Source organism: Pseudoalteromonas sp. 0802 (genome assembly GCF_013350085.1).
In the GTDB taxonomy this organism is placed as follows: Bacteria; Pseudomonadota; Gammaproteobacteria; order Enterobacterales; family Alteromonadaceae; genus Pseudoalteromonas.
The window spans coordinates 1-57671 of record NZ_JABVXE010000014.1; the positions used below are offsets into that span (position 1 = coordinate 1).

Consider the following 57671-nt stretch of genomic DNA (forward strand, 5'->3'; position numbering starts at 1 on the left):
CCCATCGTCTAGAGGCCTAGGACACCGCCCTTTCACGGCGGTAACAGGGGTTCGAATCCCCTTGGGGACGCCACTTACTTTAAGTGTTGTGTTGTTAAGAGCTCGTCTGAATCGAGTTTAACTATTCAGTTGTCCTAGTGACACAGAAACTTTCTGTTTAAGCTAAGGCCATTCGCCTCGCAGGCTCGGTCTCATCTTACGCAGAAATAGCAAATCAGTGATTTGCAAACCAATTTCTGCGTCCCCATCGTCTAGAGGCCTAGGACACCGCCCTTTCACGGCGGTAACAGGGGTTCGAATCCCCTTGGGGACGCCACTTATTCAAGTTGGTTATGTGTAGTGGGGGCGATGAACACCGCGCAATCTATGCACGACGTTATCAAGAGTACAAATCTCTTGGGGACGCCACTTACTTTAAGTAAGTTGATGTGTTGGAAAGACTATCTATATATCATTTCAAATAGAACTAAGATTTTTCAACTTAATATTTCTTATTCTCCATATATCTTTACGATATAGACCCCATAAATTTCTAAAACTTTAATTCCTATTGAACACTTTTACTGATCATTTTATTACTTTATAGTATTTAGCAACTCATCAGCTAACCATAAGGAAATTAAAATGTTAGCTAAACGTGTTGTATTCATTCTAATTTCTTTAGTCATTACTGCTTGCTCAGACTCAAATGAGGGAGTAGCGCTAGGAACGCTTGAGCGTGAGCGTGTGATCCATCCTGCAACGACTAACGAAATACTGATCGATTTACCCGTCTCAGCAGGCCAGTTGGTCGAAAAAGGGCAGGTGATTGCAAAGTTCGATGCTGAACTACAACAAGCGATTGTTGCTAAAGCACAAGCTCAATTAGCTCAAGCCACTGCATTTCTTGAAAAAACCTTGAATGGTGCTCGCCCCGAAGAAGTTGCTGCCGCATCAGCCAAAGTAGCAGCAGCTAATGCTGCATATACGCAAAGCGAAGCTAATTTTCGCCGTGCAAAAACCTTAGTTAAGGATAAACTCGCAAGCCAAGAAACCTTAGATAGTGCTACCGCTGCACGAGATGAGACTTTTGCTAATTTAGAATCAGCAAAGCAGAACTTAAATGAGTTAACAAATGGTTCTCGCGTTGAAGATATTAATAGTGCGAAAGCGCAAGTTCAGGCGGCAGAAGCAGAACTAAAAGTACAGCAAAAATACCTCTCAGATCTGACAATTAAAGCGATGCGTGCTGGCAGGGTCGATAATTTACCTTGGCACGTAGGTGAGCGAGTTACTAAAGGCAGCCCTGTCGTTATTATTCAAGCAAACAGCGCACCTTACGCTCGCGTATATATCCCTGAACCATATCGTGCCAAGCTCAATCAGGGCATGACACTTACGGTTCGTGTCGATGGCATAGATAAAGATATACAGGGTGAACTGACCTGGATTGCCTCAGAGCCTGCGTTCACGCCTTTTTATGCCCTTAATCAGGAAGAGCGTGCGAGATTAATGTATCTTGCTGAGGTAACACTACCGGTAAGTGAAAATAATTTACCGACAGGCGTACCTGCTCAAGTGATTATGCCATGACTGAATCGGTGATCCATGCCAAAGGTTTGGTAAAACAATTTGGCGATTTAAAAGCGATTGATAACCTTGATCTAGACGTGGAGCAAGGGCAAATTTATGGCTTTTTGGGCCCTAATGGCTGTGGTAAAACGACAGCAATCCGTATGCTTACGGGGTTATTGAAGCCAACCTCAGGTGATATCAACGTGCTTGGCTTAAGTCTGCCAAAAGATGCTGAAAAGCTCAGAACGCAACTTGGTTATATGACGCAAAAGTTTTCACTTTATAGTGACTTGACTGTACTTGAAAACCTAAAGTTCATGGCGGCGCTTTACCCTTTTAAAAAGCAGCAAAAACAACAAAGAATTGACGAATTGCTCCATACCTATGGTCTTGATCAAAGAGTTGATCAAATGGCCGGAAGTATGAGTGGGGGCCAACGGCAGCGCTTAGCATTGGCTGCTGCAGTGATTAATAAACCGAAAATTTTATTTCTTGATGAACCAACATCGGCTGTAGATCCACAAAATCGCCGTGACTTTTGGGAAACACTGTTTGATTTAAGTAATGCCGGTACCACGATATTAGTCACTACTCATTATATGGATGAAGCCGAGCGTTGTCATCGTTTAGCCATTTTAGAATCTGGTATTAAACGCGCGGATGGCTCTCCAAAGCAATTAATGACAGACATGCACGCTCATGTTGTTGAAATCGCAGGGGCGCAAACCAGAGAATTAAAAAAACAGCTCGCAACAATCGACCATGTTATCTCAGCCACTCAATTAGGTGCACAGCTGCGAGTATTAGTAAAAAAAGATGTTCAAGACCCCGTTGAGTTCATAAAACAGCAATCATTCTGCCAGGATACATGGCAAGTAAATAGTGTGCGTCCAAGCCTTGAGGACGTGTTTGTCACCTGTACAGGGCTGGGCAGACAATGAGTATTGTTACTTCATTAAGCCGCATAAAAGCAATTGTAAGCAAAGAATTATTACAATTACGCCGCGATAGAATGACCTTTGCGATGGTGGTGATGATCCCCCTTATCCAACTGATTCTATTTGGTTACGCTATTAACACCAACGTTAAAGATATTCCTGTTGCAGTGGTCGATCATAGTCAAACTGCGCTCAGTCGCATTTTAGTACAAACAGTATCGGCGACAAATGTGGTTAAAGTGACGGATTATTACGACAGTATTGAACAGGCAAAAACAGCAATCGCCAGTGCGAAAGTGCGTGCTGTGCTGTTTATACCCCACGATGTGGCAAACCGACTTGCTCAGCACCCAACAGTTGGTTTTGGTTTGCCTGATGGCAGTAATGAGTCGTTAGTTAGGCCAATTGCGCATTGGTTAGTTGACGGCTCAGATACAATGGTAGCGTCGAGCATAAAATCGCTGCGCAATATGCCGCTTGCAGAGCTTCTCGATAAGCCTGCGAATAGAACTTACCCAACCTTTGAGACGACCTTATTTTATAACCCAGAGCAACGCTCTGCAGTGAATATTGTGCCAGGTTTAGCTGCTGTTATTTTAACCATGACGATGATTATGTTTACCTCTGCTGCCATTGTTAAAGAGCAAGAGCGAGGTAATATGGAGCTCTTAATCACCTTACCGTTAAGCTCGCTTGAATTAATGATCGGTAAAGTGGTGCCTTATATCTTCATTGGTTTTATTCAGTTATTTATTATATTAGGTATGGGTAAGCTCTTGTTTCACATTCCTTTTGGTGGCGGTTTAGTCGCATTAGTTATCGCAACTTTTGCTTTTATATGTGCCAGTTTAGTGCTTGGCTTAGTACTTTCGACCATCGCTAAAAACCAGCTTCAAGCAATGCAAATGACAATCTTTATTCTGTTACCCTCTATTTTATTGTCAGGTTTTGTATTTCCCTATGAAGGTATGCCAAAGGCAGCGCAATGGCTTGCTGAGTGCCTGCCCGCAACGCATTACCTAAGGTTAATACGCGCAGTAGTGCTAAAAGATGTCAATTTAATAAGTATGAGCAGTGACTTACTTTGGCTTTTAGCTTTTACTATTTTGGGCTTGGCTGTGGCTGCATTTAGATTTAAGAAAACCCTTGATTAGGCTGGGCAATTTAAGGCATATGTGCTTAACTAAAAAGTAATTTTAATTCATTTTGAGTAGACATTAGCGTGTGGCGAGTATTTTGGCTGGCGGTGATACTAGCGACGTTTGATTGCTATTCAGCAACTATAAACCTAGCCCATACCATGAAGCATGAACATTTTAACCAATTGCTTAGTGAGTTTGCAGAGCAAAGCGGTTTAACTGTTAACTCTGTATTGGTTGACCAAAAGGCGCTAAAGGTAAGGTTGGTACAAAATACTAGTACCAGCACCTCAACAGACGTTGTTATTGTACCCGCTGATCACTTAGGCCTTGATAAATATGCCAACTACAGCACCATTCCAGACTCACTCATAGCTGATACCACAGACAAGCGAACCTTAGAAACTGCAAAGCTCAACAATAAGCTCTTAGGTATACCTATCATTCAAGGGAATCACTTGTTACTTTTTTATAATAAGCAGTTTGTTAAACAACCAATAGAAAATTGGCAGGATATATACCAAATTCAACCAACATTACCTGAAAAAGTGAAACTCGTTACGTGGAGTTTTATGGAAATGTATTGGTTTATCCCGTTCTTATCGGCTTTTAATGGCGACCTAATTGTAGATAATCATGTTCAGCTAAATACACCAGCAATGCAATCGGCTCTCAAATTTGTTTGGGGTTTAAATAAACAAAATCTGGTTGATAGGCAGTGCGATTACACTTGCTCAAATAATGCATTTAAAGCACAGCAAGCCGCTTTCACCATTGATGGTGCATGGGCATTAAAAACGTATGAAGAGGCATTAGGTAATAATTTAGGAATACAACAATTGCCGAAACTTAATGGTGAGTATATGCAGCCTTATTACTCAACCTTTGTGCTGGCGTTTCCAAATGATGGCTTAAATGGTGTTAATAAAGACAATTTGATCAAATTTGCTAAATTGGTTCAAGCAGAAAAATTCCAAACACTGGTTTGGCAAAAACTTCAAGATATCCCAGTTAACACTGAGGTTTTAAATAACCTAAAATCACAACAAGGCACTGAGTTATCAACCTTAATTGATGCTATACAATTCACAAAACCTATGCCTTCTACCGCATCTATGATCATCGTATGGGAAGTATTAAATAAAGGCTTTACTCGCTATGGCAGTGGTGCCTTAACTGCTGAGCAAGCGGGGCTTTTTATGCAAGGGTTGGCAGAGCGTTCGATTGCCAATGAAGGGGATGAATGAGTAGTCCACGCTTTAGTCGCGCCTTATTTATCAGTGTATTACTACTGGTCATTATTCCCCTGCTGATCCTTGCAGGTTTGATGATAGGGCGATTATATTTAAGCTCAATTGACCAAGCAAATACGAGTTTACAATGGCAAGCTAGAAATAATGCAGCCAGTCTTGAACAACTCTTATTTAAGCTTGAGAAAAATAGCCAATTACTAAGTAGCACTAAGGCGATAACTGAGCTGCCCAATAAAGTGGTGTACTCACAGTTCGCGCTTGCGCAGCTACAAGAGTTTGTTGCCCAAAATCCACAGATAAAAGCCTCGATAGTAATTGATAATCAAGGGTTTATAGTTGAAGGTTATCCTATTACCTCTTTAAATTTGAATTATAAACTTACTAAAAGCATTCTCGAAAGTGCTCAAACATCAATAGAGCAAAACACAATTCAAATTATCGATAACCCTCAAGTCACTGAGTTACTTGCACCTCTACAGGCAAAACAAAATGCCTTACTGGCAATTACATCTACATTGCTACATGAGCAAGACTCTCTTAGTGAGCCAATAATTAAAACGGGCGTTTTAGTGTCTTTTGTGCCTTTATCAGAGGCGTTAAAGTGGCTTGCAATACACAATGAGCAACCGGTTTATCAAGCGGGTAAGCAGGTACAAATTACTGCACAAGGTAACATTCTATATAGCGTGGGTGATGCTGGCGATAGCGGCAAATTAATGGGGCAGGCCTCAATCAGTAATGTTTTTTTTGCAGGTAAACCAACCAGTTTACAGTTCCAAATTAATGAAGCAAAAACCACCTACACCAGCGCTGTAAAGCAAACGGCTATATTGGCAGGGTTGTTAATTGTAGGACTCTCTATTATTTCATTTATTTCAGTGCGTTGGTTGACGGCACGTCTCCATAACCCACTAAATCGTATTACTGCTCTTAGCCGAGAATATGCATTAGGTAATTACAAACAAGATACCGACGATTTTCATTATCAAGAGTTTAAAGATATTGCAGATTCCCTCAGCAGCATGGCTGATACCATTGATATACAAATTACTTCATTGCAATTAGAAAAACTTCGCGCTGAGCGCTCTGAGCAAGTTAAAAGCCAATTCTTAGCCAATATGAGCCATGAAATACGTACTCCGATGAATGGTATTGTGGGCTTTTTGCAGCTACTCAATAAAAGCACGCTAACACAAGAGCAAGCAGAGTTTGTAAGGCAAATTAATAACTGTAGTGATGTGTTATTAACCGTGATTAACGATATTCTCGACTTTTCAAAAATAGAGGCCAATAAAATAGAGCTCGAGTCGCGACAATGTGATTTAGTCGCGCTTTGCCATGACCTAATCTTACTATTTAAACCGAGTTGTGATGCCAAAGGGGTTGGCTGCCGACTTGAGGTCTCCTCATTACATTCGCTGAATGTAGAATGTGATGAAATACGTGTTAAACAAGTGCTGATAAACTTGCTCTCTAACGCCGTTAAGTTTACCAATCAAGGAGAGATAATTCTTTCGCTTACTCTGCAAAGCCGAGATGAACACCAGACAGCCGTCGTGATATCGGTAAAAGATACAGGCATTGGTATCGCTGAAGATAAAATAACGGCCCTGTTTAATCCCTTTGTTCAAGCGCAAAGTAGTACCACTCGTGAATATGGAGGGACCGGTCTTGGGCTTGCCATCAGTAAGGGGATGATTGATTTGATGGGAGGTACTATTGGTATCGACAGTGAGCTTGGCAAAGGTACCGAGTTTACCATTAATGTTAATTTTAAATCACTAAACCCACAGGACGCTAGTGCAAAAGAACACCAATCAGATGAAGATACTCAGTTCGATTTTAAAGCCGTCGACAAGCCAATATTAATTGCTGAAGATAACCCGATTAACCAAATTGTAATCACTAAGTATTTAACTCAATTAGGTCTAAATTATGAATTGGCAGAAAACGGACAAATTGCCTGTGAGAAAACCCTAACACAAGATTACGCACTGATTTTAATGGATATCCAAATGCCGGTGATGGATGGATTAACTGCCAGCGAAAACTTACTTGCAAGGCCAGATTTTGATACGCCGATTATTGCGGTTAGTGCTAATGCTATGAAAGACGACATCGAAAATAGCGCAAAAATTGGTATCAGTGACCATATCGCAAAGCCAATTAATTTTGCTGAACTTGAAAAAGCACTCGCAAACTGGCTATCTCAGCAACCGCTGAAATAGCCAGTATGAATCAAAAAGTGTTGTTATCTTTTTTCTGGATTAACTCAATTGCATAACCATCAGGGTCTTTAACAAATGCGATCTCAGTTGTGCCACCTTTTACAGGACCCGGCTCACGACTCACATTACCGCCAGCAGCTTTAATGTCTTCGCAGGCTTTATAAATATCATCAAACTCGATAGCAATATGACCGTATGCATTACCTAAATCATAGCTGTCTGTATCCCAGTTATAAGTAAGCTCAAGCACGGTCGAATCTTTTTCGTCACCATAACCGACAAAAGCAAGGGTGTAGCGGTACTCTTCGTTGTCTGCACGGCGCAGCTCTTTCATACCTAATACCTGCGTATAAAATTCAATTGATTTATCTAAATCAGCAACGCGAAGCATTGTGTGTAATAAGCGCATTATAAGCATCCTCTTTTTTGTCTTTAAATTCGCACAATTTCGATAACGCAGCATGGTACAACGCTGCGCATTAAAATTATTAAAAATGGATTATAAATTATTTCGATTGCATGCACAGTAGCATTGAGACAAAGCGTTTGATATGAAAAGGGTGATGTTATGCAGCAATAAATAGGGATTGCTGCATAACAATGAGGTTTTTGCGGTATAAGTGAAACCTTAGCTTTTCACTTTACCTTTAAGTACATAAATTTCGCCATCAAAGCTCCCTTGAATTGTCAGGCCCTGACCCGCCAACTCTTTAAGATATTCGATATGCTCATTAGTGATATGTTGCCCCGGCACTAAAAGCGGGATTCCAGGAGGATAAGGCGTCACTAACCCGGCACAAATTCGGTTGTTACTTTTGCTAATTGGCACAGATTCACGTTCGCCATAAAATGCATCACTAGGAATACAGGCTAAGTCAATAGCGGGTAGATTCTCTGGTAGGCGTGTGCGTCTCATTGAAGTGGCAAGTTTTACTTTACCGCTATCGAGTTTCTTCAATGCATTGTAAAGACGTATGATTTTTGAGCGTGTGCCACCAAGAGTCAATAAAACTAAAATGGTGCTGTGTGTATATTTTTCTATTTCAAGGCCAATTTCATCTAATAGGAATTTATGAATATCCTTTAATGAATACGGTAACTCACTAATATCGATAAGGATCTTCAGCGGATCGTGACCCATGTTATCGCCACTAAAATGTGGGAATATGTCCATGAAATCTTGCTTATCGAGCACTTTAATATGTTTCAGTGAAGCCATTTGCTGCTTAAACTCTGCAACATGATTCAGCAGGGCATTCAGTAATTTATAACCTTCCATTTCTAATTGCTTCTGGCATACATCCAGCGAAGCAATGAGCTGATATTTTGGCGAGGTACTGGCGTAAATACTGTAGATCTCACGGAAGAAATCGGCATCGAAATCAGGGTCGTTAACATGAATGTAAGACGCCTGAGAGAACGCTGAAACCACTTTATGTGCCGAATGGGTAACATAGTCTGCGCCAGCATTAATAGCGGAGTAGTGGCGTAAACTCGGGTGGAAAAGCGAGTAAGCAAACCACGCTTCGTCGATAAACACTTTAATACCGTGCTGATGTGCAAATTCAACCACTTGTTTTAAATCGCTAAGCAGGCCATCGTAGGTACAGCCAGTTAAAACCAGTAATTTAGCATCGCTATTTTGTTCAATCGCTTGCTTAATGTCAGCCAGTGAAGGGGGCGCGAAGATACCATATTTAGGATTTAAAATACTCGATAAGTAAATAGGTAAACTAGCCGATTGCAAAATGCCGTAATGTACTGATTTATGGCAGTTTCGATCAATGATCACCTTATCGCCTTTCCGCAGCAAAGTTTGCAAAATAATCTTATTTGAAGTGGATGACCCATTGGTAACAAAGTAGGTATGTTTTACTTCAAATGTCGCCGCAGCTGATTCTTGAGAGCGGCCTATGGTGTTGGTGCTGTCAGACAGTGAGCCAAGCGAGTCGACAGAAACCGACAGGTCGCCAACAAATACGTTACGGCCATAAAACTGATAAAAGTCTTTAATATACGGAGAATTTCTAAAGCTAGCACCGCCACTGTGACCAGGTGTGTGCCATGAATCGTTCGATTCACCCACATAACGACGGTAGGCGGTCCAAAATGGTGTTTCTGAACGATCATCAAAGTCATTGATCATATAGCCCAAGATTGCTTCAGGGTCTGAAATGACCTCATCTTTGAAAAAGAAAGATTCAATTTCTTCTGACTCGTTAACTATCTCCAAGCCTTTCGTATCGTCACCAATAACATAAACAGGCAGCTCAAGGCGTATGCCTTTTAATTGCTCGATAAAACGGCTATAGGTGCGCTCGCCATTATTCAGTACATCCCAACTAAGTACCACAGCTTGAATATCGCCATCTTCCTCTACATATTTCAACGCCTGCTTGAGCTCAATGCACTCAATAATGTCGATATCAACATCACTGCGCTCAAAATTGGGGATTGTTTTTGCTAGGTTCGTTGAAAGCTCTTTTAAGGTGGCAGGATCTTGCTCAATTAATAAGATACGAAATAAAGGCAACATAGCAACTCATATAAAAAAATTTCACATTACTCAACAGCATAACGAAAGGACGGAAGCTTGTGAAATTAATACTTTGATATTTTTGTACCGAGACAGGATAAGTTTTTCACATGTTAATCGCAGATAGTTGAAATTACATGTGCTTGCTGTAAAAGTAATCGTTTAAGTACACGGTTAATTGGGCAATAAGTGATAAAGCCACTCAAGCCAGATACAGATAAAAATAAAGATAAACATGCGAGGGAGAATAAAACATGGCGTATGTTGCCAATTTCAAAACTGTAGTCATCTCTACATTGTTTGCGTTTTGTACAAGCGCGGTTAATGCAGATGAAGTCTCAAATTCAAACAACAGTAAGAAGCCGATACCAGAAGCCACTAAATTTGTGACCCAGCATAAAGGTACTTTTAATGACAAAAGGCTGAAATACAAAGCTGTAGCCGGTGAAACCTATTTATTAAACAAAAACGAAGAGCCAACTGCTGCTATCTTTTCGTTTGATTATATAGCTGCAAGCGATAACAAAAACAGACCAGTCACATTTATCTGGAATGGTGGCCCAGGCTCATCGTCTAATTGGTTACATATGGGTGCCTATGGTCCTAAACGAGTTGTTGTACCAAGCGATGCTTCACATCCAGGAATGGCTCCTTACGAATTAAAAGATGCGCCTGAGACGATACTTGATGTGACTGATATGGTGTTCGTGGACCCTGTTGGCACAGGTTACTCGCGTGCCTTAGGTGACACTGACGGCAAAGCTTTTTGGGGCTTAAATCAAGATGCATCTTCTATCGCTGATTTTATTGCCCAGTGGCTAACAAAAGAAAATCGCTGGAATGCACCCGTATTTTTATTGGGAGAGAGCTATGGGACAACACGAGCTGCTGCGGTTTCTAAAGTGCTTATGGATAAACACCTGATTAATGTAAATGGCATTATTTTTGTGTCACAAGCTTTAGACTATCAAGGTTCAAGCCCTTATGTTGATGACAACATTATTTCTTATATCACTTACATACCCACACTTGCTGCAACCGCTTGGTATCATAAAAAAGTAGACACATCTGGAGATTTTGGAGCGTTTATTGATGCGAGCCGACAATTTGCAGTTGATGAATTACTACCAGCCTTATTTAAGGGGAATGCCCTTAGTGAAGCTGACCGAAAGCAAATTGTTGACGGCCTGCACCGTTATACAGGGCTAAGCAAACAATATATTGAGCAGGTTGATTTACGCATTAATGCCTTTAGATTCGCTAAAGAGTTATTGCGTGATGAGGGCGTCGCAGTAGGCTTTCTTGATGGACGTTATAAGCTTGATGAACGAGACGATTTAACAGCAGCTCCTAAGCAAGATGCGTCAAAAGTGATAGGGCCAGCATATAAAGCGGCACTGATGAAATACATGCGCACAGATTTAAACGTACAGTGGAAAAGAAAATATCTAAACCCAGGCGATCCTGAGTTATCAGATAACTGGCGCTGGCGCACAGCGCCTGATGGACAAGGCTGGGAGCCAAGATACGTCAATACAGCGCCAGATTTATCTTATGTGCTTCGCAGCAATCCACAAATGAAAGTGATGGTCGCCTCTGGTTATTACGATATTGTCACGCCATTTTTTGATGCTGAATACACCTTAAATAGACACGGTATATACGCTGATAAAATTGACTATCACTATTATCACGGCGGTCACATGATGTATGTTCACGAACCAGCAAGAGTGGCGCTGTTAAGAGATACGCGAGAATTTATTAAAAAGCAGGTGAGCCAAAACCAGCGATAATGGCTAGACTATATGTGCCAAACTCTGTGTTTGGCACATTTAGAAAATGAGATTATGGTGTGATAGAAAAGGTGAGCAACATCACCTTAAAATTGTTTGTCTTAGAGTAGACTTTAACTATTCCGTTTTTTCTTTAAACTCACATAAGTCTTCGATAATACAACTGCCGCATTTAGGTTTGCGAGCCGTACACACATAGCGGCCATGCAGGATTAACCAGTGGTGTACATCGACCTTAAACTCTTTAGGTACCACTTTTTCTAATTTTTGTTCTACAGCAACTACATCTTTACCCATAGCAAACTTAGTGCGGTTAGATACGCGGAAAATATGCGTATCAACAGCAATAGTCGGCCAGCCAAAGGCACAGTTTAAAACAACATTTGCAGTCTTTCTGCCAACCCCCGGTAATGCTTCGAGCGCTTCACGATTCTCTGGTACTTCTGAGTTATGTTTATTGACCAGAATCTCACACATTTTATAGACATTATTGGCTTTAGAATTAAACAAACCAATGGTCTTGATGTAATCGCGAAGGCCTTCAAGGCCTAAATCAAGAATCGCTTGAGGCGTGTTAGCAACAGGGAATAGCTTACGGGTTGCTTTATTAACACCCACATCTGTAGCTTGTGCTGATAAGGTAACCGCAACTAATAATTCAAACGGGCTTGAGTATTCAAGCTCTGTTTCTGGGTGCGGGTTTTGCTCACGTAAACGAGATAAGATCTCATAGCGCTTTTCTTTATTCATGGTGGCGTAAAGCACGCAGTGACGGTGCGTGCTCTCCTTTAAGTTAAACTTGTCACTCGGGCTCTAGGGCCTTTTTCTGCTTCTGGAGTAACAACTTGCTTAGATTTTATTTGTGTATCAATGACATTTTTTGCAGCAATCAATAAACCAAGCCCTAAAAAGGCACCCGGTGGTAAAATTGCCAATAAAAATTGGTTATCAAAACTAAATACTTCAATTCGAAGTGCAGCAGCCCATGGCCCTAATAATAAATCGGCGCCATCAAATAGCGTACCTTGACCAATAAGCTCTCGCATTGCCCCTAGCACCACTAAAACTAACATAAAGCCAAGTCCCATCATCAGTCCGTCAAAGGCTGAAAGTGGCACGGTATTTTTAGAAGCGAATGCTTCTGCGCGACCGATAATGGCACAGTTGGTAACAATCAGTGGAATAAAAATCCCCAGTGATTGATAAAGGCCAAATGTATAGGCATTCATCATTAGCTGCACGATGGTTACAAAGCCTGCGATGATCATCACAAAAACAGGAATACGAATATCTTTAGGTACCCAGTTACGCACAATCGATACGGTGACGTTAGAACCAACCAGAACCAATAAAGTTGCTAAACCTAGGCCTAATGCATTGGTAATCGTAGAGGTAACGGCAAGTAGCGGGCACAAGCCTAATAACTGCACAAGGGCAGGGTTATTGGCCCACATGCCATCTTTAAATAAAGTTTTAACTTGGCTCATTACTTGGCTCCTTGACAGATGTTTGGCGCAGCAAACAAGTTATCAAATTCAGCTTGGGCAAACAGCACAGCTTGTTTTACTGAGCCGACAACGGCACGCGGTGTAATGGTTGCGCCAGTAAACTGATCAAATTGGCCACCATCTTTTTTAACAGCCCAGCGGCTATCATCTTCACCCAGTACATTTTGGCCTTTGAAAAGGGTGATCCAGTCTGATTTTTTGACCTCAACTTTATCGCCAAGGCCCGGTGTTTCTTCGTGTTTTGTGACACGAACACCCGCTATTTCACCATTGGCAAAAACCGCAGTTAATAAGTTGATATCGCCACTATAACCACTTGGTGTTACATGGCGCATCACTAGAGCATACGGCTTATTATCTTTGTAAGCGCGATAAATAACTTGCTCTGGGCGTGGGCCAAGGCGCTCATCGGTGATAACAACACAATCTTTGTATAGTTGATTGTCATAATGATGGGCATCAAGTACTTGTTGAAGTTGCTCTGCAAGTTGTTGCTTTTCTTGCTCTTCAATACGCTCAGCAGTTAGGCTATGAGTCAGGGCCACAGTGCCTGTGGTAATGAGCGCAAATGCTGTAAGAATAGCGCCGTTTTTAGTCATTGAGGAAAGGATCATTATTTCACCCCATGGCCGTAAGTACGTGGTTTCGTGTAGTAATCAATTAAAGGTACCGCCATATTTAACAGCAATACACTAAATGCCACAGCATCAGGATAACCACCGAAAGTACGAATTAAGTAAACAAGTAGGCCAATTAACGCACCGTAAATTAAACGGCCTCTATTCGTTGTTGATGCAGAAACTGGATCGGTAGCAATAAAGAATGCCCCTAACATGGTTGCACCACTGAATAAATGAAATACCACGCCTGGCTCTGTGCCAGGAGCTGCAATATAACCAATACCACTGCACACGGCCAATGAGGCTAAAAAGCTAACAGGGATATGCCAATTAATGATTTTAGCTTTTAATAAATAAAGCCCCCCGATTAAAAAACCGAGGTTAACCCAGCCCCAACCAAGACCAAACCAGTCATTAAAAAGAGGCTTACTCATGCTCTCAGCCACCGTTAGGTGATGGGCGACATCTGTTTTAACGGTATCAAGCGGCGTTGCCATGGTTGTGCCATCAATCGCTACACGTAATTGATCAACACTAAAACCAGCGCTGGTAAAGCCATTGAAAATAACAGACAGCTGCTGTGAGAAGCTTATCGGAGATGCAAGTAAATCACTAACAGGTAACCAGCTTGTCATTTGCACCGGAAACGATACAAGTAGTAATACATAAGCTGCCATAGCAGGGTTAAATAAATTAAAGCCAAGGCCGCCATAAAGCTGCTTTACAATAACAATTGCAAACAAACAGCCAATTACGATAATCCACCAAGGCGCTAAAGGCGGAATACTCAACGCCAGTAATACGCCTGTTAACCACGCACTACCATCACTGAGTGTTGGCCAAACTTTGCGTTTACGAAGCATCAATACAGCGGCTTCACAGGCGCTAACTGTAATTAGCGCGAGAACAAGCTGAATTAAAACAGCGCTACCAAAAAAGAAAACTTGCGCGATTAAGCCTGGAATACACGCAGCAATCACTGTCATCATTAATCGGCTTAATGATTTATGGCTATGATTATGCGGCGAACTCGCCATGGTTAGTTTCATGACTTATCGTTTCCTTCTTGTTGTAACTTTTTCGCTTTAGCTCTTGCAATGGCACGAGCGACCGCTGCTTTTTTCTTATCTTCGCTAGACTCAGGTTCATCAACCTGCGGTTTTGAATCATCCGTATCGCTTGAATCATCAAGTTGTTCTGATGATTCGTCACTCTGTGCTTGCTCTTTCGCGGCTTTTTTCGCTTTGGCTCGAGCTATGGCAGCTGCAACAGCGGCTTTTTTCTTATCTTCGCTAGATTCAGGAGCATCAGACTGCGGCTTGGCATCAGCCTCATCATTTGAATCATTTATTTGCTCTGAAGAATCGTCACTCTGTGCTTGCTCTTTAGCGGCTTTTTTCGCTTTGGCGCGAGCGATAGCGGCAGCAACGGCGGCTTTTTTCTTATCTTCTTTAGATTCAGGAGCGTCAGCTTGTGGCTGGGCATCTGCCTCAGCACTTGAATCATTAGTTTGCTGTGAAGAGTCATCACTCTGCGCTTGCTCTTTAGCTGCTTTTTTGGCTTTAGCACGGGCGATAGCAGCTGCAACAGCAGCTTTTTTGTCATCAACTGGCGCGCTATCTTCTTCAGCTTCAGTTTTATTCTCAGCAGCTTGTGCTGCTTTTTTCGCTTTAGCACGGGCGATAGCAGCTGCAACAGCAGCTTTTTTGTCATCAACTGGCGCGCTATCTTCTTCAGCTTCAGTTTTATTCTCAGCAGCTTGTGCTGCTTTTTTCGCTTTAGCACGAGCGATTGCAGCAGCAACAGCAGCTTTTTTGTCATCAACAGGCGCGCTATCTTCTTCAGCTTCAGTTTGATTCTCAGCAGCTTGCGCTGCTTTTTTCGCTTTAGCACGAGCGATAGCAGCTGCAACAGCAGCTTTTTTGTCATCTTTTGGCGCAGCGTCAGTTTCAGCAGAAGCGTTTTCTTCTGTAGCTTGTGCGGCTTTTTTCGCTTTAGCGCGGGCAATAGCGGCAGCAACAGCAGACTTTTTATCGTCTTTATCGACGCCTTCTTCACCTTGCTCTAGTGCTTTTTGCTCTTTGTATTTACGTGCTTGTTCTTTACGCGCTGCACGCTCTTTTGCTACTTCAGAGTTATCAGGCTCAAGCTCAGCACCTTGCTTTTTCGCTTTCGCACGGGCAATAGCTGCAGCGACAGCTGACTTACTGGCTTTATCATCAGATTTAGATTTAACACGCGCGAGTGCATCGGCCACTTTTTGTTTTTCGCCATCTGACTTAGCAGCCGGCTTACGTTTATGGCGGTTTTGACGCTCTTCTTGTTCGCGCTCTAAGCGCTCTTTACGTGCTTCAAAACGCTCTTTTGCTCGCTCTGCTTTGATTTGCTCTGCTTGCTGCTCTTTGATTTCAGCTTTAGCAACACGATAGTACTGCACCAAGGGGATTTCGCTTGGGCAAACATAAGCACAGGCGCCACATTCAATACAATCGAATAAATTGTGCTCGTTGAGTTTGTCGTATTCTTTAGATTTAGCAAACCATTGTAATTGCTGAGGTAACAATGAAGCAGGGCAGGCGTCAGCACAGGCACTACAACGAATACAGGCTTTTTCATCACCCGGCTCAGCAAGCTCTTGGTGATCTGGCGCTAAAATACAGTTCGTCGTTTTAACGACACCAATGCGAACTGTTGGCAGAGTAAAGCCCATCATTGGACCGCCCATAACCACACGTTGCTGTGGAACCGGAGAAAAGCCTTGGCAGTCTAATAAATGTTTAATTTCAGTGCCTAGTAAAGCCCACACATTACCTTGTTTATGAATGGTGTTACCGGTTACCGTTACTACACGCTCTATAAGAGGTTTACCTTCATGTACGGCTTGATTTACCGCAAACAAAGTACCGACATTTTGCACCAACATACCAATATCGGCAGGAATACTACCACTTGGGACTTCTTTACCCGTTAGCAGTTTAATTAGCTGTTTTTCACCGCCAGAGGGGTAAACCGTTGGTACAGTTTGTACTATTATGCTGTCGTTATGTTGTGCTGCTTGTTCCATGGCAGCAATAGCATCGGGCTTATTATCTTCAATACCAATAATTGTCAGCTGTGGACTTAACAGCTGCTGCATTAATTCAATACCGGCAATTATGCCATCGGCATGTTCGCGCATTAGCATGTCATCAGCAGTGATATAAGGTTCACACTCGACGGCATTAACAATTAAAAACTCAATGGCTTTACGGGTATCAGCTTTTACATAGGTTGGGAAACCTGCGCCGCCCATACCTGCAATACCGCTTTGATGAATAACATCAACAAGTTCATCATGGGAAAGTGCTTTGGCATCAGTTACAGGGTTAAGCTCACACCAGTTATCTTCACCATCAGGTTCAATAATAACGCTAAGCTCAGGCAACGCCGACGGGTGAGCAGAGGGCATTGGGCAAATATCGCTGATCAACCCTGATGTTGGCGCGTGCACAGGCACTGACCAATTACCGCTTGGTTTAGTTAATGCTTGGCCTTTTAGAACCTGCTGGCCTTTTTCAACAATAAGTTTACCGTTAGCACCAATATGTTGTTTTAGAGAAACAACGAGCTTGTCTGGTAGTGGCAGTCTTGCAATGGCTTGTGTTGTTGATTGCAGTTTTTGACCCGGTGGGTGAATGCCCCCAGGTATAGACCACACTTTGCCTTGTTTAATTTGATCTATTAACTTTTCCATCTGTGCTCCTAATCTACCTGAGTCACAGGGATTGCGTTTAATTGCCATTTCCAGGTTTGTTTAGTTTCTTTTACAGGCAGCATATCAATACAGTCTACAGGGCATGGTTCAACACATAAGTCACAACCGGTACATTCATCAATTAATACAGTGTGCATTTGGCGGGTTGCGCCAACGATGGCATCAACAGGGCAGGCTTGAATACATTTGGTACAGCCAATACATTCATCTTCACGAATATAGGCAACGGTTTTAACAGGATCTGCTTGCTCACCGCCAGCCAGCGGTTTTGCTTCTACACCCATTAAATCAGCGAGTTTTTTTACCGTGGCTTCGCCGCCTGGCGGGCACTTATTTATTTCGTCACCATTGGCAATTGCTTCTGCATAGGGACGACAGCCAGGGTAGCCACATTGGCCACACTGTGTTTGCGGTAAAATGGTATCAATTTGGTCAACAATAGGGTTGCTCTCAACGCGAAAACGAACGGCGGCAAAACCTAAAATTAAACCAAATATTAGCGCTAATGAACCTAACGCTATCAAAGCATAAAACAAGGTCATATTAAAACTTCACTAATCCTGTAAAACCCATAAAGGCCATCGACATAAGGCCTGCGGTGATCATCGCAATTGAAGCACCCTTAAAAGGAGCAGGGACATCAGCCGCAGCTAAACGCTCACGTAATGCGGCAAACAGTATTAACACCATAGAGAAGCCCACTGCGGCACCAAAGCCGTACACAGCCGATTGTAAGAATGAATGGTCTTCTTTGATATTAAGTAGGGCAACACCTAATACAGCACAGTTAGTGGTGATAAGTGGTAAGAAAATCCCTAATAAGCGATAAAGTGTCGGGCTGGTTTTTCTCACCACCATTTCGGTAAATTGCACGACAACAGCGATAACCAAAATAAAACTCATGGTACGCAAAAATTCGATATCCAGCGGGATCAAAATATAATGATTCACCAGATAACTGGTCACGGAGGCAAGTGTAAGTACAAAGGTTGTGGCTAAAGACATACCAATCGCGGTATCTAACTTACCCGATACACCCATAAACGGGCATAAACCTAAAAATTGAACTAAAACGAAGTTGTTGACTAGCACAGTGCCAATCAATAACAAGACATACTCTGTCATGCGTGCCTCACGAGAATAAAAACGGCTCTATTATCCTTTTTTATGGGGGCCGACACAACACATGAGGGACGAATAGCTAAAATTAACAAAGCTGTTTGCGATTAAAGTGTTAAAGCAAAGTTAATAGCTGGAATAGGCCCAAGAATAGTAAGGTTTTTTGGGCCTTAAAGAGGGGTTAGATATCTTTTGGCTTTTCGATGTAATAGCCTTGCACACCATCTAAGCACAGCGTTTCGATGATATGTTTTTCTTCTTGGCTTTCTACGCCTTCAGCAAATACACTCACACCAATACGGTGAGCTAGATCCACCATTAAACGCATAAAGTATTGATTGTTTTTATCTTCTTCGAGGCCGCGAGTATAGCTTGCATCCATTTTGATAAAGTCAGGTTTTAAGTCTCTAAAGAATTTAAATGAGGTTAATCCCACACCAAAACGTTCTACAGTAATGCGTGCGCCCACGCGATGTACCATATCGATAAAGCGTTTACTTGCTTTAATGTTTTGTTGTAATCCAAACTCACTGACTTCAAAAATAAGTTTTGATGCAATGTTACTGTCTTTAAGTAAGCGGCGTTCTAACCAGATCACAAACTGATCATTGTGAGCGCTTGATGCCGTAACATTAATACCAAAGAATTTTTCAGAGAAATTACGCGTTTTAACTTTTTCTAAAGTGGTATCGATAATTAAGCGGTCAATTTCCATTGCCATTTCTAGCTTCTCTGCCATAGCAAGGAAAGAGGCTGTTGGCAGCATTTGATTTTCTGCGGTTTTAAAACGAACTTGAATCTCGGCATAGGCTTTAACACTTTTACCTATTGGCATAATGTTCTGCATAACCAAGTGAACACGTTTCGACTCAATAACTTCGCTAATAACTTTACGCCAGTTTTGGTTACCAAAGCCTGCGCTGGCGTTATTGACCAAGTCTGTTTCGCGCTGCACATGCCATGCATTCGCTTGTTTTGATTGCGCCATGCTCATTGCATTATCAACAATCGATAATAACTCACCAAGCGGCTTACCTTTTTCGTAGCCAACAATACCTGTGTTAGCAACTGAACTTAATTCTTGGTTTTGCTGATACTGAGTAAAACGCGATTGTAAGTTATCGCCAAAGCGTTCAGCTTCTTTAAGAGGGGTATTAGGCAATACCACTGCAAAGTCAGAGCTGTTTAAACGAAAAACCTGACTGCCTGTATAGGTGCCGCTAATATGTTTAATAATATCGGCCACACCTTTTACGTATTCATCACCTTTTTGGTAACCACGGGTTTGGTTGATGGTTTGCAATTCGCTACAACGAACCATAGCAAGCGAACCAAAGGTGCTCTTTTCTGCGTTTTCAATATTTTTCTCGTAGTACTCAACAAACATATTACGGTTGCCAAGGTTTGTGACTACATCTTTATACGCTTCTTTTTTAATGCTTAGCGCATTGTTTTGAATGTCATCATGCTTGGTCTGTAAGAAATGCGATAGGCGATTGAACGATGGAATTAAATCTTTGCTTAGCTTCTTTAAGCGGGTGGTATCCATCGCTTGCTCGAGGTCACCGTTAACCTGATTTTGGTTGATATAAATATCAACGATATCTGAAATAGTCGTACTAATTTTACGATTTAGGCGGCGGAACATGCTCTTCATATAAATAATAGGAAGTAGGGCAATAAGGCCTGAAATCAAAACTACAATAAATAAAGACTGTTGTAATAGGCTAGCTAGATTGTGTGCATTAATCGTAAACTCTACTTTAATGTCAGATGTTTGATTAACAGCGAACTGAGGGCGAATAGAATTAAAACTGTTATTAACTATTTCAGCAAACAAGGGTAGGGATTGGCTAGATTCTACCATGCTAACCACTTGACCTGATTGATCACGTATCACAAGTTTAGAAAAAGTACTGCCATCGGCAAATGCTTTTTGTATTTTCTCTGGTGCAAGTTGCTCAATGGTTTGTGTATTTATATATGCGTTTACTACACGCTGTGCTTTTTGCTGTGCATCACTAACTGCGCTATCAAAGCTAAGCGCAATAAAGTAACCACCTAATAATGCAAACAGCAACCAAGATATAAGTTGTATAAAAATAAGTTTTTTAAAGCCAGCCATGTTCTTATCTTTTAAAAGCCTAAAGGAAGGAATCAATTCCTTGATTGATTGCTTTAAGTATAGTCGTTGTATTCTAAAGCATAATATAGAATAAACTTAGATTAGGTTAGATTATAAGTGCTTTAAAGTCTAATACAATCGACCAATAGTAGCAGATAAAATTTTAATAGATTCGTGGAGTTGGCTCCCCCTCCCCGACTCGAACGGGGGACCTGCGGATTAACAGTCCGTCGCTCTAACCAACTGAGCTAAGGGGGAACTAAATTTGGCTCCCCCTCCCCGACTCGAACGGGGGACCTGCGGATTAACAGTCCGTCGCTCTAACCAACTGAGCTAAGGGGGAATCGTTTATGATTGAAAAACTTGGCTCCCCCTCCCCGACTCGAACGGGGGACCTGCGGATTAACAGTCCGTCGCTCTAACCAACTGAGCTAAGGGGGAAGCGTCATGCCTTTCAACGGGGCGAAATATTAATGACAGCATTGCAAAGTGTCAACATAAAAACTTCATAAATTCAAAAAAGAAGCTTATTCGATGTTTTTATGTTCGATCTGAGCAAAATGTAGCTGAAAAGCTCAACATTTTTTGCTTAGCAGCGGGGGATCTATGTCGAATGCATCACTTTTTTGCATGCTTTTTGAGCTGAGTCATTTTTTAAAAATATAAAAAAGGTTTCTTTGCTAAGTCATTCTTTACCAAATCGAGGAAATCACTATTTATGTAATGTTTTTTTCGGATGGCAAAAAATAGATCTAATTCTTTTCGTGGCAGTTCCCACTCCTGATATTTTTTCGTGTATTTCCTTAATGGGCTAAAGGTAGGGTTCCCCGATTTTTGCTAGAAAATTCTAAAATTAGTTGGCTTCAATTATACACAAGGTAATTTTAGTTCTTTTTATCAGATGCTTAGCTTGTAATCTTTCCTTGTATTTTAATTGTCATACTTAAGTTCACGTTGCTGTAGAACATTTTTTGCGTCTTCTTTTCACTAAACTTATAAAAGGGTTAAAACAAGATGCTTTGCTATTTATAGTATTGTGCGTTTCAGGCTAGCCTTAAAAGCCTTTATATTTGCGGCTTCTAGAGAGTTATCCACGGTTTCTGTGGATAACTCTGTTTATTAAACTTTAAGAACAGCTATAGTGCTAGGATTTTCGAGGGCTACAGCAATTTCAAGTATTTAATTCACTTTTTTTAATTCATTTTAAATCAATGTGTTAGTGTTTTTATCTGAAGCCTTGCTGAATTGATGAGTAAATTTATTCGTGACGATGAAATGGTGCTATTTATTGTGTAAAAAAACAGCGAATACTGCCTTTTAATTGTAACAAAGCTATTAAACTTGTTTTTATATTGTTTTTTATGAGGGTTAGTGGTTATTTTTATGTCAAAGCGCCAAAAGTAATAGTTTTGTGTATGAATTTTGATTCTGTTAATAAAGCATAGCTTGCAAGAGAAGGATGCTTTAAACTTACAGGTTCAGAAAAAGAGGCAAAGTATTCCCATGAGCGTGAAACCGCAGAGCAAAACTAAACCTGATCTTTTAAACTCACCCATTCTGCCAACCTTGAAAAAAATGACCATCCCAATGATCTTTGGCATGATCACCCTAATGATGTTTAATTTGGTTGATACCTTCTTCATTAGTTTGTTAGGGACAGAGCCTCTCGCCGCTGTCAGTTTTACCTTTCCTGTTACTTTTACTGTTATTAGCCTTGCAATTGGTTTAGGGATAGGTACCTCTGCGGTTATCGCTAAAGCACTTGGTAGTGATAAGTTAGATGAAGCACGTTTTGATGCAAGCATGTCGTTGTTGGTATCGGTGGTGATGGTGTTTAGCTTATCTGTAGTAGGTTATTTATTAATAGATCCGATCTTTAAGTTATTGGGTGCTGGCGAATTAGTCTTACCGCTTATTCATGAGTATATGAGTGTGTGGTTCTTAGGCAGCGTATTTCTAATTACCCCTATGGTTGGCAACTCAGTGCTTAGAGCCAGTGGCGATACCAAAACACCGAGCATTGTTATGGGTGGAGCAGGGCTGATTAATGCCATCTTAGACCCTATACTTATTTTTGGCTTTGGACCTGTTCCGGCATTAGGTATTCAAGGCGCAGCTATTGCTAGTGTTATTGCATGGTCAGTTGCTGTCGTTATCATTTTATACATCCTTGCGGTAAAAAATGGTCTATTGAGTTTGCATGCTGGTGTGCAAACGCCGCTTAGCTCGATTCGTAAAATTCTTAAAATTGGTTTACCTGCGGCTGGCGCAAATATGCTGACACCTATTGCCATGGCGGTCATGACAGCATTAGTGGCTAAACATGGTCCTGAAGCGGTTGCGGCGTTTGGTGTAGGCAGTCGCATTGAATCTATTGCAAGCCTTGTGGTGCTTGCTTTGTCGATGACCTTGCCGCCATTTGTGAGTCAAAACTTTGGGGCAGGTAAGTTTGAGCGTGTTAAAGAAGCCTACACAAAAACCTTGAAATTCGTGATGATTTGGCAGTTCGCTATTTATATTTTACTGTTGTTAACCTCTGGCTTTATCGCTGATGTATTTGGTAAAGAGCAAGCGGTAATGGATGTGATTAAGTTATTCATTTATATCTTGCCGTTGAGTTATGGCCTGCAAGGGGTGATTATTTTATCTAACTCTTCATTTAATGCTCTGCATAAACCAATGAATGCACTGATTTTAAGTGTAGTACGCCTGTTTGTTTTTTATGTACCTTTTGCTTATATAGGCAGCGAAATCGCAGGCTTAACCGGTTTATTTATTGGTGCGGCGATTGGTAACTTATTCACTGCAATGGTCGCCTATAAATGGTTTATTAAAGAAGTTGATGGGTTAAGTGAGTCATATATGAAGGAGTGTCATTCATGAGCGACCATTTCCAACTAGTTTCGAAATTTCAGCCAAGTGGTGACCAACCAACGGCAATAACGCAATTAAAAGATGGCCTAGAGGCTGGGCTTGCGCATCAAACATTATTAGGGGCTACGGGAACGGGTAAAACCTTCACCATGGCCAATATTATTAATGATTTGAATCGTCCAACTATCATCATGGCACACAACAAAACGCTCGCTGCACAGCTTTATGGCGAAATGAAAGAGTTTTTTCCCCATAATGCGGTTGAGTATTTTGTATCTTATTACGATTATTACCAGCCAGAAGCCTACGTTGTTGCCAGCGATACCTTTATTGAAAAAGATGCGTCTATCAATGAGCACATTGAACAAATGCGTTTAAGTGCCACCAAAGCGCTGCTTGAGCGACGCGATACCATTATTGTGGCTTCGGTGTCTGCTATTTATGGTTTGGGCGACCCTGACTCATACATGAAGATGATGCTCTTGCTAAAAGTGGGTGAAACCGTCGATCAGCGCGATATGCTGCGTCGTCTTGCTGAGCTGCAATATACACGCAACGATATTGAATTTAGCCGTGGTACTTATCGTGTTCGTGGTGAAGTGGTCGATATATTTCCAGCTGAATCGGATACTTACGCTGTTCGTGTGGAAATGTTTGACGATGAAATTGAACGTTTAAGTATTTTTGACCCGCTTACAGGGGCTGTTGAAAAGCACATTGTGCGCGCAACTATTTACCCGAAAACTCACTATGTAACTCCCCGTGAAAAAATTCTTGATGCCATTGATAAAATTAAAGGTGAGCTTAAAGACCGCCGAGCTCAACTACTTAGTGCCAACAAACTTGTGGAAGAGCAGCGTATTGCTCAGCGCACCCAGTACGATATTGAAATGATGACCGAGCTTGGTTATTGCTCAGGCATTGAAAACTACTCGCGATATTTATCTGGCAGAACACCAGGCGATCCACCTCCGACATTATTAGATTACCTACCCGATGATGCATTGATGATTATTGATGAATCACACGTTACTGTGTCGCAAATTGGTGCTATGTATAAAGGCGATAGAAGCCGTAAGGAAAATCTTGTTGAGTATGGCTTTCGCTTGCCATCGGCATTAGATAACCGCCCATTACGCTTTGAAGAATTTGAAGCCATTGCGCCGCAAACTATTTATGTGTCGGCAACACCTGGTGACTTTGAGCTTGAGCGCTCATCAGGGGAGGTTGCTGAGCAGGTCATTCGTCCAACCGGGCTTATAGACCCTGAAATTGAAGTGCGCCCTGTGGGCACCCAGGTTGATGACTTACTTTCTGAGATCTATAAACGAGTTGAAGTGAACGAGCGGGTACTTGTTACTACTTTAACTAAGCGCATGGCAGAAGATTTAACCGACTATCTCAACGACCATGATGTAAAAGTTCGCTACTTGCACTCAGACATCGACACCGTTGAACGAGTCGAAATTATCCGTGATTTACGTGCCGGTGTGTTTGATGTGTTAGTGGGTATTAACTTATTGCGAGAAGGTCTCGACATGCCAGAAGTTTCACTGGTGGCGATACTTGATGCCGATAAAGAAGGTTTCTTACGTTCGACTCGCTCGCTTATTCAAACCATAGGTCGTGCTGCGCGTCACTTAAATGGTAAAGCGATTCTTTATGGCGACCGCATAACTAACTCGATGCGACAAGCCATTGATGAAACAGACCGTCGCCGTGAAAAACAACAAGCTTATAACCTTGAGCATGGTATAGAGCCGCAAGCACTGGTTAAAAGTATCACCGATATTATGGATTTGGGTGAAGAAGCAAGTCCGAAAGATAACCTTAAGTTGGTGCGTAAAGAGTCTAAACAAGTACTCAGCGCGAAAGATATTGCTAGCCAAATCAAAACCCTTGAAGCGAAAATGCATGCTTATGCTAGCGATCTTGAGTTTGAAAAAGCGGCGTCTGTGCGTGATGAAATTCACGAATTACAACAACAGTTAATTAACTAAAGATGATGACAAACGATTTTTCTGCCATTTTAAATGCCTTAGCAGAGGCTCCACTTGCTGCTAATGAATTATGTCGTGTATTCCATGGCCGTGGTCACTCAGTCGCTGAGCTGAGCCACATAAACTTAGACTTTTATCCGCCAGCACTTTTTTTAGTTTCATATGAAGAAATAGATGAACAAGTGCTTGCGCAATTAACTGATACCCTGTGGCAATGGGCGCAACAGAATGCGCCAGAGCTTGTGAGTGCATTGGTTTACCAGCAGCGCAGCGGTATTAATACCCGTAATGCCCTGATGTTTGGTGAATTACCGCAAGAGCATTTAGTGAGTGAAAACGGCATTAAGTTTAAAGTCGATTTATTGAGTCGCCAAAATACCGGGATTTTCCCTGATATGCGCCGTGGCCGTGAGTTTGTACAAGCCAATAGTAAAAATGCAAAAGTACTCAACCTATTTTCATATACATGTGGTTTTTCTGTTGCAGCAATGCAGGGTGGGGCAGACCAAGTTATAAATATGGACATGAATAAAGGTGTGCTGCGCACGGGTAAACAAAATCATCAGCTAAATGGTTTTGATCAAGGTGTGAGTTATTTCCCGCACGATATTTTAAAATCATTCGGTAAACTAAAAAAATCAGCGCCCTATGAATTAATCATTGTTGATCCACCGAGCTTTCAAAAGGGCAGCTTTATATTGACCAAGGATTATCAAAAAATCTTGCGTCGTTTACCTGAGCTGTTAAATGAAAACACCCAATTATTACTGTGTGCCAATAGCCCTGAGCTTTCAGAGCAGGCGTTTAAAGACCTCATTAGCGATCATACACAAGGAGCAATTAGTTTTGTTGAGCGATTAGCTCCTACCGATGGTTTTATTGAAGTAGACAGTGATCGCAGCTTAAAAGCGTTAGTTTATAAAACAGCAAACTAATGGCACTGAGTAAACGACTATCAGCCATCATTGATGTGGTAGATTCAGGTTATGACGAAATCTGGGATTGTTGCTGTGATCACGGTTTGTTAGGCATTGAGCTGCTACAGCAAGATAAAGCACCGCTTATACATTTTGTTGATATTGTGCCTGAGTTAATGCAGGCACTAGGTGATAAACTCGAACGTTTTGCTAAAAGAGAGCAACGCGGCCGTTGGCAGGTACATTGCCAAGATGTAGCAATGATTTCACCAGATCCTAAAAAACGCCATCTTGTTATTATTGCTGGAGTGGGTGGTGAGTTGTTAGTGCAGTTCTTAGCGAAGATTGTAAGCCAACAGCCAAATACGCACATCGACTTTATTGTTTGCCCAGTGCATCACAGTTATCAAGTTCGTAGCTATTTACAAACACTGCCATTGGGGCTCGTCTCTGAGCAGTTAGTGTGTGAAAACAAACGATTTTATGAAGTTATTGCCATGAGTGCGTCATCCTCGCAGCCGATCACGCGAGTCGGGCAACAAATGTGGCAACTAGAAAGTAAAGAGCACCAAACGTATTTAAAGCAGTTATGTGCTCATTACCAACGCATGTTAAATCAAGACGCCGATTATTATCAGCCTGTGCTTGAACAATACAGTGCATTATTGTCTTAATTAGAGTTAACTTAATTAAAGTTTATTAATCTCTTGTTTTACGTTGTAGCTAGAGTCAGTGACAATGGCTTCGAGGGTTTGTACACGCTCTCTTAGCTCTTGTAACTCTTTTGTTACTTCGGCTACATGTTCGTTTGCTTCTTTTGAATTTTTTAAAGTTCGTGATTTAAACTCAAGGTGTTTTTTATACATATCATAAATTACCCCAGAGCCGACTGATATCAGCACGATTAACACCACCATGGTAGTACCTGACATACACTTCTCCTTCCTTTTTTAGTATCTAACAGAATATAGATTGTATTTAAAAATGCAATTTGCATTCTGTTACAAGGTGTTTCGTTTTAGAAATGGCTTGATGCGAATAAAGCCTGTAACGAGCATGGTACCTGCGATAACACACAGTGCGCCAACTAAGGTATTGGGACCAATTTGCTCATCTAAAATTAAATTTCCCCATACTATGCCAAAAAGTGGAATCAAAAAAGTAACAGTCAACGCAGAGGTTGGGCCAATGTCATCAATCAAACGAAAGAACAAGATATATGCTACTGCAGTACACAGTACTCCGAGTGCCACCACACCAAGCATCATTTCGTTAGTTGGCATTTCTCTGGCGGGAATAACAAAAATAAGTGGCAGTACCATGATACTCGCAGCCCACATACTGCCATGGGCATTATCAAAAGCAGATAACTTAGGTGCATGTTTAGTGTAATGGGATGCGATGGCGTAGCTGAGTGAAGCACACAATGCTGCAACAGTAGCAGTGATGGCTTGGCTGTCGATAGTCAGGCTATTTTGACCTACCAAAATGGCCACGCCCGTTAAACCTAACAGTAAGCCAAGCAACATACTTTTAGTGGGTTTGGTTTTACTCCAAATAATACCGACTATGGCGCCCCAAATTGGCGTTGTTGAGTTTAATATGGATAAGGTAGATGCATTAATTGTTTGTGCTGCAAAGGCAAACAATAAAAAGGGAATGGCGGAATTAAGCGCGCCAATAATGAAAAAATGCTTTTTGTGGGTCGTGAAAGCCAGTTTCTTGCGTAAGTACAGCGCAAAAATAAACAGTGTTATTGCTGCAAAGCCGACTCTTAACTCAATTAATACTGCAGGGCCTAAGCTATTCGCTGCCATGCGCATAAATAAGAAGGAAGCGCCCCAAATAGCAGCAAGGATGAATAAGCGTAATAAACTTGGCAATGACATGGTTTTACATTCTTAAATTATAAAACCTGAGCATAACAAATTTATGCCCCAATACTCGCCATTTTCGGTCTATTAATCAGTTGATTGGGGAAGTTTCTTTTCAAAGTCAGACTTTACGATTTCTAAAGCTGCTAATACATCTTCGGCAGGTACGTCGTTTTGTTCTAAGAGCATAATGAGATCTACAGCAATCTTGATGTAGTTAGGCGCGCTATCTAACTCATTACTCATTTTTGCAGTTCCTTTTTCTTAGCAACTTGGCTGATCGCTACATCGATGGCCGTTTGCACTTGTTGCTCCATTTTAATACGCTCTGTTTGAGGTAAATAAAATTCCATATCGACATCGTAACGGATGTAACGGGCAGGCAGTTGGTTTAATACGGTGCAGCATAAATCTGCCATAATATCATCACTATAGGTTGATTCTAAGTTGCGTTTAGTGATGTCTTCGACAACTAATTTTTCATAGTAGTTGTGAATGTCGTCATGCATTTTCATACAAAATAAGCCTAATTAAACAGTCACTTTTAGTGTATACCAAGCTTTAAAATAAATCGACAGCAGCCCTAAAAAGCTGACCGTGAACATCAACCAAACGGCTTACATTTCGTTGATAGCCACCGCCCATGGCTGCAAACACTGGGATTTCTGCTTGCTTTGCTTGGTTTAATACAAAATAGTCACGTTGATACACGCCTTCTAAACTCACTTGAAAGTGTCCTAATTCGTCATCTGTTGCGATGTCTGCGCCGGCGTTATACAAAATGATATCTGGCTGGTGGAGTCTAGTTGTTAGGGCTAAAGCTTGTTTGACGGTCTCTAGGTATTCAGCATCTGAAGTGCCATGCTCTAAAGCAAAATCGTAGTTTGATTGCTGCTTAATGCGGGGGAAGTTTTGCTGACAATGAATTGAGCAGCTAATTATTTGAGGATGTAGTTGCGTAACTTCAGCTGTGCCATCGCCTTGGTGAACGTCACAGTCAAAGATTAATACGGTGTCGGCCTGCTCAGTATCAATCAAGTGTGCAGCAGCTATCGCTAAGTCATTAAAAATACAAAAGCCACTACCATATCCTGTAAAAGCATGATGATAACCACCACTTAGGTTAAAAGCAGCACCCTGTTGTAATGCAAACTCAGCGCCTTGAATACTCGCCCCAACAGAGTATAGTGTTCGTTCAACCAATTGAGTAGACCAAGGAAAGCCCATTTTTTTAATGGCTTTGCTATCAAGACTACCAGCTAAAAATGCGTCGACATACGCGGGGTTATGGCACAGAGTAAGCTGAGCTTTAGTGGCTTGTTGTGGGGTAATGAAATACTGTTCATCAATGAAGTTGCTGACAAGCTGTTTTAACAAGCGATATTTATCAATGGGAAAGCGGTGACGCTCAGGTAAAGCTAACGCTGAATAACTTGGATGGTAGTAAAACATTATCTCAGCTGCTGTTTCTCGACCTGTTGAATTTTGTCTTCAGTGGCAGAAATTGCCTTACGACAACGGCCAAGTCTTGCGTGTAATGCGAGTATTTCTTTGTTAATTTCGGCTGCTTGCTGTGTATTTGCAGCTTCAAGTTTTAGTTTTCGCTCTTCGATCATCAATACTAAGCGGCGTTCAAACTCATGGTTTTGCTTTAGTTCGTCATAAAGTTCATGGGATGACTGCATGATTTTTTTAACTGCTTGTTTATAAACCTGTGGTTTAGCTTTTGGCTTAAAACTGTACTTATTTTCTTTAGCCCATACAGGGGTTGATTTGATCACATTAAATACCGCCTCTACCTGAAGGGTAATGCGCTCAAGTGCATATTGGTAAGCATGGCGATGCTCAGCAGGCGGCAAGCTGTTAAGCTCATCTTCGATTTCGCTTACGTAGTCCGCTAGCTTCATACTTTTTGTGCTAAACACGGCTTTATCAAACAAACTTGGTTGGGCTTGCATATAGCGATTTTTAGCAAATAAATTACCCTTATCAAATTGTGTGGCTAATTGTTTGAGCCTTTCAATTTGTGAACGTAGTTTATCAAAAGCAGTCGATTGCATTTATAAATAAGCCTCATAGATTAACTTTAATGCTAACACTATAACCACAGTGTTAAACACTGGGCGGATCATTTTACTACCAAACTTTATTGCTGAATGTGCTCCTAACCATGCTCCAAGCATCAAGAAAAAGCCCATTGTGATACCAAGTAAAAAGTTCACATGGCCAAGCGCCACGAAGGTGATCAAAGAAATAAAGTTTGAAACAAAATTCATTGAACGGGCAAGGCCACAGTTAAGCAATAAGCTCATTTTATATAATAGGCTATTTGAGGCTGTCCAAAATGTGCCAGTGCCTGGGCCTGCTAAGCCATCAAAAAAACCAAGTCCAAGACCTTGCAGCCATTGTTTAACTTTAGTTTTACCATCAAGCTCTGGTAGCTCGTTATGCTCAGTTGTACTCAAACTGCCAAATAAGCTGTAACAAGCGACTAAAATAATCACCACCGGTAGTAATTTATTTAAAAATTCAATACTTAAGTAATCAACCACTAAAGTGCCTACGAGTGCCCCAATAGCTGTCGCTAAAATAGATGCAGCCCAAAACCGTGGGTTGAACAACTTTTTACGAAAATAAGTCACGCTGGCCGTCAATGAGCCAAAACTCGCTGCAAGTTTATTGGTACCTAAGGTGAGATGGGGCGGTAAGCCTGCAGTTAATAGCGCTGGCACAGTTAACATCCCGCCACCGCCTGCAATTGCATCAATAAAGCCCGCTGCCAGTGCGACTGCGCATAATAGTGCCCAGGTTGCTGGGTCTAAAGCTAATTCAAACATTAATAATCAATTTGTCTTTTAAAAGGTGGCAAGGTATCGAGCATGGCTTTGCCATATCGCTTGGTCACTAAACGGCGATCAAGGATAGTAATGCGACCCTGATCATTTTCTTTGCGCAGCAGTCTACCACAGCTTTGTACTAATTTCTTTGCCGCATCAGGTACGGTTATCGAAAGAAACGGGTTGCCACCTTTACTTTGCACAAACTCAGCCTGCGCTTCTTCTATTGGTGAGGTAGGCACCGCAAATGGAATTTTTGTAATTACCAGGTTTTCTAAGTATTTACCTGGTAAATCAAGACCCTCAGATAAACTTTGAGTACCAAATAAATAGCTAGCACGACCTAAATCTACATTAGCTTTATGCTTTTTAAGCAGTGCTTCACGAGACATTTCACCTTGCACTAAGACCTCAATTCCTTTGCTACGCAGTGCTTTTACAACATGATCCATCTGCCAATAAGAGGCAAACAACACTAAATTTGCTTTTTTATCATCAAGGAACTTAGGTAATTGCTCAGCCAAGTGGTCGCTAAACGCTTTATCGGTCGGCTCAATATGGCTGGCAGGGATATGTAGCGTCGCTTGTTTTGGGTAATCAAACGGAGAAGGGACTTTTATGTATTTTACGCCTTCTTCTTTGGCAAGACCGCATTCATAGGCAAAGTGATCAAATGAACCCAATGCAGTTAAGGTGGCTGAACAAAGTACGGCACCCGCACATTGATTCCATAATTTATCTTTTAGGTAATAGCCAACTTCAATAGGGCAATCACTGAGTAAATGGTCGTGATGGTTCTTATATTCTAAGCGTTTGATCCAGCGCGCATGGGGAATTCCTTCGCCTTTTGTCGCGTAGCTAAACCACAGCTTGTTTAATAACTCTAAACGGTTAATGTACTGACCACTTTCTGCCAAGATTGGATCAGCCACATAAGGTTTTATATCACCATCACTTACGTCTTGCACTAAGGTGTCATGCAACTTGTTGAGTGCTCTTAGGGCATCAAGGGTGGCATCGCTAATATCTTTTGCTTTGGCATGTAAAGAAGCAGGGATTTCACCATGTTCAAAACGATAGGTGTCATCACTGTTATAATTAAAGTCTGCGTTATCAAGAATATCACGCACCACTTTTAAGTTTTTACCAGCATCATTGATACTGTCACTGAGCTTAAAATTTTGCCCAATCGCTTTTTGACCTACGAGCACATTAGCCATTTTACCAGCAAATTTTACCAGTTTGTCTAGCCAGTCTATGGTGCCTTTAATGGTTGCTGCAGCAGAAGAAAAATCGCGGGTGATGTGCGCTAAATGGTGCGCTTCATCGATTACATAAATTGTATCGTCAGGCTCAGGTAGAATTTTACCGCCACCCAAATCAAGATCAGCCAGTAATAAAGAATGGTTGATCACTAGCACATCCATTTGCATAAGACGCTGACGTGCCATATGAAAAGGGCAGAGCTGATGAGCGCGCATTTGTCGTTGGCATGAATGCTTATCACAGGCAATTAAATTCCACACTTTATCAGGAATAGTATCAGCCCAGCTATCGCGGTCACCTTGCCATTGTTTTTTTGAATAAGCATCATAAAGTTGCTTTAAGCATTTGGTTTCCATATCAGAAAGCGGCGATGACAGGGTCGGCATAAACTCCATTTGCGTTTGACTGTCGCCATTAACGGCGGCACTGAGTTTTTGTGCACAGATATAACGCTGTCGACCTTTCACTAAATCAAACTTGATGTCTAGGCCAGAGTGCTCTTTAAAAAAAGGCAGCTCCTTACTAATTAACTGCTCTTGTAGGGCAACGGTTGCTGTAGAAATCACTAATTTCTTTTTCTTGGCCATCGCTAAGGGCAATGCCCCTAAACAATACGCTAACGATTTTCCGGTCCCGGTGCCTGCTTCAATAACACAAATTCGTTGGCTCTTGTGATATTCGCCAGCCAGCGTTTTTGCTATCTCGGCAACTAAATAGTTTTGACTGCTTCGAGGGCGATAATCGGTGAGGTTATCAGCAACATGCTTATGAATTTGCCGAATTGTTTTTTTTAAAGAGTCAGAAAGCATGCCCAGAAAACCTAAAATATGTATATAATTACAGTAATGAATTTTAGAGATTTAACTGGGCAACTACAAGCGACATGTTTGAATATTATTTTATTAGCTTCAATAGCGGCTCTAAGTGAACTTTATAATTTGTCCATTGCGTTAAAGCATCTTTGTAAATCGGTTGTCTTACTTGTTCTGAGCTTGGTGTCATTATCGGACGCTGATGATTATAAAAGCTCATGCAGCTTTCATGCATTTCTAAACTACAATAATCAAGCAACTCAGAAACTGTATTGGAAAAATCATTAACAAGATTTTGATAGTCAACGTTGAAGATTTCATCTGGATAAAGAGCGTGCCAGTGCGACATTAAATCTGCGTAATCATTTATATATTGTGCAAGCGATTTGAAATCGTAGCTATAGGCGTGGCCCTCAGAAAAAGAATGCTTGTATAAACTCCATGCTGTTGCGGCTTTATCTCTTGTTACTTCGAGAATTTTTGCGTTTGGAAATAGAGTTTTTATTAATGCGATATGATGAAAATTTGCGGGTTGTTTGTCGATAAAGACCTTATTTTTTCCGCGTAGTGGAGCAATAAAATTTAAATACCTTGCGGCATAATGAGCCTTATCTTGTTCTGAAAGTTTATCAAGGCCATAAGGTACATCTGAGAGTTTTTTACTCTCTAGCTCTCGCGCAATTGCGTTAATTTCTGTTAATTCATAACTTGCATCAACATCAGGGTGGCTTGCTAAAATTTGCTCAACTAAGGTAGAGCCACTGCGGGGTAAGCTGACGATAAAAATCAGCTGTAACGACTCATCAAATGCATTATGAGCCATTGGCTTTTGAGTTAAATGTTGCGTGCAACGAGAAGTGAAATTACTCGGCTTATAGGGGGTTAGTGATTTTTGGATACTGTTCGCTTTTTCTAACATCGCAAATGATAAGCTGAAGTTACCTTGTTGTTCATATGCCTTTGCGAGCGCAAAATAGAATTGAGCACTATTAAGGTTTGGCTTAGCATCTTGCGTGAGCTGTTCTAGAAAGTCTACATCTTTACTGTCAAAAATGTATGTCTTTAAGTTTGCTAAATTCCAGTAAGCCTCACCAAGTTTTTTATCTATTTGTAGTGCTTGTTTGTAATGATCAATTGCAAGCCCTGTATTACCTTTTATTTTTTCAATGTTGCCAAGGCGAAGGTGGCATTGGGCTGCGTAATAGTTTGCATCAAGTAACTTGTTATAGATGGTTGTAGCTTCATCAAATTGCATTAATTTTACATGAGCGATCGCTAATAGGCTCTCAATGTATAATGTCGGTGAAGATATCGAAGAGTGGTAAAAAGAGATTAACTCATCAAATTGCTTGGTATTTAGTAGGGCTTTACAGTAGTTTTCTTTAACAGTTTGTTTTTGCGAGTTGTTCTCAAGGTTATGTTTTGATATTGCAAAGTAAGCTTTGCTATCACCCACTTTAAATGCGATCTCAGCTAGCGTTTCGAGTGCTCTATATTCATTTGGTACTAATTTTAATAATTGCTGAATGGTTTGCTGCGCTTGCAGAGGGTTTTGGTTGGTTAATTGTTGTTTAGCCGTGTCTAATTGTTTATTAAACCAATGAATCATTTCATATTGTTTGAGTGCACTTTGCTGTTGTTCATGCTCTTGCAGTAGTTTGTGAATATTAGCAAGTAAAGCCCAGCCATCATGATATTCTGGATTTTTATTGAGTACCTCTAACAACATAACTTTAGCTTTATATGGTTCTGTAGCAACGAGTGTCTTTGCGTTATTAATCGCATCAATTGGGCTCATAATTGGCTCTTATAATTTTATGTAGTTAGGGTGTACTATACCCCTTCCGTAATAGATATTTGAAGTAAATGGTTACAGATACAGGTTTTATCCTTTCTAAAGAAGCGTTTGATAGCTCATCAGGGGTTAGTTTTGTGTTTTGGCTCTGGTGTGAAAACGGCCCTTTAAAAGTACAGGTTGAGCACCAAGAGGTGGTATTTTTCATTCCTGAAAACCAAGTAACTGCTGCAAAGCGACTATTACAAAATCAAAACATTCATGCTCGTTTTGCTGATGCCAAACTAAAAAACTTCCAAAATCAGTCGGTGATATGCTGTTATTTTAAATCGTTAAAAGATTACTACAGCGCCATTAAGGTTTTAAAAAGTTCACAGCTAGTCACTTTTGAAGATGATGTTAGGCCAATTGACAGATTTTTGATGGAGCGTTTCATTAAAGGCTCTGTATGGGTAAAAGGTGAAATACAAATACGAAGCGGTTTTCGACTGTTAAAGAACGCAAAATTAAAACCAAACAATGAATTTAGGCCTTTTTTCAAACATGTTTCTATTGATATTGAGTGTAATGGCGAAGGCGTACTATTTTCTATTGGTTTAGTCGGAGATGGCATAGACAAAGTTTTAATGATAGGGCGCCCAAAGCCAACGACTCATCTAGATTATCAAATCAATTGGTGTGAAGATGAAATAGATCTTCTTACTCAGTTTGAAAATGAAATTCAGCGAATTGATCCTGATGTACTGATTGGTTGGAATGTTATTGAATTTGACTTCAGTGTGCTTCACGCAAGAGCTGAGGCGTTAGGTATATCTCTAAAGCTTGGTCGCAACAAAGAAATAATGCGCGTGCGCTCGGGAAACATTACTCGCATAACAATGCCTGGTCGCGTGGTTATTGATGGTATTGATACCTTAAAAAATGCCACTTATCACTACGACAGTTTCAGTCTTGCCAATGTAGCGAGTATCGAACTTGGTGAAGAGAAGCTGATCAGCACAGATAATCGTCTTGAAGAAATTATTCGCCAGTTTAATGAAGACAAACTGTCTCTTGCTAATTACAACAGGCAAGATTGTATTTTAGTTCTGCGGATTTTTGAGAAATTAAAGTTACTCGATTTTGCAGTTGTAAGAAGCCAACTCACCGGACTTGAATTAGAACGAATGGGTGGCTCAGTTGCGGCCTTTACTAATCTTTATCTACCGCTATTGCATAGAAGTGGCTATATAGCCCCTAATTTAGGCGATCATGGGTTAAGTTTTGACAGCCCAGGTGGTTATGTCATGTCATCGCAGCCAGGTCTTTACAAGAATATCCTGGTGCTTGATTACAAAAGCCTCTATCCATCAATAATGCGTACATTTTGTATAGACCCTCTTGGTCTAGTTGAAGGGTTAAAAAAGCCAGATGACGCAATCGAAGGTTTTAACCAAGCACAGTTTTCACGTACTGAGCACCATCTGCCTGAGCTTATTCGTGAACTTGCAGCAACAAGGCAAATGGCCAAAGATAAAAACCAACCTATGCTCTCGCAGGCAATTAAAATCATCATGAATAGCTTATATGGTGTACTTGGCTCTAAAGGTTGTCGCTTTTATGACCCGAGATTGTCGAGTTCAATTACTTTGCGTGGCCATGAAATAATGCAAACAACTAAGCAATGGATAGAAGAGTGGGGCTACGACGTCATTTATGGTGATACAGATTCGACCTTTGTTAAGCTTGATGATGATCTAAATTCACTAAACTGTAATGAAATCGGTACGAAACTGGCGGAGAAAATTAACAAACGCTGGCAGCAGGTTTTGCAGAAAGACTATAAAATAGACAGCTTTTTAGAAATTGAGTACGAAACTCACTATAGCCCATTTTTTATGCCCACTATTAGAGGCAAAACAATGGGTTCAAAAAAGCGTTATGTAGGAAAAGTCGAAAAAAATGGTGCTTCAAAATTAGTTTTTAAAGGTATGGAAACCGTAAGGAGTGATTGGACAGAACTTGCTCATGAGTTTCAAACAGAATTATTTGAGATATTATTTGCTGAAAATTATAGCCAAGAATTAATTTTTCAAGCCTTTGATAGGTATGTTAAAAAACTATATGCAGGTGAGTTTGACGCTAAGTTAATCTATCGCAAACGCCTGGGTCAGCATTTAACTGATTACCAAAAAAACATCCCTCCCCACGTTAAAGCAGCGAAACAGTATTTAGCTGACAATCCTCATCTTGCATTCCAGCGTGGACAAATAATTAAATATGTTTACACCGCTAACGGCGCTGAGTACTACACAGGTCAACATAATTACGATTATGGCATTTATGTTAACAAACAATTGTTGCCAATAGCTGAAATGATTGTTGTTGATTTGGGTACTAAAGTTTCGTCACTAAGTGACCGTCAGATACAGCTTTTTTAGAAAAATTAACATTTTTTTGACTCTTTGTTGCGATGAATGATCGGTAAGCTCAGTTTAAACGCTTATTTGTGTGTTTTTTGTCCACAAAACAAGAAAAAGTAAACTTTTTGCTGCTTCATTAAAAAATTGTAAATAAAGGGCTGGATATTTTGTTTTATTTGTTTATTATTTGTTTGTCGCAGTCCTGATGCGATACAAATAATAAACAAGCTTATGCTAAATATAGCCACAATATAGTGGTCCAGGGAGAATCAAATGTTAAATAATAAAGTTTCAAAAGCAGTTCGCTTAGCGCTTGCTTTTGGTACAGCTTCAACAGCTGCGTTTTCTGTAAACTCTTATGCTGCTGAAGAAGAAGCAGTTGAAAAAGTTGAACGTATTGAAGTTACAGGTTCACGTATCAAACGTACTGATATCGAAACTGCAAGCCCAGTACAAGTTACAACAGCTGAAGAAATCGAAGTAGCTGGTTTCACTCGTGTTGAAGACATGATGAATAGCTTGCCTCAACTAGAAGCTTCAAGCACTGCATTCCAATCAAATGGTGCTTCTGGTACTGCTACTCTTGATTTACGTGGTATGGGTTCACAGCGTACTCTAGTACTTATCAACGGTCGTCGTATGCAAGCTGGTGGTATCTACAGCCAGTCTGCTGATATTAACCAAATTCCAGCTGCACTTATCAAACGCGTTGACGTTATGACAGGTGGTGGTTCATCAACTTACGGTGCTGACGCGGTAGCGGGTGTTGTAAACTTCGTGATGGACGATCAGTTCGAAGGTTTTGAAGTTAACATCGGTTCAACTGCATACCAACACGACAACGATAACGAATACATCCAAGGTTTAATGGATGACCGTGATTTTGATTACCCTGATGGAAGCTCAGGCTTTGACGGTTCATCGTTTGATTTCTCTGCTACTTTAGGTGGTTCATTCGATAGCGGTAAAGGTCACGCTGTAGGTTATTTCACTTACAACAAACAAAACGAATTACGCCAAGGCTCACGTGATTACTCTTCATGTGCTCTTAATGCTGCAGGTACAGCGTGTGGTGGTTCTGGTAACGCAGTTAACCCTAACTTCTATATCTCAGGTGTAACTGACACAGGTGCATTTGATTGGGATGATTACGATTACTGGACACTTGGTTCTGATAGCAGCTTCATTCCTTCAAGCGGTAACGTTTATAACTACGCACCAGTAAACCACTTTATGCGTCCGGATGAGCGTCATACGCTAGGTTTATTCGCTAACTATGAAGTAAATGACAACTTCCACCCGTTCATTGAAGCTATGTTCATGCGTGACCGTACTTCTGCGCAAATCGCAGAGTCAGGTACGTTCTTCGATACAAACTATGTAATCGATTACGATAGCCCGCTTCTTACAGATGCACAGCGTCAAAACTTAACTGATCGTTTCGGTTTAACTTCAGGTGACCAGTTCGCTACTTACATTGGTAAGCGTAACGTTGAAGGTGGCCCACGTGTTAACCAACTTGAGCATAGCTCATTCCGCTTAGTACTAGGTAGTAAAGGTGAAATCAGTGACCTTTGGTCATATGAAGCGTTCATGCAATATGGTTCAACTTCTTCATCTTCTGCATACGAAAATGACTTCTTCGGTCCACGTATCAGTACTGCGCTTTCTGCAAATGGTGAAGATTGTGCGGCAACAGATGGCTGTATTCCTTACGAAGTATTCACATACCAAGGTGTTTCTGCTGAAGCAGCTGGTGCATTGACTGGTACTGCGATTCTTAACGGTGTTACTGAACAGTTCATCGTAAGTGGCTTCGTTACAGGTGAATTTGAATTTGGTCTTCCTTCTTCAGATTACCCACTTGCTGCAGTATTCGGTGCTGAATACCGTGAAGAAACATTCGGCCGTACAGCGGATGAAGTTTACGCACAAGGTCTATTACTTGGCCAAGGCGGTCCTACTAAGAGCCTTAACGGTGAGTACGATGTAACTGAATTCTTCGGTGAGTTAAGTATTCCTATCGTTGAAGGTATCACTGGTGTTGAAAGCCTGTTAGTTGACTTAGGCTACCGCTGGTCTGATTACAGTACTTCAGGTTCAGAGCCTACATATAAAGTAGCAATGAACTGGGACGTAACTGAGAACTGGAAAATCCGTTCAAGCTACAACCGTGCGGTTCGTTCTGCAAACAACGGTGAGTTATTCGCTCAACAAAGCCAAGGTTTATGGGCAGGTGTAGATCCATGTGCGACTGCAACTCCAGAACTTAGCCAAGCAGCTTGTGCTAACACAGGTATTTCAGCGTCACAATACGGTAACGTAGGTAAGAGCCCTGCAGACCAATATAACGGTTTCTTCGGTGGTAACCCTGATCTAAGCCCTGAAATCGCTGATACAATCACTTTAGGTGTTGTTGGTAACCCATTTGAAAGCTTCAACTTCTCAATCGATTACTGGGATATCGACCTTGAAGATGCAATCGGTGCAATTGACCCAGAGTTAATCGTTCGCCAGTGTGGTCTAACAGGCGATGCTCAATTCTGTGATAAGATTGAACGTACTCCTGGTAGCGGCAGCTTATGGATTGGTTCTGGTCAAGTTGTGGCAACAAACACTAACTTAGGTAACATCCATTTTGAAGGTATCGACTTAAGTGCAAACTACGACATGGAAATCGCCGGTGGTACACTTGCAACTAGCCTAATCGGTACTTACATGATGACTAAAGAGTATGAAGATATTCCAGGTGTAAGTGAACCGTATGACTGTGTTGATACACTAGACAATGGCTGTTTCCCACAACCAGAATGGCGTCATGTTCTTACTGCAAGCTACGACACTGGCAGCTGGTGGAAAGCTACTGCTAAATGGCGTTACTTCAGTGCAGTTAATGACTACACAGGTTCTGACACTTTAGTTGAAGACGGTATTGGTTCACAAAGCTATCTTGACCTTAAAGGTTCATTCACTATCAATGACTACACTCGTGTACTTGTTGGTGTGAACAACGTACTAGATAAAGAGCCACCACTAGTAGGCGGTACATTATCTACAAATGGTAACGCAGTTGCTGGTTACTACGACACTCTAGGTCGTTACTTCCACGCAAGCGTTTCATTAAAATTCTAATTTGAATTAATTAATGTATGATAAAGCGAGCTTCGGCTCGCTTTTTTTATGGGGAAGCTTTTTTATGGGGAAACAATGACATCAGAACAACACGCGTTTACCCAAGCTGTTGCTTTACTTCAGCAAGGTAAAGTTAGCCAGGGGATAGAATTATTAAAACCGTTAACACAGAACAATGAGTTTGCTGAAAAAGCGTTACAGATCCTTTTCAAAGTTGCTATGCAGCAACAAGATACTGAAACAGCCATTACCTATTGCCAAAAACTGGTATCGATAGCTCCAAAAAAGTTTGATTATGTACTGACCTTAGTACAATTAAGTATAAGTTGTGGTGAGTTCAAAATTGCAAAAAGCGCGCTATTACCTTTATATGAGACAAATCCGCAGCAAGCTGATATTTGCTTTCAGCTTGGAAAAATAGAAAGAAAGCTTGATAACCACGATTCAGCTATGCGCTTCTTTGAACAAGCTCTAACATTATCTGAGCAGTTTAAAGCACCCGCTTTAATAGAAATTGCTTTTATGCATAATGAGCAATTACATCAACCCGATGATGCCGTAAGTTACTTACAACAAGCGATTAGTCATGATGAAAATAATCTTCAAGCTCACTTTTCATTGGCAAATATTTACGAACAGCTTGGTGATAAAGAGAAAGCGAAAAAAGGTTTTCAACAGGTTTTAAAAATAGATGCATTTAATGCGATGGCTCAAGCAAGGTTGGCCGATATTGAAACCTTCACTGAGCGCGATGCAATTGACTATGAACAAGCAAGCTTAGCCATTTTAAAGCGAGAGTCAGATGACATAGCGTGTGCTGATATTTATTATGCACTTGGTAAGGTATTTAATGATTGTAAAAACTATCAGAAAGCTTGGCATTATTATGTAAAAGCTAATCATTACAATAAAAAGTATTTACCAGCCTATGATCGCCAATCTGTTGAGAAGATTACTGACTACACTTTAGCGCGTAATATTGCTCTGCAAGAAGCGAATAGTTCAATAACACCCATTATAATTTGTGGTATGTTTCGTTCTGGCTCAACACTAATTGAACAAATCATCAGCTCTAACGAGCAAATAGCGGCAGGTGGTGAAATTGCCTATTTACATTCATCGTTATTCAATTTGATTGGCGATGAAAAGACACTAGTTAATAAGGTTAAAGAGCCTGAATTTATTGATGGTTATAAAGAACAATTAACTTTAAGAGCTGAAGGTGCGCTTTATGTAACAGATAAACGCCCTGAAAATTACCTTTACTTAGACATTATCAAGCAGCTCTATCCAAAAGCTAAGATTATCTGGACAGAGCGAGATATTAAAGACAATAGCTTGTCAGCTTTTTTCCAGCATTTGGGTCCGAGCTTAAACTATGCTGTATCCCTTAGTGATACTCTACATCACTATGAGCAGCAGCAACGTATTAAGTCACATTGGCAGTCGTGTTTCAGTAATGATATTTTTACCCTGAATTACGATCAGCTCGTTTGCTCACCCGAGCAGATTTTAGAACAGCTGTTTCGCTTTCTAGGGCTTGAATATACTGATGAAGCCCAGCGATTTCATAATAAATCTGGCACTGTAAGTACAGCGAGTGTATGGCAGGTTAGAAGGCCACTTTATACGTCATCCTCAGGACGATTTGCAAATTACCTTGAACACATACAGGCTGATGAAAAATCCTACCAAGATGCCAAAGCGCTGTTAAATAAGTAATTGGTAATAAAAAAGACCATCATTTGGATGGTCTTTTTTATTATTTTAAGGGCATGATATCACATGGAATAGTTAGCCGAGGGCTAGTGCTTTTTAGTTGGTATGTACCATGCCAAATATAGCTTGGAAATATAATAATTTGACCTTCCTCAGGGCAGATTTCACGAGCTATAGACTCACGCTCACCTAAGTTAAGACTGGTTTCTCCTAGCTTAAGCCAGCCATTTTTAGTTTCATCATCTTTACTCATCTCATTAGGAATAGAAATATAACTCGGCGCTGATAACCAACCTTGAGGGTGGATATGATTAGCATGAAAACCGCCTTCTTCTAGTTTCACCGACCAACTACCTCTGGCAACAAAGCGTTTATGATTTCGCGCTAATAGAGGGTGGTTAGCATCCTCTGGTAGCTGCATCAGGTATTGATTAATGCATTCATTCATAGATGACTTAAATAAATCAATAAGTTGGTTTGAACGGTGTAACAAGTGACCTTGTGTTTGGCTGCCACTGCGCACACTTTGATCTAATGGTTGGAGTTTATTTGTGTGAAGGCTGATCATTAGCTCCTGCAACTGCTTATTAAAATCAGCAAAGGTCTTAAAGCCAGGCGGAGCAGGTAGCTCCATCACTTTAACGAATTTATCTAGGTCAGTTAACCAGTGATATTTATCATTATTTGATAGTCGCCAAGCAATACTTAAATATGCCCAAAGCTCTTGGTTGTGAGGATTAAATTTTACTGCGGTTTCTAAATGAGAGATCGCTGAGCTGTAATCGCCTTGTTGTATGTAAAAGTTCGCTAAATCAATACAGTAACGAGCATTTTGTGGGGCTGCTTTAACTAGTTGCTGAAGGAGTGAAAATGCTTTTTCTTCGTCACCTGTTCTATCTAGAATTATACTGTGTGCATGATGTAAATCTAAATTTTGTGGATGGTTTCGTGTTGCATCACTGCTTACTAATAATGCTTCTTCCAGCTTATCTAGTTGCAGTAGTTGGCCAATTTGAGAGTGGATCAGAACAGGGTTTGCATCATAATTTTTGAAAGTTTGAGCATATGAACTCATTAATTGACTCTGCGAGTGTTCCCAGTAAAGCTTGTTAAGACTTTCATGCGCTGGTATGTAGTTAGGAGCAAGTTCTAAGCATGCCTTAAGGTGAGCTTGTGCTTGTTCATACTTCTGTAAATCATAGTATGTACAACCAACTATGTAGTGCAACTCGGCGCTTGGTTGCTGTTTTAAAAGCATTTGCAAAAGCGCTAAGGCCTCGGCAAATTGACCTAAATTTCGATAATTACATGCATGTTTATAAACGAAATGAAATTGCCCCTTTAATTGATCTGGTAATTTTGTTTGAAAATACTCTTCGATACGTTGTAAGTCACCAAAGCGCTCGAAAAGTTCTAAAGTGAGCCAATGGTAACGAACGAATGTGTTCTGCGAGGGCGATGTTTTGCTCAATAAATGTTCGGCTTTTAATAATTCATCTTGATTAATTAGGCTTTCAATGTAATTAAGTCGTGGCTTTTCGAGTGATAAAGAAGCTGTCTTGTATTCACAAAACTGAATACACTCTGCATACTTTTTTTGTTTACAAAGTAGATTTGTGTAGTTGTCTAAAAGGCCAACATGATTGCTAAATTGGCTAAGGCCTTGTAAATAACACTGCTCTGCTTCAATAGTTTTGTTTACAGCTGATAAACATAAGCTATTTAATGTATACCAATCAGCGGTTTTATTTGTATGTAAAGAAAGGAGTTGTAATGCCTGCACATATTGTTGTTGATTGAATGCGTGCAAAGCTCTTTGCAATGAATTATTCACTCGTACACCCTGTTTTTGCTTTATGTTAACAGGGCGTACAGTAAAGTAAAATATTACTCTTGATTTACATCAAGGTCTTTGATTTCTACAGTACCTTTAATGCGTTCTCTTTGTTTATAAAGCTTGCGAATTTTCTTCCAAACTTGTGGTGGGTATCGACCAAATTGAGCTAGCCGCTTCGTTAAGGGATCGGTGATATAGCTTCCGTCTGCTGCACGATATCCATATGTCATTCCTCCTATACCCTCTAGCGCGGCCCTGTTAATAGCAGAAGAGGCGCCATAGGCTCTATGCGTGCGATATAAATCCACGATATGCCAATCATCTATTGTAAGCTTAAACCCTTTAGATGACTCTACAGCATCTTTTAAAGAGCCATTAGTATAGTGTTCAATATGAGACTTTAAATCTTGCTCAAAGTCGTCAAACAAGGCTTCTGTTTGCTGGTAATAGACGGATAGGTAAAGTCTATCTTTCCCTTTAATTTGCATACCTCGGTTAGAATTAACAAATTCCTCACCATTGTCTGCTAGTTGGTAATACACTTTGCTTCCTACATAGGCCTCTGGGCGAAGATTTGGGCTGCCGATATTCCCTTGATGAAAGCCGTACATAACAATCGGTTTATTTTTGCCAAACTTTTTAAAGACAATGTTGTGTTGTATGTCATTTAAAGACAGGCTATGTCCCATAACAGTAATAAATTCCTCATCAAGTAATGAATTATCACCAAATAATAAATCTTCAGTACTGAAGATAGGGTAGTGCTCAATGAGTTTCTCTAATAATGCTGTGGTATATAAATTTAGCCAATAGGCCAGTTGCTCAGATAAAACGAGCTCATTAAGTGGGATTTGTTCAGGAACTTGTTCAAGGCTCAGACGTATTTTTTTAAAACCAGTTTTCAGGTTTGCTTTTACAACTTCTTCATAATAAAAACGATTTGCTTCTAAAGCTGTATCGTTATTTTTGTGTGCTCGCGTACGTGTGCCAATGCCTGATTGGCCTTTTCGAAAATCTCGGTCTGAGCGGCCTAAGTCAATAACCGTGATTTTAAGTAACTGATCTAAATCACCATAAGATATTGTTAAATCACTATCTAAGCCGAAATCGGCAAATTCTTCAGGTAAAGTGTCTAGTCTTGCTGAGGTTTGTGCAGTAAAGAAAATTGCGGTTATTAATAAGAGTGGTTTAAGCATAGCGAACTCCCTGTTCAGAAAAAGCCACCCGTCACATTCTTTTGACGAGTGGCATTCTTATTTTAATTGTTTGAATCAAGATCCTTAATCTCAACAGAGCCACTGTTGTCTTGGCGCTTTAAGTTAAGTTTTTTGATTTTCTCTAACATTTCAGGAGAAAAACGACCAAAATCCATGGTGCGCATCATAATTGAATCTGTAATATGACTCACATTAACCGCTCCAATACCCGAGCCACTACCTTCAGGACCGATTGGTACAGCTGAGTTGCTTACAACAGCATTAAGCATTGCTGCAGGGTTAGTTGATGCAGATCCGCCATAGTCACGGTCGGTACCATATAAATCAGTAATACTCCAATCTTCGATATCAACTTTGAAGCGTTTGGCGTATTTAACATCGCTTTTCATTTGACCTTCAGCGTAGTCTTCTAAGTGCTCACGTAAGTCACTTTCGAAATCTGAAAACAAAGACTCAGCTTGCTCATAATATTTAGATACATAAAGGCGATTTTTACGCTTAATTTGCATGCCTCTATTTGAGTTTACAAATTCCTCACCATTTTCAACAAGTTGATGGTAAACCTTGCTACCTTTATAAGCTTCATCTCGAAGGTTTGGGCTACCAATGTTACCTTGATAAAAGCCATACATAACTATCGGCTTTTTTTTACCAAATTTTTCAAAAACAATTTTATGTTGAATATCATTGAGTGAAAGTTTGTAACCGGCAACGGTTAAAAACTCATCTTCTAAAATCGAGTCATCACCAAATAGAAGGTCTTCTGTATCGCGAATAGGGTAGTGTTCGATTAATTTTTCGACCATGGCTGTATTATATAGGTTAAGCCAGTAAGCTAACTGCTCGTCTAGGCTTAAATCATTCAGCGACACTTCGCTAGGTACCTTCTCTAAGCTAACTCTAATCTTGTGAAAGCCATCCTTTATCTCTGATTTAGTAACACCTTCGAAGAAAAAACGATTGGCTTCAAGCGCAGTATCGTTGTTTCTGTGCGATTTCATGCGGGTGCCAATGGAGGATTGAGATTTGCGAGAGCTTCGGTCTGACATCCCCATGTCGATAACAGTCATTTCAAGTAAGTTATCAAGGTCCTCATACGAAATTTTAATATCTCGATTAAGGCTAAAGTCTGAAAATTCTTCTGGTAGTTCATTTATTTTTGCATACGAAGAAAGTGAGCAAAACGTAAATGCAATTAGTAATAATTGTTTAAACATGATTTTTCCTTGTTGTTTTAACAATCTTACTATCAGTGATTGTTACAGTTTTTTCAAGTTTATAGGTACCGAATTTGTTCTGGTTTTACTTGTTTATCTTCAGAAAATATAAGGGGTTAAATATTTTTCTGTACTTTCCGTTAGTTGTTGCTAGTTAATAGAATGTTCATTCTATTAACTTTTGCATCATTTTGTCCTTTTTCTTCATGTATGAATCATTTTGACCATGTTTGTTGTGGTTTCATCTTAATTGTAAGGTATTAAAATTTTATTTTTTTATTTTTAAAGATAAAAAATGCCATTTATTAGTGTTGAGTTTTATTGTTAAAGATGCAATTGTTGTTGGGTTTTGCTTTAGTACCCATATCAATACTAAAAAATTAAATTCTTTTTGACCTTTGTAACCTGTTGTAAATGTTGCTGTGTCTATTGTATTTAAAGGGGTTTGAAGGTGTTAATTATGTTTTATTATTATGGTTAGTGTTTTATTTATTGTTAAAAATTGAACTTTTGAGTTAGCGAAGTGTTGACCTTTAAGAGTGGCGAGTATTATTATCAAAGCTCAAAATTACTGCCTAATATGCATTTTTTTTGAATAACTATAAATATTCCATGAATAACATGGTCCAGGGAGAATCAAATGTTAAATAATAAAGTTTCAAAAGCTGTTCGCTTAGCGGTCGCTTTTGGCGCAGCTTCTACAGCTGCATTTTCTGCAAGCACATTTGCTGCAGATGAAGAAAACGCAGAAAAAGTTGAGCGTATCCAGGTTACTGGTTCACGTATCAAGCAGGTAGATCTTGAGAACAGCTCTCCAGTTACTGTTTTATCAGCGGCAGAAATCAGCCTTTCAGGTGAGCCTACAGTTGCTGACGTTTTAAATAACCTTGCTTCTAACTCTTTCGGTTCTTGGAAAGGTGTATCTGGTTACGGTGCTGGTGGTGCAGCTTCTTCTAACATTAACTTACGTGGTCTTGGTTCTGACGCGACACTTGTATTATTAGATGGTCGTCGTATGCCTGGTACAAGTTCATCTTCTGGTTCATCGGCTGATACATCAATCATCCCAATGGCTGTTGTTGAGCGTGTTGAAATCCTTCGCGATGGCGCATCAGCTGTTTATGGTTCATCTGCAGTTGCTGGTGTAATCAATATCATCACTAAAAAAGACTTTGATGGCGTTAGCGTAAAATACGATTACGAAGTACCTAAAGTTGAAGGTGGCGAAAGCAAAACTTTCTCAATTACTTCAGGTTACACATCTGAAAAAGGTAACATCATCTTCACGTATGAAAACTCACGTGACAATGCAATCTTCGACAAAGAAATTTGGGCGATGGACGATCCAACTTACGGTGCGTACAGCGGTTATAGCCATGTTCCAAACTACCGAATCGGTGGTGCGGGTAGCTATATCTCTAACCCTGAGCTTTGTGACCAAACAGCTGACGTCGTAAATTCTATGGATGAGAACGGCGTTGGTGGTTGTTTATACAACTACGGTAACGTTACAAAATTCTACCCAGACGTAGAAAACAACTCATTCTTAACTAACTTTAACTATGAATTGACTGACAACATTCGCTTTGTTGGTCGTGCAATGGCAAGTTTCAACGAAACAAACTCTCGTTACGCAGGTACGCCAGTATCTACCGGTGCAGTTTGGATGGATGCTGACAACCAATATAACCCAGAAGATGAAGATATCCGTCTTTACATGCGTTCTGTGCCAATTGGTAACCGTGATACAAAAACAGAAGTTGTAACTACAGACATCGTATTAGGTCTTGAAGGCTTCACTGATATTGGTAATGGTTTTGATTGGGAAATCAACTATCAAAACAGCATCTCTAAAACAAATGTTTTTGGTAGCAACCTAGTTAATGACGTAATGTTACAAAGCGCAATTGACTCTGGTGAATATGATATTCTTAACACTACTGGCATGAGCTACGAAGAGTGGAATACTCAACTTACAGACTTATACCAATATGCAGCGCATACAGGTACTTACGAAGGTCGTTACGAAAGCCAACAAATTGATGGTTTAGTGTCTACTACATTCGTTGATAACGGTGATTTCGTTATTGCTGGTGTTGTTGGTGCAGAATTTGAAGAAATTGATTTCACTCAAGTATCTGACCCTGAGTCTGCAAATGGTTTCATCTCAGGCGGTTCAGGCGGCGATGACGTATATGCAACTCGTGACCGTACTGCTGCATACATGGAAATTCAAGCAAGCTTACCTTATGAAATTGATGTAACTGTTGCTGGTCGTTATGAGAAATACGAACAGTCAGGTATGACTAACCTTGGTGAAAAGAGCACTACATTTGATAAAGTTGTTCCAAAAGTAGGTGTTACTTGGCGCCCAACTGACACATTATTAATCCGTGGTTCTTGGGGTGAGTCTTTCCGTGCTCCTAACATGGGCGAAATGTTCCAGTCTTATGCATTAAGCTTCCCAACTGTTCGTGATACAGCATGGTGTGATGCTAACCCTGGTCAATCATTAGAAGGTTATTGTTCTGACGCTGGTGAGCAAGTAGCGACATGGTTCGGTGGTAATGCAAACCTTACTGAAGAAACGGGTGACTCTACGACGCTTGGTTTCGTATGGGATATCGTTGATGGCTTAGCAGTAGAATTAACTTACTACGATATCAGCTACGAAAACCGTATCGATGACGTAAGCACAACTGAACTTCTACGTATTGAACAAGAAGAAGGTGGTTTAGGTTCTACACCAGATGCTATCGACCGTGCTAATGGTACTGGTCAAATTGATTACATCTACACAGGTTATATCAATAAAGCATCACTACAAACGTCTGGTTTCGATTTCTCAACTCGCTACAAGCATGAAACTAGCTTCGGTGACTTTGGCGTAATGCTAAACGTTTCAAAAGTTATGGAATTTGAAGAGAAAGCTGACAAAGATGCAGAACCGTTTGATTATGCTGGTCTTCAAGATTACCCAGATTGGAAAGCTGATTTAGGTGTTAGCTATTCTTATGAAGATTACAGTGCTTCTTGGACTATGTTCTACGTAGGCGCTCAAGAGTCAGGTAACGAAGAGTGGGGTGTTGATTACCTTGCTGACGTTCCTTCATACTTCAAGCATAATGCTCAGTTCACATACACTGCACCAACAAATACTAAAATTTCTGTAGGTGTTAACAACGTATTTGATAAGAAAGCACCTTCTTGGTATGACGGCTTCCGTGATTACCGTGATTCAAGCTGGTCATTATACGATCAAACAGGTCGTTCAATGTACCTTCGTTTAGAACAAAAATTCTAAGCTAAAATAATTAGTATAAGCTCTTAAAACCCTGCTGTAGCAGGGTTTTTTTATGCAAAGTACTAAGTTATAAATAACCCAAACATTTATCGTCATAATTAAAGGGAATATTAAAATGAAAATAATATGGTTTTTACTTTTGAGTAGTTTGCTCAGTTTATCTATGAGTGTCGGCTCCAAAACGCAAGACATCCCGATTGAGGACTTCTTTAAAACACCTAAATTTTCTAATTTGCAACTTTCTCCAAATGGGAAGTACCTTGCGGTTTTATCGCCAATTAACGAGCGTAGAAATATTGTTGTAATGGAAGTTGATGGCTTTAAAAATGCGAGGCCAATAACAAAGTTTGATGAGCAAGATATCAATAGTTTCTCTTGGGCGAATAATGATGACATTATTTTTACACTAGACAGTAATGGTAATGAAGCATTCAGTATTTATACAATTGATGCCCATAAGAAACGTGCAAAGGTCGTGCAGTTAGTCGGATCAAAAGTTGGCGCATCAGGTATCCGCTCTGCATCAGTTGTGCATTTATTACCAGATGATCCAAAGCATATTCTGGTGCAATATAACGGCCGAAATATTGTTGCTCCAGATTTATATAAACTGCCAATCGACAGCCGTTGGGATCGTAAACACGAACGTAATTACAAGATGGACTTACTTGCAAAGAACCCTGGTAACGTTCAGGGGTGGATGCTTGATCATGATGGTGAGGTACGTGGCGCTTTAACGATTGAAGGTTTAAAAGGTACTTTACTATATAAAGGAAAAGGCGAAGAAAAATTCAGAGTATTACGAGAGTACAATGCCGAAGAAGCAAATATTGAACCATTGGCATTTGATTTCGATAATAAAAGTTTGTTCGTCGCTTCTGATTTAGGTCGTGATACCAAAGCTGTTTTTTATTTCGATCCAGAAACGAATAAGTTAGGCGAACAAATTTTTGCCCATGATAACGTTGATGTTACATCGCTTAGCTTTTCGAGAAAGCGTAAAAAGCTTACTTCAATTAGTTTTTATAACAAATACCCTGAAGAAGTATACTTCGATGAACAGACTGCAAAAATGATGACCTCATTAAAGCAGGCATTTCCCGATAAAGTTGTGACAATTACCAGTCGCTCTGATGATGAAGTGCTCAATATTGTCTATGCAGCGAGTGACACTGATCCCGGCCAATATTATTTATTTAATAAAAATGACAATAGCTTAAAAGCATTATTAAGCCCAATGTCATGGATAGATCCTAAAGCGATGTCGCCGATGCAGCCTATCGAATTCAAAAGTAGAGATGGTTTAACATTAAATGGTTATATCACAATTCCTAAAAACTCGTCGGGTAAACAGCTACCTCTTATCGTAAATCCACATGGTGGTCCCTTTGGAATTCGAGATTATTGGGGATTCAATCCTGAAGCCCAGTTTTTTGCAAGTAGAGGCTATGCTACAGTCCAAGTTAACTTTAGGGGATCTGGCGGTTATGGTCGCAAATTCCAGCAAGCGGGTTATGGTGGTAAATGGGGCGCTGAAATGCAAAATGATATTACAGATACCGTTAAATATTTGGTTTCAGAAGGTATCGCAGATGCGAATAAGGTCTGTATTTATGGCGCGAGTTACGGTGGCTATGCCACAGTAGCAGGCCTTGCGTTTACACCTGAACTTTATAAATGCGGAATAGATTACGTTGGCGTAACAGATGTGTCTTTATTATTTGATACATTACCAAAGCATTGGGAGTCACAACGTGAAGTGCTTGAAATGCAGATTGGTGATCCATCTGATGAAGCCCTAATGAAACGAATGTCACCGTTGCAACATGTTGATAAAATTAAAGCGCCACTAATGATAGTGCAAGGTGCGAAAGACCCGCGCGTAGTTAAGCAACACGCAACTGATTTACGCGATGCACTGGCAAAAAAAGGAGTAATTTTGTCAGATGATGAATGGATAATGAAAGAAAATGAAGGTCATGGCTTTCAGAAGCAAGAAAATAAAGTTGAGCTTTACACAAAAATGGAAAAGTTTTTGGCTAGATATTTGAAATAATAAATTATCAAAAAAATACAAAAAACCCAGAAATTAAGGCTCAAACCTTATTCTGGGTTTTTTATTGTTTCGAATATATAAACCAATGTGAAATATATGTAATCAAATTTTTCTTTAATCTTATATATACTTGAAACTTAAAATTTACATTGAAAAACAATGGTTAAAAAACTGTTGACCAAAAGTTGTCCCTAATATTAGTATTTAATTCCCCTATGGGGTACTAGTACCCCTTTAAGGGGTAAAATAAATTAATAAAGTCATAACATGGATATGACCAGGGAGAATCAAATGTTAAATAATCAAGTTTCAAAAGCAGTTCGCTTAGCGATTGCTTTTGGTGCAGCGTCAACTGCTGCATTTTCAGCTTCGTCTTTTGCTGCTGATGAAAATGGTGTAGAAGAAGTTGAACGTATCGCGGTAACAGGTTCACGTATTAAACGCACAGATTTAGAAGGCTCAATTCCAGTAACCGTTATTGACCGTGCATCAATCGACTTTTCAGGGCAAACGTCAGTTTCTGATTTGATCCGTAATACTAGCTTTAACTCAGCAGGTTCATTCCGTCCTCAATCTGGTAGTTCAGCTCAAGGTGTTTCTCAAGTTAACCTACGTGGTTTAGGAGCATCACGCTCTTTAATCCTAGTCGATGGTCGTCGTCTTCCTAAGTCACCTTCAACAGGTAACTCACAAGACTTAAACTCAATCCCGATGGCTGCAGTAGAGCGTATTGAGATTTTATCTGATGGTGCTTCAGCTGTTTATGGTTCTGATGCAATTGCAGGTGTAATCAATATTATTACTCGTAAAAACTTTAATGGTGTTGAGGTACGTCTAGGTGCGGGCGATGTAAGCCTTCCAGAGGAAGGTGGTGATCGTGAGGAAGGCTCAGTTGTTTTCGGTGCATCGAGCGATAATGCATCAGTGATTGGTGGTATTTCTTGGAATAGCCGCGATATCATTTATGAGCATGATTATCCTTGGGTTCAACCAGGTGCATCTAGCTTTGGTGTGAATGCTTTAAAGGAAGCAGGTTACAGATCGATCATTTCTCAAGAAGAGTGTGACAGCTTAGAAAACTTCATGTATGGCTCAACGGGTGCTTGTGGTTACAACTTCAATGCAACTAATGCTAATGAAGCATCAACAGGTAACCAATCTGCTTTCTTAAAAGCAGAATATGAGATTAATGACGATTGGAAAATTTTCTCGCATACTCTTGTTTCTAAAACAAAATCATTTGGTAGATATGCACCTTCTTTAAATGATGCAGGTGATGCAGCCTTCTTATCAGATGATAGCCCTAACAACCCAATTAACCCAAATAGCCCTTTTTACGATGCAGAATTTGCGAGCTACATGGCTGATAAACGAGCTGGTGAAATTGCCAATGGCGATGATCCAAGTTTAGTTCAAATTCGTCATCGCTTTGCCGCATTGGGTAACCGTGATAACAACGTAGATAACTGGTCTACAGATTTCTTATTCGGTGCCGAAGGTTCAATTGGTGATGTTTTTGTTGATTTTGGTGCACGTAAAACTAAAACTAAAACATACGAAATCGGTCGTAACTATTTAATGGGCAGTAATGCGCGTGCAGCAATGGATAGTGGCGCTTACATGTTAAATGACCCATTTGGTTCTCGTTTTACAACGGATACTGAAAAGAGCGATTATCAAGAGCTTTTAAGCGGTCTTAAAGTAACAACTTCTCGTATTGGTGAATTCAATCAAGAAGAGCTATTCGCGTCAGCATCATTTGATGTAATAGAAATTGGCGGTGGTATGATTCAGGCGGTAGTCGGTGCAGAATACCGTAAAGAAGAGTATCAAGATACTTATGATTCGCTTTCTGAAGCTGGCCAAGTTGGTGGTTCATCAGGCAACAGTGCGGGTGGTTCTCGTGACGTTAAAGGTGCTTATTTCGAAGCATTATTCCCGTTAATGGAAGATCTTGAGATGACTCTTGCTGGCCGTTATGATGAATATTCTGATTACGGTAGTGATTTCTCGCCTAAAATCTCATTTAAATATGACGTAATGGAAGGTTTAGTACTTCGTGCATCATACGGTGAAGGCTTCCGTGCTCCAACACTTGATATCACGACTGCTAAGCCAGCTCCTGATAACCCAAATGTTAGCGATGATCCTTCATGCTTAAACTTTGGTCTTGAAGCAGGCTGTGATGTTCAAGTTAACGCAGTTACTCTTGCTAACCCAGAAATTGGTTCTGAAACATCTAAACAAACATCATTTGGTTTAGCGTATCAACCAACAGATTGGTTAAACTTCTCTGCAGATTATTATGATATTGAAATATCAAATATGATCCGTTTCTTTGGAGCAACTACGATTCTTAACCGTGAGCAAACAGGTGACCCAATTCCTGCCGGCTTAGGTGTCGAGCGTTTAAGCAATGGTGGTATTGATCTAATCACTCAAGGCTATGCAAATGAAGGTAGCTGGTCTATCAATGGTTTAGACTTAAATTTAAATACTACCTTTGATTTTGGTGATGCGGGCACATTCAAGCAAACTCTACAATGGAGTCACCAGTTTGAAAGCGTAGTAGATGGCGGTCGTAATACACTGAAAGATCCAGGTGAGCCACAAGATCGTGCAGTACTAAACAATACTTATACTTGGAGTGATTTTGACTTTGTATGGAATATCAATCTAATTGGTAAGCAATATGAAGACGTTACTCAAAATGATGATGGTTCTCTAGATAAGACAGGTAATATTGCTACTTGGGTAACACATGATTTGCAAGTTACATATAACATGTCTACGGGTACGCAGATCTCTCTTGGTATGCAAAATGCCTTTGAGAAAGAGCCGCAATTAAGTCCATTTGGCGGTCGTAACTATAACTTTGATTTATATGACGCATACGGACGTATTACATACCTTCGTTTCCGTCAATCATTCTAAATAAAACAATATGAAAGGTGGGCTTAAGCCCACCTTTTTTTTGGGGGAGTAAGTGTGAAACATTGGGACTCATATTGGTTATCTACTGAGACTTTAAGTAGTTTTGCCCAAAGTAATCATAAGGATGGTTATCAAGGGGATGTTTTATATTTTTGGAATGGTATTTTTGAAGAATTTCAAAATTCAGCGAGTCTTTTAGATATAGGTTGCGGAAACGGTGCTTTGGCCGTCTTGGCTGAGCAATATCCAAAGAGATTTGATATCACGGCGATTGATGCTGCTAAAATAGATCCTATCAAGCATTTTACTAACAATGAAAAAGTTGCTGCTTCATTAAAAAATATCAAATTTTTCAGTCAAATGGATTGCGAGAAGTTAAACTTTGTCGATTCGTCTTTTGACTATCTTATTAGTCAATTTGGCATTGAATATTCAGACATAAAACAATCTCTTTCTGAAGCTAGTCGAGTTCTTAAAAGTAATGGTGAAGTTATCGCGCTAGTTCATCATAGAAACTCTTTCATAACACAAGATTGTCAGCAAGGAATTAAAGTTCTCTCACAATTCATTAGTAAAGACGGGCTCGCGTATAAAGTTAAAAGTTTTGTTGAGTTCTGTAGTAATTATCGTCGACTAGAAGAGCCTACGGCACAAGAACAAAATGAATTCTTAGCAAAAAACGAAAACTTATTACAAGATTTCAAAAAAGTGCAAATTGATTTAAGTTCAGAAGTTGAACAGGATTGGTTTGGTCAACTCGCAAAAAACTTTATACCGATGATAGTAAATTGGAGAGATGCTTCAATGCATCAAATTGAAAATCTAATAGAGGAACTTATTAATTATCAATTAAGAATAAATGAGCAAATCAAAGCTTCTTGGAGTGAAGATGAAAGAAAGGCAATTATTACTAATATGAGTTCAGATTGGAAAAAAATTGAAATCATTCCAAAAGAGATTGATGGAGAGTTGTTCTGTTGGGTACTAAGAGCTAAAAAGCGATAGTGAAACTATTACCTATTACTAGCAATTATTATTAGCTTTTTAAGCTTCGCTTATCCAGTTAATTGATATTGTGAGAGTTTAATTAACTAAAAAGCAACTATAAGCAATAAACAAAAATTGAGAATTTAAATTACACTGCTAAAATGTATTTAGTTTTAGATTTTTTAATGGCTTGGCTCTCATAAGACTACTTCTATTTTACTTTTCTGTTATCACGCTTTTATTTTCTAGTGAAGCTTTAGGCACACAACTCAAAGCGGGTATCGTTAACTATAATTTTTTTCCTTACCATACCCGGGATGCTGATGGGCAGTTTTCGGGTGTTATTGTTGGTTATAGTAATGAAATCGCTCGCTTGGCCGAAGCCGATCTTGAATACCGTGTTTACGACAGTTTAGATGAGTTGTTAGATGCGCTTAAAGTTGGTGAGATCGATTTTGCTGTAGGTCTAAACAAAACCGCACAACGCAAAAAGCATTTTTTATTTTCAACACCCTTCATGGAAGCGCCAAGAGGTATTGTCGCAAATCAGTCTATCGCAAATGATGCTTTGAAAAACTTAGCGAGCCTGCGTTGGGTGTGCATTACAGGGAGTTCACATTGTGAATATTTAGTTGAAAATGGCGCGTTATTTATCAATCGTTTTATAAAACCCGAAGACGCCTTTAAAAAAGTAGCAGATGGCTCGTTTGATGCCTTTATGGGTGATTACTCGGTTTTATCCCACCAACTAAAAAATCGCTCTCAAGAAAACCTGAAAGTTGTAAGCCCAGTTTGGTTATCGAGCGAAACCTTGCATGTAATGTTTAATAAAAATAAAACAGCATTACGCAATCAGGTTAACTCGGTATTAGCCGCTATTTCACCAACCACGAGACAATTATGGGAAAGTTCTGCTAGTGAAGAATATTTAGCCGCTAAAGCGTATAGTCAATTTAAGCGTGACTTTAACCGTATTGATAAAAAAGAAGAAAATAATTACTTACTGACATTCTCTTTTGTCGATGGTTTATATCCAATTCATGCGACAAGTAATTTAGGAGAAGCAGACGGCTATTTAAACGATACTCTTGAGCTTTTAGCGCAGCGCAGTGACTTTCAGTTTAAGTATATACCTGCGGCTAATTCGAAAGAGTTGGAACGACTATTTTTAGCCAATAAAATTGATTTAATTCCGACCATGAACCCCACTAAAATTGATGAGGGGGTGTTGATAGCACTGCCTGCTCACTACAGTTTAGAGATGGTGTTAATCTCTAAACGAGCAAGCCAAACTAAACGAATTGGTTATTTAGAAGCGTTTGCTGACCCTAAGCAAAAGCTTGTAACGAATGAACTCGTTGAAACGGTATCATTTGACTCAATTAAAACGCTATTTTATGCACTGAGAAATGACAACATTGATGCTGTGATACTGCCGCAAAGTATTGCTGCATACCAGTTAAACCAATTCTATATTGGTGAGTTTTATATTAATCCAAAATACCGTTATACCCAGCCTATTTACTTTTTAGTGAATAAGCACTTTTCAGAGTTTGCGACTTTGCTAGATAGCTTATTTAAAACACTGACCAGCAACGATTTTAGCCATGTTGTGAACCGTCATGGCATTTTTAGTATTGAACGTGGCTACGACCGTAAAACAGTGAATACCACGGCAATTCTTATTTTAATTTTAATCGCTGTGTCGGTGATTTATTTTATTAGCTGGCGGTTAACTATTAATCGCGAAATTGCAAAGCGTAAAGAAGCTGAAGAAGTGGCATTGATTAAGCTTAACTTTACCCAAAAACTCATTGATGACTTACCCACTATGGTGGTGATTCAAGATCAGCATCAAAAACGCGTTATGTGGAATCGTGCCTACAAAGAAAATTTTGCTCACTTATGGGATGAAAATAACCAA

At 40.2% G+C, this 57671-nt stretch carries 40 protein-coding genes and 4 tRNA genes (1 of these 44 running past the window's edge); 19 read left to right on the forward strand and 25 right to left on the reverse strand.

Annotation, left to right across the window (positions count from 1 at the left end; translation table 11 throughout):
* Positions 1 to 240: 240 nt before the first annotated feature.
* The 6 genes from HUS61_RS16405 (at position 241) to HUS61_RS16430 (ending at position 7112) form a co-directional block, all read left to right on the forward strand.
* Positions 241 to 316: transfer RNA gene (locus HUS61_RS16405), tRNA-Glu, on the forward strand.
* Between the two features lie 308 nt (positions 317 to 624).
* A complete protein-coding gene (locus HUS61_RS16410) occupies positions 625 to 1572 on the forward strand; it encodes an HlyD family secretion protein (RefSeq protein ID WP_175083178.1) in 948 nt (315 codons plus the stop codon).
* Positions 1569 to 2495 (forward strand): ABC transporter ATP-binding protein, encoded by a 927-nt coding sequence (locus tag HUS61_RS16415; protein ID WP_175083179.1) that lies wholly within the window; start codon positions 1569 to 1571, stop codon positions 2493 to 2495. The genes HUS61_RS16410 and HUS61_RS16415 overlap by 4 nt, the downstream gene beginning before the upstream one ends.
* Positions 2492 to 3646: an ABC transporter permease gene (locus HUS61_RS16420; RefSeq protein WP_181447788.1), complete on the forward strand. Its 1155-nt coding sequence runs from the start codon at positions 2492 to 2494 to the stop codon at positions 3644 to 3646. The genes HUS61_RS16415 and HUS61_RS16420 overlap by 4 nt, the downstream gene beginning before the upstream one ends.
* 146 nt (positions 3647 to 3792) lie before the next feature.
* Positions 3793 to 4878 carry an extracellular solute-binding protein gene (locus HUS61_RS16425; protein ID WP_175083180.1) on the forward strand — a complete coding sequence of 362 codons (1086 nt, stop codon included), beginning with the start codon at positions 3793 to 3795 and terminating at the stop codon, positions 4876 to 4878.
* Positions 4875 to 7112, forward strand: a complete 2238-nt coding sequence (locus tag HUS61_RS16430; protein WP_175083181.1) for an ATP-binding protein — start codon at positions 4875 to 4877, stop codon at positions 7110 to 7112. Before HUS61_RS16425 ends, HUS61_RS16430 begins: the two co-directional genes overlap by 4 nt.
* Before the next feature lie 10 nt (positions 7113 to 7122).
* Here the strand turns inward: HUS61_RS16430 and gloA are convergent, their stop codons facing one another.
* Together gloA and HUS61_RS16440 are read right to left on the reverse strand one after the other, a co-directional pair.
* Complete coding sequence (gene gloA, locus HUS61_RS16435) at positions 7123 to 7521, reverse strand: lactoylglutathione lyase (protein WP_054553771.1); 399 nt, start codon at positions 7519 to 7521, stop codon at positions 7123 to 7125.
* Positions 7522 to 7740: 219 nt separating this feature from the next.
* The gene (locus HUS61_RS16440) at positions 7741 to 9648 is read right to left on the reverse strand and encodes an aminotransferase class V-fold PLP-dependent enzyme (protein WP_175079775.1); all 1908 of its coding nucleotides are present in this window, start codon (positions 9646 to 9648) and stop codon (positions 7741 to 7743) included.
* 254 nt (positions 9649 to 9902) lie between these two features.
* Here HUS61_RS16440 and HUS61_RS16445 point away from each other — a divergent pair, with 254 nt between their 5' ends.
* On the forward strand, positions 9903 to 11441 hold the full coding sequence (locus HUS61_RS16445) for a S10 family peptidase (RefSeq protein ID WP_175083182.1): 1539 nt from the start codon (positions 9903 to 9905) through the stop codon (positions 11439 to 11441).
* A 117-nt stretch (positions 11442 to 11558) separates the two neighbouring features.
* On the opposite strand, the gene nth is transcribed toward HUS61_RS16445, so the two are convergent.
* From nth to HUS61_RS16500, 11 genes are all read right to left on the reverse strand, one after another.
* Entirely contained in the window at positions 11559 to 12191 is a 633-nt protein-coding gene (gene nth, locus HUS61_RS16450) for an endonuclease III (RefSeq protein WP_054553695.1), read from the reverse strand.
* Positions 12192 to 12229: 38 nt separating this feature from the next.
* Positions 12230 to 12928, reverse strand: coding sequence for an electron transport complex subunit E (locus tag HUS61_RS16455; RefSeq protein ID WP_054553694.1), 699 nt, complete (start codon positions 12926 to 12928; stop codon positions 12230 to 12232).
* Positions 12928 to 13563 (reverse strand): electron transport complex subunit RsxG, encoded by a 636-nt coding sequence (gene rsxG / locus HUS61_RS16460; protein WP_054563640.1) that lies wholly within the window; start codon positions 13561 to 13563, stop codon positions 12928 to 12930. Before rsxG ends, HUS61_RS16455 begins: the two co-directional genes overlap by 1 nt.
* On the reverse strand, positions 13563 to 14618 hold the full coding sequence (rsxD, locus tag HUS61_RS16465) for an electron transport complex subunit RsxD (RefSeq protein WP_175083183.1): 1056 nt from the start codon (positions 14616 to 14618) through the stop codon (positions 13563 to 13565). The genes rsxG and rsxD overlap by 1 nt, the downstream gene beginning before the upstream one ends.
* A complete protein-coding gene (gene rsxC / locus HUS61_RS16470) occupies positions 14615 to 17302 on the reverse strand; it encodes an electron transport complex subunit RsxC (RefSeq protein WP_175083184.1) in 2688 nt (895 codons plus the stop codon). Before rsxC ends, rsxD begins: the two co-directional genes overlap by 4 nt.
* 8 nt (positions 17303 to 17310) lie before the next feature.
* Positions 17311 to 17865 carry an electron transport complex subunit RsxB gene (rsxB, locus tag HUS61_RS16475; protein WP_054563643.1) on the reverse strand — a complete coding sequence of 185 codons (555 nt, stop codon included), beginning with the start codon at positions 17863 to 17865 and terminating at the stop codon, positions 17311 to 17313.
* Between the two features lies 1 nt (position 17866).
* The gene (gene rsxA, locus HUS61_RS16480; protein WP_054553689.1) at positions 17867 to 18448 is read right to left on the reverse strand and encodes an electron transport complex subunit RsxA; all 582 of its coding nucleotides are present in this window, start codon (positions 18446 to 18448) and stop codon (positions 17867 to 17869) included.
* A 175-nt stretch (positions 18449 to 18623) separates the two neighbouring features.
* Positions 18624 to 20567 carry an EAL domain-containing protein gene (locus HUS61_RS16485; protein WP_175083185.1) on the reverse strand — a complete coding sequence of 648 codons (1944 nt, stop codon included), beginning with the start codon at positions 20565 to 20567 and terminating at the stop codon, positions 18624 to 18626.
* Between the two features lie 181 nt (positions 20568 to 20748).
* A tRNA-Asn gene (locus HUS61_RS16490) sits at positions 20749 to 20825 on the reverse strand.
* Positions 20826 to 20833: 8 nt separating this feature from the next.
* Positions 20834 to 20910 (reverse strand) — tRNA-Asn (locus HUS61_RS16495).
* A gap of 21 nt (positions 20911 to 20931) precedes the next feature.
* A tRNA-Asn gene (locus tag HUS61_RS16500) sits at positions 20932 to 21008 on the reverse strand.
* Positions 21009 to 22070: 1062 nt separating this feature from the next.
* Between HUS61_RS16500 and HUS61_RS16505 the strand changes: the two genes are divergently transcribed.
* Genes HUS61_RS16505 through HUS61_RS16520 form a run of 4 tightly spaced genes read left to right on the forward strand, consistent with a single transcriptional unit; the run spans position 22071 to position 27032 of the window.
* Complete coding sequence (locus HUS61_RS16505) at positions 22071 to 23450, forward strand: MATE family efflux transporter (protein WP_058583763.1); 1380 nt, start codon at positions 22071 to 22073, stop codon at positions 23448 to 23450.
* Positions 23447 to 25441, forward strand: coding sequence for an excinuclease ABC subunit UvrB (uvrB, locus tag HUS61_RS16510; protein ID WP_175083186.1), 1995 nt, complete (start codon positions 23447 to 23449; stop codon positions 25439 to 25441). Before HUS61_RS16505 ends, uvrB begins: the two co-directional genes overlap by 4 nt.
* A gap of 5 nt (positions 25442 to 25446) precedes the next feature.
* Positions 25447 to 26376 carry a class I SAM-dependent methyltransferase gene (locus HUS61_RS16515; protein WP_175083209.1) on the forward strand — a complete coding sequence of 310 codons (930 nt, stop codon included), beginning with the start codon at positions 25447 to 25449 and terminating at the stop codon, positions 26374 to 26376.
* Entirely contained in the window at positions 26376 to 27032 is a 657-nt protein-coding gene (locus HUS61_RS16520; protein WP_175083187.1) for a tRNA (adenine(22)-N(1))-methyltransferase TrmK, read from the forward strand. The genes HUS61_RS16515 and HUS61_RS16520 overlap by 1 nt, the downstream gene beginning before the upstream one ends.
* Positions 27033 to 27047: 15 nt before the next feature.
* On the opposite strand, the gene HUS61_RS16525 is transcribed toward HUS61_RS16520, so the two are convergent.
* The 9 genes from HUS61_RS16525 to HUS61_RS16565 all read right to left on the reverse strand — a co-directional run bounded on the left by HUS61_RS16525 (position 27048) and on the right by HUS61_RS16565 (position 34945).
* The gene (locus tag HUS61_RS16525; RefSeq protein WP_058583760.1) at positions 27048 to 27290 is read right to left on the reverse strand and encodes a hypothetical protein; all 243 of its coding nucleotides are present in this window, start codon (positions 27288 to 27290) and stop codon (positions 27048 to 27050) included.
* Between the two features lie 69 nt (positions 27291 to 27359).
* A complete protein-coding gene (locus HUS61_RS16530; RefSeq protein WP_175083188.1) occupies positions 27360 to 28247 on the reverse strand; it encodes a DMT family transporter in 888 nt (295 codons plus the stop codon).
* Between the two features lie 72 nt (positions 28248 to 28319).
* Positions 28320 to 28478, reverse strand: a complete 159-nt coding sequence (locus tag HUS61_RS16535; protein ID WP_082874113.1) for a YbaM family protein — start codon at positions 28476 to 28478, stop codon at positions 28320 to 28322.
* Positions 28475 to 28747 carry a late competence development ComFB family protein gene (locus HUS61_RS16540; protein ID WP_105175122.1) on the reverse strand — a complete coding sequence of 91 codons (273 nt, stop codon included), beginning with the start codon at positions 28745 to 28747 and terminating at the stop codon, positions 28475 to 28477. The genes HUS61_RS16535 and HUS61_RS16540 overlap by 4 nt, the downstream gene beginning before the upstream one ends.
* 46 nt (positions 28748 to 28793) lie before the next feature.
* On the reverse strand, positions 28794 to 29687 hold the full coding sequence (locus HUS61_RS16545) for a histone deacetylase (protein ID WP_175083210.1): 894 nt from the start codon (positions 29685 to 29687) through the stop codon (positions 28794 to 28796).
* Entirely contained in the window at positions 29684 to 30292 is a 609-nt protein-coding gene (locus HUS61_RS16550) for a primosomal replication protein (RefSeq protein WP_054563653.1), read from the reverse strand. Before HUS61_RS16550 ends, HUS61_RS16545 begins: the two co-directional genes overlap by 4 nt.
* On the reverse strand, positions 30293 to 31069 hold the full coding sequence (locus tag HUS61_RS16555) for a TSUP family transporter (protein WP_175083189.1): 777 nt from the start codon (positions 31067 to 31069) through the stop codon (positions 30293 to 30295).
* Complete coding sequence (dinG, locus tag HUS61_RS16560) at positions 31069 to 33144, reverse strand: ATP-dependent DNA helicase DinG (RefSeq protein WP_175083190.1); 2076 nt, start codon at positions 33142 to 33144, stop codon at positions 31069 to 31071. Before dinG ends, HUS61_RS16555 begins: the two co-directional genes overlap by 1 nt.
* An 85-nt stretch (positions 33145 to 33229) precedes the next feature.
* Positions 33230 to 34945: a tetratricopeptide repeat-containing sulfotransferase family protein gene (locus tag HUS61_RS16565; RefSeq protein WP_175083191.1), complete on the reverse strand. Its 1716-nt coding sequence runs from the start codon at positions 34943 to 34945 to the stop codon at positions 33230 to 33232.
* A 68-nt stretch (positions 34946 to 35013) separates the two neighbouring features.
* Here HUS61_RS16565 and HUS61_RS16570 point away from each other — a divergent pair, with 68 nt between their 5' ends.
* From HUS61_RS16570 to HUS61_RS16580, 3 genes are all read left to right on the forward strand, one after another.
* On the forward strand, positions 35014 to 37362 hold the full coding sequence (locus HUS61_RS16570) for a DNA polymerase II (RefSeq protein ID WP_175083192.1): 2349 nt from the start codon (positions 35014 to 35016) through the stop codon (positions 37360 to 37362).
* Positions 37363 to 37617: 255 nt separating this feature from the next.
* Complete coding sequence (locus HUS61_RS16575; RefSeq protein WP_175083193.1) at positions 37618 to 40476, forward strand: TonB-dependent receptor domain-containing protein; 2859 nt, start codon at positions 37618 to 37620, stop codon at positions 40474 to 40476.
* A 75-nt stretch (positions 40477 to 40551) separates the two neighbouring features.
* Positions 40552 to 42198, forward strand: coding sequence for a sulfotransferase (locus HUS61_RS16580; RefSeq protein ID WP_175083194.1), 1647 nt, complete (start codon positions 40552 to 40554; stop codon positions 42196 to 42198).
* Positions 42199 to 42238: 40 nt separating this feature from the next.
* Here the strand turns inward: HUS61_RS16580 and HUS61_RS16585 are convergent, their stop codons facing one another.
* The 3 genes from HUS61_RS16585 to HUS61_RS16595 form a co-directional block, all read right to left on the reverse strand.
* Complete coding sequence (locus HUS61_RS16585) at positions 42239 to 44029, reverse strand: putative 2OG-Fe(II) oxygenase (RefSeq protein ID WP_175079760.1); 1791 nt, start codon at positions 44027 to 44029, stop codon at positions 42239 to 42241.
* Between the two features lie 53 nt (positions 44030 to 44082).
* Entirely contained in the window at positions 44083 to 45228 is a 1146-nt protein-coding gene (locus tag HUS61_RS16590; protein WP_175083195.1) for a DUF547 domain-containing protein, read from the reverse strand.
* Between the two features lie 62 nt (positions 45229 to 45290).
* Positions 45291 to 46466 (reverse strand): DUF547 domain-containing protein, encoded by a 1176-nt coding sequence (locus HUS61_RS16595; RefSeq protein ID WP_130166773.1) that lies wholly within the window; start codon positions 46464 to 46466, stop codon positions 45291 to 45293.
* 640 nt (positions 46467 to 47106) lie between these two features.
* Between HUS61_RS16595 and HUS61_RS16600 the strand changes: the two genes are divergently transcribed.
* The 5 genes from HUS61_RS16600 to HUS61_RS16620 form a co-directional block, all read left to right on the forward strand.
* Positions 47107 to 49770: a TonB-dependent receptor gene (locus HUS61_RS16600; RefSeq protein ID WP_058583747.1), complete on the forward strand. Its 2664-nt coding sequence runs from the start codon at positions 47107 to 47109 to the stop codon at positions 49768 to 49770.
* A 115-nt stretch (positions 49771 to 49885) separates the two neighbouring features.
* Positions 49886 to 51826 (forward strand): S9 family peptidase, encoded by a 1941-nt coding sequence (locus tag HUS61_RS16605; protein WP_175083196.1) that lies wholly within the window; start codon positions 49886 to 49888, stop codon positions 51824 to 51826.
* A 291-nt stretch (positions 51827 to 52117) separates the two neighbouring features.
* Positions 52118 to 54760, forward strand: a complete 2643-nt coding sequence (locus HUS61_RS16610) for a TonB-dependent receptor (RefSeq protein WP_175083197.1) — start codon at positions 52118 to 52120, stop codon at positions 54758 to 54760.
* Positions 54761 to 54814: 54 nt separating this feature from the next.
* Positions 54815 to 55765: a class I SAM-dependent methyltransferase gene (locus HUS61_RS16615; protein ID WP_175079755.1), complete on the forward strand. Its 951-nt coding sequence runs from the start codon at positions 54815 to 54817 to the stop codon at positions 55763 to 55765.
* A gap of 172 nt (positions 55766 to 55937) precedes the next feature.
* A protein-coding gene (locus tag HUS61_RS16620; RefSeq protein ID WP_175083198.1) for an ATP-binding protein crosses the window boundary here: on the forward strand, positions 55938 to 57671 show its 5' portion. Its footprint extends 2460 nt past the window's final position; only the first 1734 of its 4194 coding nucleotides appear in the window; it begins with the start codon at positions 55938 to 55940; the stop codon falls past the right edge of the window.

What these genes read in the sequence shown, in the direction of transcription:
- HUS61_RS16410 (WP_175083178.1), top strand. Translation starts at nt 625, where the DNA reads ATGTTAGCTAAACGTGTTGTATTCATTCTAATTTCTTTAGTCATTACT.
- HUS61_RS16415 (WP_175083179.1), top strand. Translation starts at nt 1,569, where the DNA reads ATGACTGAATCGGTGATCCATGCCAAAGGTTTGGTAAAACAATTTGGC.
- HUS61_RS16420 (WP_181447788.1), top strand. Translation starts at nt 2,492, where the DNA reads ATGAGTATTGTTACTTCATTAAGCCGCATAAAAGCAATTGTAAGCAAA.
- HUS61_RS16425 (WP_175083180.1), top strand. Translation starts at nt 3,793, where the DNA reads ATGAAGCATGAACATTTTAACCAATTGCTTAGTGAGTTTGCAGAGCAA.
- HUS61_RS16430 (WP_175083181.1), top strand. Translation starts at nt 4,875, where the DNA reads ATGAGTAGTCCACGCTTTAGTCGCGCCTTATTTATCAGTGTATTACTA.
- gloA (WP_054553771.1), bottom strand. Translation starts at nt 7,521, where the DNA reads ATGCGCTTATTACACACAATGCTTCGCGTTGCTGATTTAGATAAATCA.
- HUS61_RS16440 (WP_175079775.1), bottom strand. Translation starts at nt 9,648, where the DNA reads ATGTTGCCTTTATTTCGTATCTTATTAATTGAGCAAGATCCTGCCACC.
- HUS61_RS16445 (WP_175083182.1), top strand. Translation starts at nt 9,903, where the DNA reads ATGGCGTATGTTGCCAATTTCAAAACTGTAGTCATCTCTACATTGTTT.
- nth (WP_054553695.1), bottom strand. Translation starts at nt 12,191, where the DNA reads ATGAATAAAGAAAAGCGCTATGAGATCTTATCTCGTTTACGTGAGCAA.
- HUS61_RS16455 (WP_054553694.1), bottom strand. Translation starts at nt 12,928, where the DNA reads ATGAGCCAAGTTAAAACTTTATTTAAAGATGGCATGTGGGCCAATAAC.
- rsxG (WP_054563640.1), bottom strand. Translation starts at nt 13,563, where the DNA reads ATGATCCTTTCCTCAATGACTAAAAACGGCGCTATTCTTACAGCATTT.
- rsxD (WP_175083183.1), bottom strand. Translation starts at nt 14,618, where the DNA reads ATGAAACTAACCATGGCGAGTTCGCCGCATAATCATAGCCATAAATCA.
- rsxC (WP_175083184.1), bottom strand. Translation starts at nt 17,302, where the DNA reads ATGGAAAAGTTAATAGATCAAATTAAACAAGGCAAAGTGTGGTCTATA.
- rsxB (WP_054563643.1), bottom strand. Translation starts at nt 17,865, where the DNA reads ATGACCTTGTTTTATGCTTTGATAGCGTTAGGTTCATTAGCGCTAATA.
- rsxA (WP_054553689.1), bottom strand. Translation starts at nt 18,448, where the DNA reads ATGACAGAGTATGTCTTGTTATTGATTGGCACTGTGCTAGTCAACAAC.
- HUS61_RS16485 (WP_175083185.1), bottom strand. Translation starts at nt 20,567, where the DNA reads ATGGCTGGCTTTAAAAAACTTATTTTTATACAACTTATATCTTGGTTG.
- HUS61_RS16505 (WP_058583763.1), top strand. Translation starts at nt 22,071, where the DNA reads ATGAGCGTGAAACCGCAGAGCAAAACTAAACCTGATCTTTTAAACTCA.
- uvrB (WP_175083186.1), top strand. Translation starts at nt 23,447, where the DNA reads ATGAGCGACCATTTCCAACTAGTTTCGAAATTTCAGCCAAGTGGTGAC.
- HUS61_RS16515 (WP_175083209.1), top strand. Translation starts at nt 25,447, where the DNA reads ATGACAAACGATTTTTCTGCCATTTTAAATGCCTTAGCAGAGGCTCCA.
- HUS61_RS16520 (WP_175083187.1), top strand. Translation starts at nt 26,376, where the DNA reads ATGGCACTGAGTAAACGACTATCAGCCATCATTGATGTGGTAGATTCA.
- HUS61_RS16525 (WP_058583760.1), bottom strand. Translation starts at nt 27,290, where the DNA reads ATGTCAGGTACTACCATGGTGGTGTTAATCGTGCTGATATCAGTCGGC.
- HUS61_RS16530 (WP_175083188.1), bottom strand. Translation starts at nt 28,247, where the DNA reads ATGTCATTGCCAAGTTTATTACGCTTATTCATCCTTGCTGCTATTTGG.
- HUS61_RS16535 (WP_082874113.1), bottom strand. Translation starts at nt 28,478, where the DNA reads ATGAGTAATGAGTTAGATAGCGCGCCTAACTACATCAAGATTGCTGTA.
- HUS61_RS16540 (WP_105175122.1), bottom strand. Translation starts at nt 28,747, where the DNA reads ATGAAAATGCATGACGACATTCACAACTACTATGAAAAATTAGTTGTC.
- HUS61_RS16550 (WP_054563653.1), bottom strand. Translation starts at nt 30,292, where the DNA reads ATGCAATCGACTGCTTTTGATAAACTACGTTCACAAATTGAAAGGCTC.
- HUS61_RS16555 (WP_175083189.1), bottom strand. Translation starts at nt 31,069, where the DNA reads ATGTTTGAATTAGCTTTAGACCCAGCAACCTGGGCACTATTATGCGCA.
- dinG (WP_175083190.1), bottom strand. Translation starts at nt 33,144, where the DNA reads ATGCTTTCTGACTCTTTAAAAAAAACAATTCGGCAAATTCATAAGCAT.
- HUS61_RS16565 (WP_175083191.1), bottom strand. Translation starts at nt 34,945, where the DNA reads ATGAGCCCAATTGATGCGATTAATAACGCAAAGACACTCGTTGCTACA.
- HUS61_RS16570 (WP_175083192.1), top strand. Translation starts at nt 35,014, where the DNA reads ATGGTTACAGATACAGGTTTTATCCTTTCTAAAGAAGCGTTTGATAGC.
- HUS61_RS16575 (WP_175083193.1), top strand. Translation starts at nt 37,618, where the DNA reads ATGTTAAATAATAAAGTTTCAAAAGCAGTTCGCTTAGCGCTTGCTTTT.
- HUS61_RS16580 (WP_175083194.1), top strand. Translation starts at nt 40,552, where the DNA reads ATGACATCAGAACAACACGCGTTTACCCAAGCTGTTGCTTTACTTCAG.
- HUS61_RS16590 (WP_175083195.1), bottom strand. Translation starts at nt 45,228, where the DNA reads ATGCTTAAACCACTCTTATTAATAACCGCAATTTTCTTTACTGCACAA.
- HUS61_RS16595 (WP_130166773.1), bottom strand. Translation starts at nt 46,466, where the DNA reads ATGTTTAAACAATTATTACTAATTGCATTTACGTTTTGCTCACTTTCT.
- HUS61_RS16600 (WP_058583747.1), top strand. Translation starts at nt 47,107, where the DNA reads ATGTTAAATAATAAAGTTTCAAAAGCTGTTCGCTTAGCGGTCGCTTTT.
- HUS61_RS16605 (WP_175083196.1), top strand. Translation starts at nt 49,886, where the DNA reads ATGAAAATAATATGGTTTTTACTTTTGAGTAGTTTGCTCAGTTTATCT.
- HUS61_RS16610 (WP_175083197.1), top strand. Translation starts at nt 52,118, where the DNA reads ATGTTAAATAATCAAGTTTCAAAAGCAGTTCGCTTAGCGATTGCTTTT.